At 65.9% G+C, this 43,791-nt stretch carries 39 protein-coding genes and 1 pseudogene (1 of these 40 running past the window's edge); 17 read left to right on the forward strand and 23 right to left on the reverse strand.

Annotation, left to right across the window (positions count from 1 at the left end):
* Both NFX52_RS31460 and NFX52_RS01105 read left to right on the forward strand, forming a co-directional pair.
* A protein-coding gene (locus NFX52_RS31460) for a diacylglycerol/lipid kinase family protein (protein ID WP_242701019.1) crosses the window boundary here: on the forward strand, positions 1 to 81 show its 3' portion. It extends 987 nt beyond the left edge of the window; only the last 81 of its 1,068 coding nucleotides appear in the window; its start codon lies off the left edge, out of view; the stop codon is at positions 79 to 81.
* A gap of 19 nt (positions 82 to 100) precedes the next feature.
* The gene (locus tag NFX52_RS01105) at positions 101 to 895 is read left to right on the forward strand and encodes a metallophosphoesterase family protein (protein ID WP_055398981.1); all 795 of its coding nucleotides are present in this window, start codon (positions 101 to 103) and stop codon (positions 893 to 895) included.
* A gap of 100 nt (positions 896 to 995) precedes the next feature.
* Here the strand turns inward: NFX52_RS01105 and NFX52_RS01110 are convergent, their stop codons facing one another.
* Entirely contained in the window at positions 996 to 2,180 is a 1,185-nt protein-coding gene (locus NFX52_RS01110) for a porin (RefSeq protein WP_055398979.1), read from the reverse strand.
* Positions 2,181 to 2,477: 297 nt separating this feature from the next.
* The gene (locus NFX52_RS01115) at positions 2,478 to 3,221 is read right to left on the reverse strand and encodes a TetR/AcrR family transcriptional regulator (RefSeq protein ID WP_082437486.1); all 744 of its coding nucleotides are present in this window, start codon (positions 3,219 to 3,221) and stop codon (positions 2,478 to 2,480) included.
* A gap of 169 nt (positions 3,222 to 3,390) precedes the next feature.
* Here NFX52_RS01115 and NFX52_RS01120 point away from each other — a divergent pair, with 169 nt between their 5' ends.
* From NFX52_RS01120 to NFX52_RS01135, 4 genes are all read left to right on the forward strand, one after another.
* Positions 3,391 to 4,383 carry a tripartite tricarboxylate transporter substrate-binding protein gene (locus NFX52_RS01120; RefSeq protein ID WP_252635350.1) on the forward strand — a complete coding sequence of 331 codons (993 nt, stop codon included), beginning with the start codon at positions 3,391 to 3,393 and terminating at the stop codon, positions 4,381 to 4,383.
* A 34-nt stretch (positions 4,384 to 4,417) separates the two neighbouring features.
* Positions 4,418 to 5,251: a cyclase family protein gene (locus NFX52_RS01125; RefSeq protein WP_055398975.1), complete on the forward strand. Its 834-nt coding sequence runs from the start codon at positions 4,418 to 4,420 to the stop codon at positions 5,249 to 5,251.
* A complete protein-coding gene (locus tag NFX52_RS01130) occupies positions 5,248 to 6,231 on the forward strand; it encodes a fumarylacetoacetate hydrolase family protein (protein ID WP_055398974.1) in 984 nt (327 codons plus the stop codon). The genes NFX52_RS01125 and NFX52_RS01130 overlap by 4 nt, the downstream gene beginning before the upstream one ends.
* 267 nt (positions 6,232 to 6,498) lie before the next feature.
* On the forward strand, positions 6,499 to 7,581 hold the full coding sequence (locus NFX52_RS01135; protein WP_252635352.1) for an adenylate/guanylate cyclase domain-containing protein: 1,083 nt from the start codon (positions 6,499 to 6,501) through the stop codon (positions 7,579 to 7,581).
* 28 nt (positions 7,582 to 7,609) lie between these two features.
* Here NFX52_RS01135 and NFX52_RS01140 read toward each other — a convergent pair whose 3' ends face one another.
* Positions 7,610 to 8,338 (reverse strand): haloacid dehalogenase type II, encoded by a 729-nt coding sequence (locus NFX52_RS01140; protein ID WP_055398970.1) that lies wholly within the window; start codon positions 8,336 to 8,338, stop codon positions 7,610 to 7,612.
* A gap of 241 nt (positions 8,339 to 8,579) precedes the next feature.
* On the opposite strand from NFX52_RS01140, the gene NFX52_RS01145 reads away from it, so the two are divergent.
* The 3 genes from NFX52_RS01145 (at position 8,580) to NFX52_RS01155 (ending at position 11,788) form a co-directional block, all read left to right on the forward strand.
* Positions 8,580 to 9,794: an MFS transporter gene (locus tag NFX52_RS01145; RefSeq protein WP_055398968.1), complete on the forward strand. Its 1,215-nt coding sequence runs from the start codon at positions 8,580 to 8,582 to the stop codon at positions 9,792 to 9,794.
* Positions 9,795 to 9,954: 160 nt separating this feature from the next.
* A complete protein-coding gene (alaC, locus tag NFX52_RS01150; RefSeq protein WP_055398966.1) occupies positions 9,955 to 11,181 on the forward strand; it encodes an alanine transaminase in 1,227 nt (408 codons plus the stop codon).
* Between the two features lie 124 nt (positions 11,182 to 11,305).
* Positions 11,306 to 11,788 carry a GNAT family N-acetyltransferase gene (locus NFX52_RS01155; protein ID WP_055398964.1) on the forward strand — a complete coding sequence of 161 codons (483 nt, stop codon included), beginning with the start codon at positions 11,306 to 11,308 and terminating at the stop codon, positions 11,786 to 11,788.
* Positions 11,789 to 11,812: 24 nt separating this feature from the next.
* Here NFX52_RS01155 and NFX52_RS01160 read toward each other — a convergent pair whose 3' ends face one another.
* The 3 genes from NFX52_RS01160 to panB form a co-directional block, all read right to left on the reverse strand.
* A complete protein-coding gene (locus NFX52_RS01160; RefSeq protein WP_055398962.1) occupies positions 11,813 to 12,652 on the reverse strand; it encodes an urease accessory protein UreD in 840 nt (279 codons plus the stop codon).
* A 355-nt stretch (positions 12,653 to 13,007) separates the two neighbouring features.
* Positions 13,008 to 13,853, reverse strand: coding sequence for a pantoate--beta-alanine ligase (gene panC / locus NFX52_RS01165; protein ID WP_055399345.1), 846 nt, complete (start codon positions 13,851 to 13,853; stop codon positions 13,008 to 13,010).
* Between the two features lie 44 nt (positions 13,854 to 13,897).
* Positions 13,898 to 14,779: a 3-methyl-2-oxobutanoate hydroxymethyltransferase gene (gene panB, locus NFX52_RS01170; RefSeq protein ID WP_207401849.1), complete on the reverse strand. Its 882-nt coding sequence runs from the start codon at positions 14,777 to 14,779 to the stop codon at positions 13,898 to 13,900.
* Between the two features lie 164 nt (positions 14,780 to 14,943).
* On the opposite strand from panB, the gene nadC reads away from it, so the two are divergent.
* A complete protein-coding gene (gene nadC, locus NFX52_RS01175) occupies positions 14,944 to 15,792 on the forward strand; it encodes a carboxylating nicotinate-nucleotide diphosphorylase (protein WP_202907237.1) in 849 nt (282 codons plus the stop codon).
* Positions 15,789 to 16,922 (forward strand): quinolinate synthase NadA, encoded by a 1,134-nt coding sequence (gene nadA / locus NFX52_RS01180; protein WP_055402894.1) that lies wholly within the window; start codon positions 15,789 to 15,791, stop codon positions 16,920 to 16,922. Before nadC ends, nadA begins: the two co-directional genes overlap by 4 nt.
* Positions 16,923 to 16,967: 45 nt before the next feature.
* Here the strand turns inward: nadA and NFX52_RS01185 are convergent, their stop codons facing one another.
* Genes NFX52_RS01185 through NFX52_RS01205 form a run of 5 tightly spaced genes read right to left on the reverse strand, consistent with a single transcriptional unit; the run spans position 16,968 to position 23,624 of the window.
* Positions 16,968 to 17,723 carry an ABC transporter ATP-binding protein gene (locus NFX52_RS01185; protein ID WP_055402891.1) on the reverse strand — a complete coding sequence of 252 codons (756 nt, stop codon included), beginning with the start codon at positions 17,721 to 17,723 and terminating at the stop codon, positions 16,968 to 16,970.
* The gene (locus tag NFX52_RS01190; RefSeq protein ID WP_156358900.1) at positions 17,717 to 18,781 is read right to left on the reverse strand and encodes a FecCD family ABC transporter permease; all 1,065 of its coding nucleotides are present in this window, start codon (positions 18,779 to 18,781) and stop codon (positions 17,717 to 17,719) included. The genes NFX52_RS01185 and NFX52_RS01190 overlap by 7 nt, the downstream gene beginning before the upstream one ends.
* On the reverse strand, positions 18,778 to 20,013 hold the full coding sequence (locus tag NFX52_RS01195) for an ABC transporter substrate-binding protein (protein ID WP_156358899.1): 1,236 nt from the start codon (positions 20,011 to 20,013) through the stop codon (positions 18,778 to 18,780). Before NFX52_RS01195 ends, NFX52_RS01190 begins: the two co-directional genes overlap by 4 nt.
* Before the next feature lie 60 nt (positions 20,014 to 20,073).
* Complete coding sequence (locus NFX52_RS01200) at positions 20,074 to 21,339, reverse strand: MFS transporter (RefSeq protein WP_252635354.1); 1,266 nt, start codon at positions 21,337 to 21,339, stop codon at positions 20,074 to 20,076.
* Between the two features lie 59 nt (positions 21,340 to 21,398).
* Entirely contained in the window at positions 21,399 to 23,624 is a 2,226-nt protein-coding gene (locus NFX52_RS01205) for a TonB-dependent receptor (RefSeq protein ID WP_055402887.1), read from the reverse strand.
* A gap of 254 nt (positions 23,625 to 23,878) precedes the next feature.
* On the opposite strand from NFX52_RS01205, the gene NFX52_RS01210 reads away from it, so the two are divergent.
* Entirely contained in the window at positions 23,879 to 25,699 is a 1,821-nt protein-coding gene (locus NFX52_RS01210; RefSeq protein ID WP_055402885.1) for a chorismate-binding protein, read from the forward strand.
* 117 nt (positions 25,700 to 25,816) lie between these two features.
* On the opposite strand, the gene NFX52_RS01215 is transcribed toward NFX52_RS01210, so the two are convergent.
* Positions 25,817 to 26,176, reverse strand: coding sequence for a 5-carboxymethyl-2-hydroxymuconate Delta-isomerase (locus NFX52_RS01215; RefSeq protein ID WP_055402883.1), 360 nt, complete (start codon positions 26,174 to 26,176; stop codon positions 25,817 to 25,819).
* Positions 26,177 to 26,649: 473 nt separating this feature from the next.
* Here NFX52_RS01215 and NFX52_RS01220 point away from each other — a divergent pair, with 473 nt between their 5' ends.
* On the forward strand, positions 26,650 to 27,393 hold the full coding sequence (locus tag NFX52_RS01220) for a carbonic anhydrase (RefSeq protein WP_055402881.1): 744 nt from the start codon (positions 26,650 to 26,652) through the stop codon (positions 27,391 to 27,393).
* A gap of 65 nt (positions 27,394 to 27,458) precedes the next feature.
* Here the strand turns inward: NFX52_RS01220 and bioF are convergent, their stop codons facing one another.
* From bioF to NFX52_RS01265, 9 genes are all read right to left on the reverse strand, one after another.
* The gene (gene bioF, locus NFX52_RS01225) at positions 27,459 to 28,727 is read right to left on the reverse strand and encodes an 8-amino-7-oxononanoate synthase (RefSeq protein ID WP_055402879.1); all 1,269 of its coding nucleotides are present in this window, start codon (positions 28,725 to 28,727) and stop codon (positions 27,459 to 27,461) included.
* Positions 28,724 to 29,395, reverse strand: a complete 672-nt coding sequence (gene bioD / locus NFX52_RS01230) for a dethiobiotin synthase (RefSeq protein ID WP_055402877.1) — start codon at positions 29,393 to 29,395, stop codon at positions 28,724 to 28,726. Before bioD ends, bioF begins: the two co-directional genes overlap by 4 nt.
* Positions 29,395 to 30,720, reverse strand: coding sequence for an adenosylmethionine--8-amino-7-oxononanoate transaminase (gene bioA / locus NFX52_RS01235; protein WP_055402875.1), 1,326 nt, complete (start codon positions 30,718 to 30,720; stop codon positions 29,395 to 29,397). The genes bioD and bioA overlap by 1 nt, the downstream gene beginning before the upstream one ends.
* 2 nt (positions 30,721 to 30,722) lie before the next feature.
* Positions 30,723 to 31,103 (reverse strand): aspartate 1-decarboxylase, encoded by a 381-nt coding sequence (panD, locus tag NFX52_RS01240; RefSeq protein ID WP_055402873.1) that lies wholly within the window; start codon positions 31,101 to 31,103, stop codon positions 30,723 to 30,725.
* Positions 31,104 to 31,161: 58 nt separating this feature from the next.
* A complete protein-coding gene (locus NFX52_RS01245; protein ID WP_055402872.1) occupies positions 31,162 to 31,536 on the reverse strand; it encodes a 6-carboxytetrahydropterin synthase in 375 nt (124 codons plus the stop codon).
* A 24-nt stretch (positions 31,537 to 31,560) separates the two neighbouring features.
* Positions 31,561 to 32,196: a 7-carboxy-7-deazaguanine synthase gene (queE, locus tag NFX52_RS01250; RefSeq protein ID WP_055402871.1), complete on the reverse strand. Its 636-nt coding sequence runs from the start codon at positions 32,194 to 32,196 to the stop codon at positions 31,561 to 31,563.
* Complete coding sequence (gene nadB / locus NFX52_RS01255) at positions 32,193 to 33,782, reverse strand: L-aspartate oxidase (protein ID WP_055402869.1); 1,590 nt, start codon at positions 33,780 to 33,782, stop codon at positions 32,193 to 32,195. The genes queE and nadB overlap by 4 nt, the downstream gene beginning before the upstream one ends.
* Positions 33,783 to 33,848: 66 nt before the next feature.
* Positions 33,849 to 34,712 carry a segregation and condensation protein A gene (locus NFX52_RS01260; protein WP_082437692.1) on the reverse strand — a complete coding sequence of 288 codons (864 nt, stop codon included), beginning with the start codon at positions 34,710 to 34,712 and terminating at the stop codon, positions 33,849 to 33,851.
* A gap of 64 nt (positions 34,713 to 34,776) precedes the next feature.
* Positions 34,777 to 34,983 (reverse strand): DUF3460 family protein, encoded by a 207-nt coding sequence (locus tag NFX52_RS01265; RefSeq protein WP_055402867.1) that lies wholly within the window; start codon positions 34,981 to 34,983, stop codon positions 34,777 to 34,779.
* 77 nt (positions 34,984 to 35,060) lie between these two features.
* Here NFX52_RS01265 and NFX52_RS01270 point away from each other — a divergent pair, with 77 nt between their 5' ends.
* Entirely contained in the window at positions 35,061 to 35,573 is a 513-nt protein-coding gene (locus tag NFX52_RS01270) for a hypothetical protein (protein WP_055402865.1), read from the forward strand.
* Positions 35,574 to 35,599: 26 nt separating this feature from the next.
* Here NFX52_RS01270 and NFX52_RS01275 read toward each other — a convergent pair whose 3' ends face one another.
* On the reverse strand, positions 35,600 to 37,267 hold the full coding sequence (locus tag NFX52_RS01275) for a SulP family inorganic anion transporter (protein ID WP_055402864.1): 1,668 nt from the start codon (positions 37,265 to 37,267) through the stop codon (positions 35,600 to 35,602).
* Between the two features lie 311 nt (positions 37,268 to 37,578).
* On the opposite strand from NFX52_RS01275, the gene NFX52_RS01280 reads away from it, so the two are divergent.
* Positions 37,579 to 38,229: a YitT family protein gene (locus NFX52_RS01280; RefSeq protein ID WP_055402863.1), complete on the forward strand. Its 651-nt coding sequence runs from the start codon at positions 37,579 to 37,581 to the stop codon at positions 38,227 to 38,229.
* Positions 38,230 to 38,898: 669 nt separating this feature from the next.
* On the forward strand, positions 38,899 to 41,079 hold the full coding sequence (locus tag NFX52_RS31040; RefSeq protein ID WP_162239801.1) for an integrin: 2,181 nt from the start codon (positions 38,899 to 38,901) through the stop codon (positions 41,077 to 41,079).
* A 116-nt stretch (positions 41,080 to 41,195) separates the two neighbouring features.
* On the opposite strand, the gene metG is transcribed toward NFX52_RS31040, so the two are convergent.
* A complete protein-coding gene (gene metG / locus NFX52_RS01290; RefSeq protein WP_055402858.1) occupies positions 41,196 to 43,295 on the reverse strand; it encodes a methionine--tRNA ligase in 2,100 nt (699 codons plus the stop codon).
* 174 nt (positions 43,296 to 43,469) lie between these two features.
* Here metG and NFX52_RS01295 point away from each other — a divergent pair.
* Positions 43,470 to 43,791, forward strand: a pseudogene (locus tag NFX52_RS01295) (SMP-30/gluconolactonase/LRE family protein); the annotation flags it as partial.

The following is a 43,791-nucleotide window of genomic DNA, read 5'->3' on the forward strand; positions in this document are numbered from 1 at the left end:
GATGAGCAGGAGGGCGAGACCCAGGGTGCGCCAGTTGCAGCGCCAGAGCCCGCGTCGGTGCCCGGTCTCGTGCCTGCATGACATTGGCCTGAAAGCACCGATGACCGTTTTGATGCACCTCTCGGATCTGCACTTTGGTGCACACGATCCTGCGGTGTGTGCGGCGGCCCAACGGCTGGCGCAGCGGCTGGGCGTGGCGATGGTGGTGGTGTCCGGCGACCTGACGCAGCGCGCCACCGCCGTGCAGTTTGAGCAGGCCGCGCGATTTGTCAAAGGCCTGCATGCCCGCTCTACCCTGGTGCTGGCGGGCAACCACGACCTGCCGCTGTTTGCCTGGTGGATGCGCTGGGGCCGCGCCTACGAGCGTTATGCCCACCAGTTCGGCATCGATCAGGAGCCTGTGCGGCAGACGGGCGCCTTTTATGTGGTGGGCGTGAACACCACCCGCGCCTGGCGGCACGAGCGGGGCAGCCTGTCGTGGGCGCAGATCGATCATGTGGCCATGCTGCTGGCGCGCGCCCCGCCAGATGCCTGGCGCATCGTGGCCAGCCACCACCCCCTGGTGTCCCGCGACGCCGCCGACCGCGCGCACCGGCCCCACCGGGCGGACGAAGCATTGCAACGCTGGCGCGCGGCGGGTGCCCATATGCTGCTGTCAGGCCACGTGCATGAACCCAGCGTGTTGCAGCCCCTGCCGGGCCTGTGGGCCTGCCGCGCTGGCACGGCGGTATCGCACCGCCTGCGCCACGGCAGCCCCAACAGCCTGGTGGTGCTGACGGTAGAAGCCTCAGGCGCCGCCGTGGGGGGCTGGGCCCGCTATGCCGCGCGCTGGGATTACGACGAAGCGGCAGGGGAGTTTGTGTGTGTGCAGCGGCAGGCGGTGGGGGCGGAGTGAATCGTGGACCCGCGGAGGCCGGGAGCGGCGCTTGATAAAAAAGGGGCGCCCAAAGGCGCCCCAACCTTGGGACTCTCCGTAAACCTTTCTGAAAAACGGATCAAAACCGGTGGCGCACCCCCACCGCAAAGCCGGTGCCCTGTGCGCTGACTACAGACGGCGGCGCAGGCAGTGTGCGGGTCTGGGTGCTGTCGCGCATCACCATGGCATACAGGTCCGTGCGCTTGGACAGGAAATAGTCATACCCCAGGGTGAACACCTTGCGCTCCACATTGCCGCCCGCCACCGTGGCAGGCACGGGGCCCACGGTGTCGCTGGTGCGGCGCACCGCGTAGCCCGCCAGCACACGGCCTGCACCCACGGGCACAGCGGCGCTCACATCCCACACCCGATACGACAGGTTGAGCGGCGCAGCGGCCGTGCCCCGGTTTTCAATGCGGCCCAGGTGGGCAAACAGCCTGACCACCTCGAAGTCGTACGACGCGGCCAGCTGCCAGGCGCGTGTGTCGTTGGGCGAGGTGCCGTCGGCAAAGGTGCCGGGGTTCTTCTTCACGCTCTGCCACGCCAGCGATGCGGCCCACGGGCCTTGGGCATAGGCCAGCCGTGCCGCGCTGTTGCCGCCGCCCTGGGCTTCCGAGATGGCATGTGCCACCGAGGCATTGAAGCCCGCGACGCTGGGGCTGTCATACACCACCGAGTTGGCCCATGCCGTGCCACCCGTGAGCGGGCTGCCGATGAAGGTGACCAGGTTCAGCGGCCCCAGCACGGTGGAGTCGCCAAACGCGTTGGAGGTGATGGAGTTCAGGAACAGCAGCGATGTGACATTGCCCAGCCGCACGCGGCCCCAGTCGCGGTGCGACACGCCCACCCAGGCGGCGCGCGAGAACACGGGGTCGGCAGCCACGTTCACGGGTGCGGGCAGCGCATCACTGCGGCCGGTGGCGCCCGAGTCGTTGCGCACAAAGGACGACAGCTCGAACTGTGCCGACAGCCCGCCGCCCAGGTCTTCGGTGCCGCGCACGCCCCAGTGGCTGGTTGACATGCCGCCACCGTCCAGTTTGGTCACGGCGCGGTCCTGCGCGTTGATGCCGGCGGCGGGGCCCGCAAAGCGGCCCACGGCGGCATCGACCAGGCCATACAGCTGCAGTCCGGGGCCAGATGCTGGCTGTGCCTGCGCGGCGAGGGTGGTGGCAGACAGGGCTGCAGCGGTGCCCAGGGCGCGTGTCCAGCGCCGACGGGCCCGAGGGTGGAAGAGGTGGGGCGTGGGGGAGGTGTGAGGTTTCATGGTGTCTTTCGATGGGTGAGGGGCAAGCGGAGGGCGAACCGGTCCACGGCGCAGCCAGGGCTGTTCCGAAAACGCAGTTCAACGGGGGAGGGCGTCAGCGCGTTGTGTGCGCCGGTTCGCGGCGGCTAAAGCGCGCCGGTCTGCCGCGCCGATGCCTGGGGTGGGGCGGCAGCGCAGGGCCCCAGCCACCTGGGGTGGCGGTGGGCAGGGGCCAGAAAAATGGGCGTGGCTGTGCCTGGCATGCGGCGCTCGCGCGGCAGTGCTGGTGATCGGGGCGGGGGTGTCAGCGGCTTGGCGTCAGTGCACCTGGCCTTCACAGGCGCCACGCATGCCTTGCGCGATGAAACGCACCAGCAGTGGCCCCGCTGCAGCCTCGTCGCCCGGCTGGTTCTGGCCGTACGACAGGCGCTCGATGCGCTGGTCGTTCACATGGTGCAGCAGCGCGCCCAGCGCGAACTGGTAGCACCACGCGGCTTGGCTGCGCGTGGCCTGGGGCAGGGCGGCGGCAATCGCATCAATGAACGCATGGGCCAGGGGGTCGAACAGCTCGCGGATGATGGGCTCGTCTTCTTCCAGGTGGTCGTTCATGCCACGTGACAGCAGGCGCAGAAAGTGGTGGCCCGCAGGCTGGCGGGCCACCTCCAGCACGGGCAGCACGAAGGCCTTGACGATTTCGTCCAGAAGCTGACCGGGTGGGGCCGCCTGCTGGGCTTGGGCCAGTGACTGCAGCCGCACATCGATGTAGCCCGCATGCGCGCGAAAGATGGCGTGGTACAGCGAGAGCTTGGGGCCGTAGTAGTAGCCCACCAGCGCCAGCGGCACACCGGCTTCGTCGGCAATGTCGCGGATCGACACGCCATGAAAGCCACGCGTGGCAAACAGCCGCTCGGCCGCCTGCAGGATGTTGGCCTGGCGGTTGGGGGCCAGCACTTCTTCGCTGGTGGCGCTGCGGGCGGCGGCACGCTTGCGCGCCGAGGCTTTCGCGGCAGGGGCGACGGGCACGGTGGCCGCAGTCTGGGGGGTGGATCGGGATTTGGGCATAGGCTGGTTTATACGGTTGTATAAATTTATTGAACACTCGTACAAACCCCAGTCGATTTCAATTTGTACGTTCGTATAATTTTTTCATGCCACCCGCTGCAGGCCCTGTCAGATTTGGCTTGCGGGGTGTCGCTGCAACGTCCATCCATTCCAACAGGAGACAGACACCATGATCACCCGCCGCCGTTTCACCCAACTTTCTGCCGCCCTGCTGCCCACTCTGGGCGGTGCTCCTGCCGCCTGGGCGCAGGCCAGCAAAGACGCCATGCCCGACATGGCGCGCATCATCTCGGGCTTTCCGGCCGGGGGCACGGCCGATGCGCTGGCGCGCCGTGTGGGCGACCGCATGCGGGGCCACTACGCGGCATCCTTGGTGGTGGACAACAAGCCCGGCGCAGGTGGGCAGATCGGCATCCTCAACCTGCGCGACAGCCCGGCCGATGGCACCAGCCTGCTCATCACGCCGTCGTCCATGCTGTCCATCTACCCCTACACCTACCCCAAGCTGCGCTACACGCTGGACGATGTGGCGCCCGTGTCACTGGGCGCCATGTTCGACCACGGCCTGGCCGTGGGCCCCGGTGTGCCCGACAGCGTGCGCACGCTGGCCGACCTGCTGGACTGGATGCGCGCCAACCCCGGCAGCGCCAACTACGGCAGCCCCGGCGCAGGCTCCATGCCGCACATGGTGGGCGTGCTGCTGGGGCAATTCAGCAAGATCGACATGCGCCACATCGCCTACCGGGGCACGGTGCCCGGCATGCAAGACCTGCTGGGCGGGCAGATTCCCGCGTTCTGGGGGCCAATTGGCGACTACCTGCAGCATGGCAAGGGCGGCAAGCTGCGCGTGCTGGCCATTGCGGGCAGCAAGCGCTCACCGTTCCTGCAGCAGGTGCCCACGCTGACGGAGTTGGGCTACCTCCTCAAGGTCAGCGAGTGGTACGGCTTCTTTCTGCCCGGCAAGGCCACGCCCGAGACCATCAAGCGCGCATCCGATGCCCTGCAGGCCGCGTTGAACCAGCCCGAGGTGGTGGAGTACGGCAAGCAGTACGGCCTGGAGGTCAAGCCCTCCACCGCCGCGCAGCTGGCGCAGATGCTCAAGGCCGATGCCGACCAGTGGCGCGGCCTCATCAAGCAAACCGGCTTCACGGCCGAATCCTGATCGCCTTGTTTCGACCTTTCCACCCGACCCCGCCATGACCACCACGCTCGCCACATCTGCGCGCCGCATCATCGATATGTCGATGCACCTTGAAAACGATGTTGTCTCTGACCCGCCCGGTCTGGGCCCGCGCATCAACTACATCGACCACCAGATGAGCTTTGCGGACCTGGCGCAGTTCTTCCCCGGCCTGCAGAAGGAAGACCTGCCCGATGGCGAATCCTGGGCTGTGGAGGAGGTACAGCTCAACACCCACAACGGCACGCACCTGGACGCGCCGTACCACTTCGCCTCCACCATGGACGGCGGCCAGCGCGCGCTGTCCATCGACGAGGTGGATCTGAACTGGTGCTTCCAGCCCGCCGTGAAGCTGGACTTTCGCCACCTGCCTGACGGCTACGTGGTGCAGGCCGCCGATGTAGAGGCCGAACTTGCCCGCATCGGCCACACGCTGCAGCCGCTTCAGATCGTGGTGGTCAACACCCGCGCCGGCAGCGCCTACGGCACGCCGGGCTACACGCGTGCGGGCTGCGGCATGGGCTACGAGGCCACCATGTACCTGCTGGAGCGCGGCGTGCGCCTGACGGGCACCGACGCCTGGAGTTGGGACGCCCCCTTTGCCTACACCGCGCAGCGCTATGCCGAAAGCGGCGATGCATCGCTGATCTGGGAGGGCCACAAGGCCGGGCGCGACATTGGCTACTGCCACCTCGAAAAACTGCACAATCTGGAGGCGCTGCCCGCCAGCGGCTTTTACATCTCGTGCTTTCCGGTCAAGGTGCGCGGCGCCTCGGCAGGCTGGACGCGTGCCGTGGCGATCTTCGACCCGGTGCTGCCGCTGCAACCCGCTACCGGGGCGAAGCCATGAAACTTGCGACACTGCGAAACGGCCAGCGCGACGGCCGCCTGGTGGTCGTGTCGGCCGATGCGCGCCGCTGCATCGACGCCAGCCCCGTGGCCCCCACGCTGCTCGATGCCCTGGAGCGCTGGAGTGTGGTGGAGCCAGCACTGCAAGACTTGTCCCGTACAGTGAACGCGCCCGCAGCCCTGGGCTCCATGCCCTTCGACGCCCGCGAATGCTCAGCCCCGCTGCCACGCACCTGGCAGTGGCTGGACGGCTCAGCGTTCTTGAACCACGGCCACCTCATGGAGCGCGCCTTCAAGGTGCCGCCCGTGGCCGACTTCGACACCATCCCGCTCATGTACCAGGGCGCAGCCGACGACTTTCTGGGCCCACACGACGATGTGGCCCTGCCGTCCGAATCCGACCAGATCGACTTTGAGGGCGAGTTTGGCGTGGTGCTCAGCGAAACACCCATGGGCGTCACCGCCGAAGAGGCGCTGCAGCATGTGCGCTTCATCGTGCTCATCAACGACTGGAGCCTGCGTGCCTTCGGCCCGCGCGAAGCCAAAAGCGGCTTCGGCTTTGTGCAGGCCAAGCCCTCCACCGCATTCGCGCCCATCGCCGTCACGCCCGACGAACTGGGCGCGGCGTGGAACGGCGGCCGCGTGCACCTGCGGCTGCAGACGCAGCGCAATGGCGAATGGTTTGGCCACCCGCATGGCGGCGCCATGCACTTTCACTTTGGCCAGTTGATCGCCCATGCAGCGCGCACGCGCAGGCTGTCGGCTGGCACCAGCATTGGCTCGGGCACTGTATCGAATGCGGATGTGAATGTGGGCTCGTCCTGCATTGCCGAGCGCCGCATGGTGGAAGCCTTGGCTGGCGGTGCGCCGCGCACGTCGTTTCTGCGCTTTGGCGAGCGGGTGCGCATGGTGGCGCTCAATGACCGCGGTGAGCCCGGGCCGTTCGGTGTGCTGGAGCAGACCGTGGTGCAGGCTGAGTAAACGGGTCGGTTGCAGGACAAGTGCTATATATTTTATAGCTACTTGCGCTTGATGAATAAGCGCTGCAGGCCAAAAGGGCTCATGTCGACGTTCCATGGGCCTGGGCGGTGCCCGTCCCCGAACACGGTGCCATAGCCCCGCCAGGTTTCCACCCAACCGCCCGCACCGGAGTGTTTTCACGGCTTGACCGCTTGTGCACAGCGCGCCTATCCTGCCTGCATCCCCGTTGGCAGCAGCCTTCGGCTCCACCCGCCGGACTCACGCACGATGCACAAAGAATTCCACCAAGATGCGGTGCGCCGCCTGCAGACGCTGATCGAGCGCGAGACCGGCACGCCGCTGCGCGAAGAAGCCCTCGCCGAGATGGCTGCCATCCTGCGCCAGGGCGACGGCCCGGAAGGTGCCGCCACCGATGACCGGTCTGTGGCCCCGCGCGAGGTCACCATCCTGCTGGCCGACCTGCGCGGGTTCACCGCACTGTCGGGCTCGCAACCGGCGTCGGTGGTGATTGCGGCGCTCAACCGCTGCCTGTCGCGGTTGTCCGAAGTGGTGTTCAAGTACCAGGGCAGCATCGACAAGTTCATGGGCGACTCGATCATGGTGCTGTTTGGCGCGCCCGTGGCGCGCGAGGACGATGTGGATCGCGCGCTGCTGTGCGCCGTGGAGATGCAGATGGCCATGCGGGAGCTGAACCTCGCCCACCTGCGCGAGCGGCTGCCCGAGGTTTTTCTGGGCATTGGCGTGAACACGGGCACGGTGATGGCAGGGCGTTTTGGCTCGGATGTGTATTCCGAATACACCGTGATCGGCGAGGCCGTCAACCTGGCCTCGCGCATCGAGGCGCTGAGCCTGCGCGGCCAGGTGCTCATCAGCGACACCACGTGCCAGCGCTGCTGGGGCCTGGTGTCGGCGTCCGAGCCCATGCAGGTGTACGTCAAGGGCCGCACGCAGCCTGTTTGCTTGCGCGAGCTGATCGCCATTCCGTCGCAAAAGCTCAAGGTGCCGCGCCAGGAGTTTCGCCGCAGCCACCGCGTGGACGCGCGCCTGCCGTGCCTGTGCCAGCGCATGCATGACAAGATCGTGGTGCCCCACATCGTGCATGGCGCCATTCGCGATATCGGCTACCACGGCCTGATGGTGGAGCTGGTGGAGCCGCTGGAGCCGCACGGCGAAATCAAGCTGGAGTTCGAGCTGCCCCTGGTGGACTACCGGGCGGCCGATGTGTATGCGCGCGTTGTCACGCTCAAGCAGGAGCGCGACGAGTGGGTGGCTGGCCTGGAGTTCACCTCCATCAGCGCCGAATGCCACGCCAAGGTGCAGATGTTTGTGCAGCTATTGGTGGCGCACTGACCTGCGCGGGTGCGATCCAGGGGCACCTTCAGCAGCCCAGCATCTGCGCCAGATCGTTCAGGTCTGTGGCGTGCAGGTCATTGCCCGGCTGTGGCGTGCCGTCCTTGGGCCGGGCGGCGCCCAGCTCCAGGGGGCGCTCAATGTAGGCCGTGCGCAGGCCGCAGGCGCGCGCGGCGGCCAGGTCGTCGTGGTGGGTGGCTACCAGCGCCACCTGTTTGGGCTGCAGGTCAAACACGCGCGCTACGCCCAGGTAGGCCTCGGGGCTGGGTTTGTAGGCCTTGAACACCTCAGCGCTGAGCACACAGTCCCACGGTAGCCTGGCGCGCTTGGCCATGTTGGTGAGCAGGCCGATGTTGCCGTTGGACAGCGAAGTGATGGTGAAGCGTGTCTTGAGCCGCGAGAGGCCTTCCACGCTGTCGGGCCAGGCATCGAGCCGGTGCCACACGCGGTTGAGGTGGCGGGGCTCGGCCTCGGGCAGGTGCGCCAGGCCAAAGCGCGGCAGGATTTCGTCGAGGATGCTTCGGTGCAGGTCGTCGACCAGTGTCCAGCCCTGCTCACCCCGCATCACGCGGGCCATTGCCGGCTGGTAGCCGGCGCGCCACGCCAGCGCAAACGCGTCTCCATCTACCGCAGGGTACAGCGACTGCATCTCGCGCACGATGCTGCCGTGCCAGTCCACCACGGTGCCAAAGATGTCGAATGCCAGCACCTTCACGGTGCTGGCGATGTGGTCTGCTGTGCTTGGGGTGTTCGTCATTCGCAGTCCTTGAAAAAGGAGGAAGGGCGTGGTCAGGGCGTCAGCGTAGCAGCCATTGCTGGAATGGCTTTGAACCTGGGTTACATATTTCCCCGCTTCAGCAAGGCGGTGCTTTGCATGCTATGGTTACAAAAATCGGGTTTACCCCCGTAACTGCGTTTCTTTCTCTCCTTCTCCCTGTCTCGTCTACCTCCTGCGCCCTGCCGTCGCTTGCCGGTGCAGCGTCTCCCCTGTTGTTGCCATGACCGCGCCCCTTTCCCCCACGTCCATCTCCGCCACTCCCACCGACGACCGCACTCTGGTGCGTGCCGTGCTGGCCCTCGGGGTCGGTGGCTTTTCCATCGGCACGGGTGAGTTCGTCATCATGGGTTTGCTGCCCGAGGTGGCGCGCGACATTGGGGTGAGCATTCCGCAGGCTGGCCACGTCATCAGCGCCTATGCCCTGGGCGTGGTGGTGGGCGCACCGGTGCTGGCAGTGCTGTGCGCCCACTGGGGGCGGCGCGCGTTGCTGATGGCGCTGATGGTGGTCTATGCGCTGGGCAACTTCGCATCGGCGCTGGCGCCAGGCTACGGCTCGCTCAGCGCCATGCGGCTGTTCACCGGCTTGCCGCACGGCACCTACTTTGGTGTGGCTGCGCTGGTGGCCGCTGCGTTGGCGCCGCCCGGGCGGCGCGCGCGGGCTGTGGGTTGGGTCATGCTGGGGCTCACCACCGCCACGCTGGTGGGCGTGCCCATTGCGGCCGCACTGGGCGAGGCGTTTGGCTGGCGAGCTGCGTTTGTGTTTGTGGGGTTGATCGCGGTGGCCGCAGTGGTCATGGTGCGCCTTTGGGTGCCCGCCATGCCCGCATCGCACGGCGCCAGCCCGCTGCGCGAGCTGGGCGCGCTGGCGCGCAAGCAGGTGTGGTTCACGCTGGGCATTGGCGCCATCGGTTTTGGTGGCATGTTTGCAGTGTTCAGCTACATCAAGCCCACCTTGATCGAGGTGGCCGGCATGCCGCCCGCGCTCATGCCCTTTGTGCTGTCGCTGTTTGGCCTGGGTATGGTGGTGGGCAACATCGTGGGCTCGCGCATGGCCGACAAGGCGCTGATGCCTGCTGTGGGCAAGGTACTGGTGTGGTCCATCCTCGTGCTGGCGCTGTTTGTGCCCGCCGCACACCACCCTGCCAGCGCCGCGCTGGCCACGTTCTTTTTGGGAACCTTGGTGGCCATCGGCCCCGCGCTGCAGATCCGCCTGATGGACGTGGCGGGCGACGCGCAGACCCTGGCCGCCGCGCTCAACCACTCGGCCTTCAACGCCGCCAATGCGCTCGGCGCGTGGCTGGGCGGCGTGGGCATTGCGGCAGGCTTGGGTTGGACGTCTACCGGGTGGGTGGGCGTGTTGCTGGGGCTTGGCGGCGTGGGCATGTTTGCGTGGGCGCTGGTTAGCGAGCGGAACACCAGGCGCGTCGCCGCCTGACGACCACGGGCCACTGACCTGTGTTGTGTCGCGGCGGTGCGACACTGCCGCAATCCACGGAGAAATGACCGCGTTGTGCCTTAAAGTGGCAGCGGGCCGGCCTTTCTGCCAGCCACGTCGCTCGGACGGTTCCGGGCGCTTACGTGAAAGTCACCACAGCATGTCTGCTTCTCAAGGCAAGCGCCGCTTTGCGCGCATCGATCGCCTCCCTCCCTACGTCTTCAACATCACGGCCGAGCTGAAACTCGCCGCCCGCCGCCGTGGCGAAGACATCATCGACATGAGCATGGGCAACCCCGACGGTGCCACGCCGCCGCACATCGTCGCCAAGCTCACCGAAGTGGCCCAGCGGCCCGACACCCACGGCTACAGCGCCAGCAAGGGCATCCCGCGCCTGCGCCGCGCCATCAGCCATTGGTACAAAGACCGGTATGCGGTGGACATCAATCCCGACACCGAGGCCATCGTCACCATCGGCTCCAAGGAAGGCCTGGCCCACCTCATGCTGGCCACGCTGGATAGGGGCGACACCGTGCTGGTGCCCGATCCGAGCTACCCCATCCACATTTATGGCGCGGTGATTGCCGGGGCCGACATCCGCAGCGTGCCCGTGGCGCCCGATGTGGACTTTTTTGCCGAGCTGGAGAAGGCCATCCGAGGCAGCTACCCCAAGCCCAAGATGATGATCTTTGGCTTTCCCAGCAACCCCACGGCGCAGTGCGTGGAGCTGAGTTTCTTCGAGCGCGTGATCGCCCTGGCCAAGAAGCACGACATTCTGGTGGTGCACGACCTGGCCTACGCCGACATCGTGTACGACGGCTACCGCGCCCCCAGCATCATGGAAGTGCCCGGCGCCAAGGATGTGGCTGTGGAGTTTTTCACCCTGAGCAAAAGCTACAACATGGCAGGGTGGCGCATCGGCTTCATGGTGGGCAACCCCGACCTGGTGGCTGCCCTGGCCCGCATCAAGAGCTACCACGACTACGGCACCTTCACGCCCCTGCAGGTGGCCGCCATCGCCGCGCTGGAGGGTGACCAGCAGTGCGTGAAAGACATCGCCGCCCAGTACCAGCGCCGCCGCGACGTGCTCTACAAAGGCCTTACCGAAGCGGGCTGGGCCGTGGACTGCCCCAAGGCCAGCATGTACATCTGGGCCCGCATCCCCGAGCCGTATCGCGCGCTGGGCTCGCTGGAATTTGCGAGGCAACTGCTGGACAAGGCCAAGGTGTGTGTGTCGCCGGGCATCGGCTTTGGCGACCAGGGGGATGAGTACGTGCGCTTTGCGTTGATCGAGAACGAGGCGCGGATCCGGCAGGCGGTTCGGGGGATTCGGGGGATGTTCAAGGCGGATGGGTTGCTCATGGCGCCTACGACAGCGGCGGCCTGACATTGGAAGAGGCCGTTTGGGGACTGAACTCCAATTGATTCTGAATGGGGATTGAGGCTTGCCCCCTCCTTGGGGCCATAGCGGTCTTGAAGTTCTCACTACTATTCGGTTGTGCGAGGAACCCATGCTTCAGAACTACGTGCTGCTCCGAGAATTCCTCCCGCGCGATCAGGAGGTGTTCTGTTCGCTGCAGGAAGATCAAGACGTAGGTCAGTTTGTAGATTGGTTGCCACGAACGCGCTATCAAGCGGAAGTTGCTTTCTGGGATGCGCTGGAGCAGCAGGTTATGCCGATCAGAAGCCGATTTTTCTACGCTGTCGAAGTGGACTCCATCGTGGCGGGGAGCGTGGGGTTCACGTTGCTCAGCGGTGGTAGCGCTGACTGTGGGTGGTTCTTGCGTAAGAACTTTTGGGGTAAAGGCATTGGCACGAAGGCTGTTGCCTTATTAGTAGAAGATGCCTTCGTAAAAGGCATTTCTAAGCTGAGAGCATCTGCTAGAAGCCAAAACATCGGCTCTATAAGGGTTGCAGAGAAGTGCGGCTTTCAGCGCCTTGGTGAGAAAAATGGGCGTGTATTTTTCGAGGTTATTGATAACCGAAAGATTTGACCTGCCGTCTCATAGACCGCCACCTCACATCGCCCAAATCCTAGGCGCTTCCCCGTCCAACCCCCACAACACCTCCCTCCAGGCCACCCGCACCGCCTTGAGCAGCTTCATCGCGGGCTCCACCTGCGGCGCCAGCACGCGCACCACCACCATGCGGTCGTTGGGGCTGGTGGCGCCTGCGGTGGCTTTGACCTGGGGGTGTTGATCCATCGCTGCGCGGGCCGCTTCCAGGGCCGAGTCGCGGCGTGTGCGGTCGAGGGGCGTGCCTGCGGCAAAGAACATGCTTGCCATGCAGCGGTGGCCTGCCAGGCCCAAGGGGCTGCTCAGCAGGCGCTCATCGGCGGCGTCGATCACGCCGCGCTCCAGCCACAGGCCGGGCACTTCCAGGTGCTGGGTGAAGCGGCCTTGTTCAAACGGCTGGCCCGCGTGCGGCAGGCCCAGGGCGGTCACGTCCCAGGCGATGCATTCGGCGCCGGGGGCGAGGTTCAGCGTGAGGTGATTTTCGGCGTGGCAGGCGCTGTAGCACAGGGCTTCCAGCGGCAGCCATTCCAGGCGCGCGCCTTCGGCCAGGGTGAGGTGGCTGCGCTGCAGCGCCAGCGGGCCGGTGGAGCGGTAGAAGCGCGTGGCACCGGGGGTGGTGACCAGGCCGTGGGCGCCGGGGCCCACGGTGGCCGTGATGTCCAGCGTGTCGCCGCCCACCAGGCCGCCGGGTGGGTGCACCAGCACGTTGTGGCAGATGGCGTCGCCCTCGGGGTACAGGCTTTGCAGGATGCGCAGCGGCCCGTTGTGCTCGTAGCGGGCTACGGTGCGGGCGTTGTTGGTTTCTGCCGTGTAGTCGAGCTGCAAGCGGGCGTGCCAGGACATGGAGGAGTCTTTGCTATCAAATAAATAGCTTATTGCGCAATGCAGATAAGCGCTAGGGACATTTTTTGCCGAATAATCGCGGACGGTGGGCGGGTGCTTGGCTTGTTCTCCCATTGCCAGAGAGGGTGGAGCAGAGGGGGCAACACCGCATTGGCTGTTTCTCCCTCTCGCCCACCCATCCCAGCGAGGGGGCGTTTCAGCGCAGTTTCCCGGAGTCGGATGTTATCTGTTCGATAGCGCATTCACTGCGACAGAGCACGGCCCTGGCTCCGCGCTCTGTCGTGGGCAGTACAACAAGCAGTCCAAGCAGCGCGATAAGGCCGGACAACGACCTGCAGGGTTTTTGTGAGCCGCTCTAAAACTCCAGGTTGTCAATCAACCGCGTGCTGCCCAGCCGCGCAGCCCCCAGTGCCACCAGCGAGCCCGCTGCATCGGCCGCTGTGGCGGGCAACAGATCGGCGCGGCGGCGCACGGTGAGGTAGTCCGGTGCCCAGCCCCGCGCGCGCAGGGCGTCCAAGGCCCGGGGCTCCACCGCGCTGCGGTCGTTAGGCGCAGCGTTCAGCCATTGCTGTGCCAGTTGCTTCAATGCCTGCGACAGGGCTACGGCTTCTTGCCGCTCTTCCAGGCTGAGGTAGCCGTTGCGTGAACTCAGTGCCAGGCCATCGGCCGCGCGGCAGGTCTCGCCCGCTACCACCTCAATCGGCAGCGCAAACTGCTGCACCATGTGGCGGATCACCATGAGCTGCTGGTAGTCCTTTTTGCCGAACACGGCGGTGCCGCCCGTCTGGCCGAGCACGCAGGCAAAGAGCTTCATCACCACCGTGCTCACGCCTGTGAAGAAGCCGGGGCGGAAATGGCCTTCCAGCATGTCGGCCAGTGCTGCGTCGGGGTGCACCTTGAAGGTCTGGGGCTGTGGGTACAGGTCGGCCTCGCGCGGGGCAAACAGCACATCGCAGCCCGCAGCTTGCAGCTGTGCGCAATCGGCCTCCCAGGTGCGGGGGTAGCTGTCAAAGTCCTCGTGCGGCAAAAACTGCAGGCGGTTCACAAAGATGCTGGCCACCGTCACGTCGCCCAGGGGCTTGGCCTGGCGCACCAGGGCGATGTGCCCGTCGTGCAGGTTGCCCATGGTGGGCACAAAGGTGGGGTGGCGATAGGAGGCCAGGGCCTGGCGCAGGTCTGCAATGGAACGGGCAATCAGCATGGGGTGGGAGAGGTCGAAAAGAAATGAAGAAATGCGGTGAAGGCTCACCAGGCGTGCAAGGTGTTATCCGGGAACTGCCCCTGCTTCACGGCCTGCACATAGGCCTCCATGGCGCCGCGTACGCTGCCTGCGTCCTGCATGAAGTTGTGGACGAACTTCGGCATCTTTCCGAGGTTCATGCCCAGCATGTCGTGCAACACCAGCACCTGGCCAGCCGTGCCGTTGCCCGCGCCGATGCCGATGGTGTGGCAGTGCAGCAGCTCGGCCGTCAGCTCGGCGGCCAGCGCGGCGGGCACCATCTCCAGCACCAGCATGGCGGCGCCTGCGTCTTGCAGCTCATGCGCCTCCTTGCGCAGGGTGCGGGCGTCATCGTCGCTCTTGCCCTGAACGCGGTAGCCGCCCAGGGCATGCACCGTCTGCGGTGTGAGGCCCAGGTGGGCGCATACCGGCACGCCGCGCCGCACCAAGAATTCCACCGTGGGCGCCGTCCAGCCGCCGCCTTCGAGCTTGACCATGTGCGCTCCCGCCTGCATCAACACGCAGGCGCTGCGCAGCGCCTGCTCGCGGCTCTCGGCATAGGTGCCATAGGGCAGGTCGGCCACGAGCCAGGCCGTGCCCTGCACGCGGTGCAGGCCACGCGCTACGCTGGCCGTGTGGTAGGCCATGGTGTCCAGCGCCACGCCCACGGTGCTGGGCAGGCCCTGGCACACCATGCCTAGCGAATCACCCACCAGGATGCATTCCACCCCCGCCGCATCGGCCACGGCCGCAAACGTGGCGTCGTAGGCGGTGAGCATGGTGATCTTCTCGCCCGCTGCGCGCATCTGCGCCAGGCGCGGCAGGCTGACCGGGCGGCGTTGGGGCAAGGGGGATGCGGGCGGCAGAGTGCCGTAGGGTGTTGCGGAAGCGTTGCTTGTGGCAGTCATGGGGCATCCATGGGCAAAAATTGCCGCAAGTCTATGCGACCAATAATGGGTGTACTTATTGGTTGTCTGCCCAGTGGGATGCGGCCTAGGTCGGTACCGTGGCCTTTGCGTTCCCGGTATGCTCGCGGCCCATGACAGCAGCGTTACACCCCGCGAACACCCCCATGAGCGATACCGATGTGATGGCCCTGGCCCAGGCCGACGTGGCCCGTGCCCTGGCCGAAGATGTAGGCGCCGGCGACCTCACGGCCGGCCTGATCGACCCTACCCGCCGCGCCCGTGCCCGCATCCTGGCGCGCGAATCCGCCGTGATCTGCGGCGCCCCCTGGGCCGAAGCCGCCTTGCGCGCACTCGACCCCACGGTCCAAATCACCTGGCATGTGGCCGAGGGCCAGCGATGCGCGCCCGATCAGGTGGTGCTGGAGCTGGAAGGCAATGCCCGCGCACTACTGTCGGCCGAGCGCACTGCGCTCAACTTTCTGCAACTGCTGTCGGCCGTGGCCACCAAGACCCGCACCTATGTGGATGTGGTGGCGGGCACCCGCGCCCACATCGTGGACACGCGCAAGACCATCCCCGGTCTGCGCCTGGCGCAAAAGTACGCCGTGCGCGTGGGCGGCGGCACCAATCACCGCATCGGTCTGCACGACGCAGTGCTCATCAAGGAAAACCACATCGCCGCCGCCGGTGGCGTGACGGCTGTGCTCAAAGCCGCCCAGACTGTGGCAGCTCAAGCAAAGTTCGTCGAGATTGAAGTGGAAACCCTGGAGCAACTGACCGAGGCGCTGGATGCAGGTGCCAAGATGGTGCTGCTCGACAACATGCCGCTGCCCACGCTGCGCGAGGCGGTGCGCATCAACGCGGGCCGTGCAATTTTGGAAATATCGGGTGGCGTCACGCTCGAAGGCTTGCGCGAACTGGCCGAGACGGGGGTGGATCGCATCTCCATCGGCACGCTGACCAAAGACGTCAAGGCGACGGACTTTTCCATGCGCCTGCAGGAGCTGTCATGACCACCACTGCCGTGTTGAACCGCATCGACGTGGAGTACGAGCAGCCGCTCGATACCGAGGAAGGCTCCGTCTGCTCCACCAAACATGCCTGGGCACGCGTGCCACCCGAACCCACGCAGGCCGAGCGCCTCGCGCTCAAGGACAAGATTCGCCGCCTGCTGAAAGAGAAAAATGCGGTGATGGTGTCGCACTACTACGTGCACCCCGATCTGCAGGATCTGGCCGAGGAAACTGGCGGCCTGGTGAGCGACTCGCTGGAGATGGCCCGCTTTGGCCGCGACCATGCCGCGCAGACCCTGGTGGTGAGCGGCGTACGCTTCATGGGTGAGACGGCCAAGATTTTGAGCCCCGAAAAGACCGTGCTCATGCCCGACCTGGATGCGACCTGCTCGCTCGACCTGGGCTGTCCTGTGGAGGAATTCAGCGCGTTCTGCGACGCCCACCCCGACCGCGCCGTGGTGGTCTACGCCAACACCAGCGCGGCCGTGAAGGCGCGGGCCGATTGGCTGGTCACATCCAGCTGCGCGCTCGACATCGTCGGCGCCTTGAAGGCAGCAGGGCAAAAGATCCTCTGGGCGCCCGACCGCCACCTGGGCGCCTACATCCAGCGCGAAACTGGGGCCGACATGGTGTTCTGGAACGGCGCCTGCATCGTGCACGACGAGTTCAAAGCCTTCGAGCTGGAGGCGCTCAAAAAAGAACACCCCCACGCCAAGGTGCTGGTCCACCCCGAAAGCCCTGCGGACGTGATCGCCCTGGCCGACGCCGTGGGTTCCACCAGTGCCATCCTGAAAGCCGCGCGCGAGATGGAAGCCACCGAGTTCATCGTGGCCACCGACAACGGCATGATGCACAAGCTGCGCACGCTGAACCCCGGCAAGGTGTTCATTGAGGCCCCCACCGCCGGCAACAGCGCCACCTGCAAGAGTTGCGCACACTGCCCCTGGATGGCGATGAACGGCCTGGCCGATGTGGCGCGGGTGCTGGAGACCGGCGCCAACGCGATCCATGTGGACCCGGCGCTGATCCCGCGCGCGCGCCAGCCGATTGACCGCATGCTGGCCTTCACGGCCGCGCTGAGGAACGGGCAGCCCACGGCGGGCTTGGTCCCTGGCATCGGGGCCGCCTGAGGCATCACGCAGGTATTGAATCGTGGCGCACCCGACGGGCGCGGACTAAGCCACGCCGTCCACAATGACGTGCCGCGTGCCCGCCGAGCAGCTTTCAATGCGGGCCCGGATGCGATAGACATCGCGCAGCATGGCTGCCGTGATCACCTGCTCGCAAGGCCCGCTGTGCTGCGCCTGGCCGTTGGCGATCACCAGGGCGTGGTCGCAGTAGCGCAGGGCCTGGTTGATGTCGTGCAGCGCGATGAACACGATCAGCCCCCGCTCCTGCGCCAGCGAGCGCATGAAGTCCAGCACCTGGATCTGACGGTGCAGGTCGAGCGCGCTGGTGGGCTCGTCCATAAGCAGGATCTCGGGGTCGCGCGCCAGCGTCTGGGCGATGGACACCAGTTGCCGCTGGCCGCCACTGAGTTCCCCCAGGTTGCGAAAGGCCAGGTCTGCGATGCCCAGTGACACGGTGATGGCGTCCACCTGTGCCAGTTCGGCGTCGCTCACCGCCCAGCCCTGGTGCTGCTGTTTGGCGGCCAGCAGTATGGATTCAACCACCGTGAGCCGCGCGGTGGCGCTGATGTCCTGCGGCATGTAGCAGATGCCCTCGAGCCCCTTGCGGGAGCCCTGCAGCACTATCTGGCCCGGCCCCTTGAGCATGCCGGCCACGCGCTTGAACAGGGTGGATTTGCCCGCCGCATTGGGCCCGATCACTGCCACCACCTGCCCCGCGTGGAAGACGGGGGTGTTGACGTTCGCAAGTACCGTGCGGCTGCCATAGTGCGCGCCCACCCCTTGCAACTGGAGCGTCACCATGAGCGCTCCCTGCGGCCCAGGATGAGCGAGATGAAGAAGGGCACTCCTATGAGCGAGGTCACGACGCCGATGGGAAAGATGGCCCCAGGGATCAGCGTTTTGCTGACCACCGAGCTGATCGACAGCAGCAATGCGCCGGTCATGACCGACGCAGGCAGGAAGAACCGCTGGTCTTCGCCGATCAGCATGCGTGCAATGTGCGGGCCCACCAGGCCGACAAAGCCGATAGTGCCGACAAATGCCACCGGGAAGGCTGCCAGAAGGCTGATCAGCACCAGCGTTTGCAGCCGCAGGCGCGCCACGTTGATGCCGAAGCTGGCGGCCTTGTCATCGCCCAGGCGCAGGGCCGTCAGTGCCCAGCTGTTGCGCGCAAAAAGGGGCAGCGTGACCACAAGAACCAGGCAGGTCACACCCAGCTTCGGCCAGGTGGCCTTGGTCAGGCTGCCCATGGTCCAGAACACCACGGCCGCGACGGCTTGCTCGGTGGCGAAATACTGCACCAGCGCCAGCAGCGCATTGAAAGTGAACACCAGCGCAATACCCAGCAGCACGATGGTCTCGGTGGTCACGCCGCGTTTCATGCTCAGCAGGTGGATCAACCCGGCCGACAGCATCGCCATCACAAAGGCATTCAGCGGCACCACATACCCGGCCACCGTGGGGAACAGGGCAACGCCGAAGGCCAGCCCGAGCGCGGCGCCAAAGCTGGCCGCCGCCGAAATACCCAGCGTAAACGGACTGGCCAGCGGGTTGTTGAGCGTGGTCTGCATCTGTGCGCCCGCCACCGACAGCGCAGCACCCACAGCCAGCGCCATGAGCGCGGTGGGCAGGCGGATGTCCCACACCACCACGCGCAGTTGCACGGGCACGCTGTCGGGCCACAGCACAGCCTGCACCACGTCCTTCACGCTGTAGCCCACCGGCCCAAGCGCAAGGTCCAGCAGCAGGCTCAAGGTCGTCAGCACGAAAAACCCCAGCAGCAGCCAGCGCTTGCGGCGCACCAGGGCACGGTAGCCAGCGCCCTGGCTTGCAGGGGGTGCCATCGCCGTGGTCGTCATGGGGCAGCCTTGGCGGTGGAGGGCGCTGCGGAGGCTGTGGGTGTTGCGCCATCCAGGCTCACGAAGTAGCCGGGTTCATAAGGCACGGGCAGAAAGCGTTCGTGCATCTCACGGTAGGTGGCGTCCGGGTCGAGGTCTGTGAACAAGTCCGGGTGGAACCACTTGGCCAACTGCTGGATGGCCACAAACTCGTACGGGCTGTTGTAGAACTGGTGCCAGATGGCGTGGAACGCGCGTTCTTGCGCAGCCCGGGTGCCGGTGTAGGCGGGGCGGCGGGTATAGGTCTCCAGCTTGCGCCGGGCCTCTGCCAGGTCGGCACCAGGGCCCACGCCAATCCAGTGGCCCGAGGGTACGTAGGCCTCCCAGTTGGCGCTGGTGACCACGACCTGGTCGGGGTTGGAGGCGATTACCTGCTCGGGGTTGAGCTGGCCGAAGGTGCCGGGAATCACGCCCTTGGCAACGTTCGTGCCCCCCGCCACTTCCACGTATTTGCCGAAGTTCTCGTTGCCAAAGCTCAGGCAGCAGTCTTCGGTGTAGCCGCCGATGCGTTCGATGAACACCTTGGGGCGCGGGGGCTGCTCGGCGGCGATGGTGTCTGCCACGCGCCGGATCTGCGCCGTGCGGTAGGCGATGAACTCTTCGGCACGCGCTTCCTTGCCAAACAGCCGGCCCATCAGGCGCATGGTGGGCTCGGTGTTCTCCATGGGGCGATGGCGAAAGTCTACATACACCACCGGAATTCCGAGCGCCGCCAGTTTCTCGATGTAGCGCGCGTCATCGGTGGCCCGTTGGGCCTCGATGTTCAGCAGGATCACATCGGGCTTTTGCGCAATGGCCTGCTCGATGTCGAAGGTGCCGTCTTCAAAGCCCCCAAAGGTGGGAATGTCGGCGATGCGCGGAAATTTCTTGGCGTACGCCGAATAGGTGTCAGGGTCGGCCTGGATCAGGTCCTTGCGCCAGCCCACAATGCGCTGGATCGGGTTGTCTGTATCGAGTGCGGCCACCAGGTACAGCTGCCGCCCTTCGCCCAGGATCACGCGCTGCACAGGCACCCGCACCTGCACGTTGCGCCCCAGCAGGTCGGTCACCGTGACGTGGTGGCTGCCGGAGGGCGGGGGTGATGCAGCGCCTTCGGGGGCTGCGGCCGGAGAAACCAGAAGAATGCCGGCGGCGGCGATGCCTGCCAGCACAAGGATAAGAAGCGCGATGCGCCAGCGGTGACCCATTGCCATGTCAAAGACTCTTTGTGAATGAAGGGGTGGGGAGGAAAAAGATGCGATGCGCTGCGGGGCTCATGGCCCGGCAAGGCCGGCTGCGCCTGGCCGGGTGCCGCGCATGCGCAGCACGGCGACGATGACCGCGAGGGCGCAGGCATAGGCCCCCGCAACGAGGAAGTAGGTGGAGTGCAGGCCCAGCAGTTGGGTCAGGCCTCCGCCCAGTGCGATGCCGGCCATGGACGAGAACTGGGCGGTGCTCTGCGCCACGCCCAGAATGCGCCCCTGGTGCTGCCCGCTCGTGGCATGCGAAATCTGGGCCATCAGCACCGGTGTGGTGGCACCCAGCAGCACACCCCAGGCAAAGTGCAGTGCGATAAAAAATGCCACGCTGTGAGTAGCCCCCGCCAGCACCATCAGCAAGGCGCAGGCGGCAGCCACCCAGGCCATGCGGACCAGGGCGTCGGGGCCCTGCAAGCGCTCGAAGTAGCGCGCCCAGAGCGTGGCCGACACGATGAACCCCATGGAAAGAAGCCCGTAACACAGGCCCACCACCCAGTTGTCCATGGCAAACACCGAGCGGACATACATCGCAAATGGGGTTTGCGTGAGCATGCGGGCCACCAGCAGGATGCCCAGCACGGCCAGCAGCCCTGCCACGGGGGACGCAAACCAGGACGATGGTTGCAGCGGCGCTGCGTTGCCTGACGTGGGCGGCAGTGATGGCACTGCCTTCACGCCCTGGGCGCTGCCTGCGGCAGGACGGGGCGGCAGCAGCACGGCCACGGCTGCAGCGCACACTGCGCACAGCAGCGCTGCGATGAGGTTGATCCAGAAGAACGTGGCGTGGTCCAGGATGAGCCCGCCCGCCAGCGCCCCCGCCAGCGAGCCCACGTTGGTGGACACCTGCAGGTAGGCAAACAGGCGCCCCCGGACCGCTGGCACCACGGCGCTCACACCGTAGGCCTGCGCCGGTGCCAGATAGCCTGCGCACGCCCCTTGCAGAAAGCGCAGTGCCAGGATTGTCCAGACATCCTGCGTAAAGGTCAGGGCCAGCTGTGTGATGGCCAGCCCCAGAAGCGCCCGGACCATCATGGGCTTGTGCCCGAAGCGGTCCCCCACCTTGCCCCAGAACGTGCTGGTGAGCGCCACGCCCAACATGGGACCCACATACACGGCAATGCCCGCAAACGCCAGCACGCCGGGCGATGCGCCCAGGGACTGCAGGTGCACCGGCCAGAAGGGCCAGCTCATTTCCATGGCGCCCATGGAAATGAGCTGGATCACGAACAGTGCGTGAACCAGGCGGGGCAGGGCGCCGGATGCGGCTGGCGTGGGGTGCATCAGGCTGGTTCAGTGGCCTGAGCCTCGCCATCGTACTGTTGTGATCGCATGGCCGTGCCTCAGAAATCAACGGTGGCCGACACCACCAGGGAACGTGGCGCACCCTGCACCAGGCTGCCGTACTGCGATACGCTGGCCCAGTAAGCGCGGTCTGCCACGTTGCGCAGGTTGGCACGGAACGTCGTGGGCTTGCCGGCGATCTGTGTGCGGTAGCGGGCGCCCAGGTCTGCGGTGGTCCACGATGGAATGCCCAGCGTGTTCGCGCGGTCCACATACTGCTTTCCGGTGTGGGTGATACCCCCGCTCAGTGCCAGGCCCGGCACCCAGGGCAGATCCCACTCCAGCCCCAGGTTGGCCTGCACCGAGGGGACGCCGATGGCTTTCTTGCCCTGCGTGGCCGCGCTGTTGGTCTGGCTCAGCACACCTTGCAGCAGCGTCACGCCGCCAGTGACGGAGACGCCAGGCACCACACGGCCGGAGGCGTTCAGTTCCACCCCCCGATTGCGCTGCTTGGCATCCACTGCAAACAGACCGTTGGTTTGTTGGCCGCTGGGCTTGGTGATCTCGAACAGGCTCAGCGAGCTGATCATCCGACCCCATTCGAACTTGGCGCCGATTTCCTTTTGTTTGGCTTTGTAGGGCGCAAACACCTCGCCCGCGTTGGAGGCAGTGGCCGGAGCGATGTCGCCCTTGCTCAGGCCTTCGATGTAGTTGGCGTAAAGCGCCACGTTCTGCCAGGGTTTGACCACCAGGCCCGCCAGCGGCGTCACTGCGCTCTGGTCGTACGACGAGGCGACGGCGCCCGTGGTGGTGTTGAAGTTGTCGGACTCCACACGCTGGCGGCGCACGCCCAGCAGCAGCTGCACCCGGTCGTCCAGCATCGACAGGGTGTCGGCCAGCGCGATGCTGGACAGCTCTGTGTCGGCCACCCGCGCGACCTGGGCCGGGGCGGCCACATTCTGCGCCGGGCTGTTCACCGGCGCGTAGATGTTGGACAACACGGTGGTGCCGTTGACGGAACCACGACCCAGGCGGTCGTGGTAGGTGCTGGCCTGCAGCGTGACCGTGTGGCGGATGCTGCCGGTGGCGAACTTGGTGCGCAGCCCGGCGTCCGCCGTGCTCCGGTCCACCTCGAACTGAAAGCGTTGCGGCAACGTGCTGGTGTCGCCCTGCACGTTGAGCAGGGTGGGGTTGCCAAAGAGCCGGTCTACCCGTGTGCGTCCGCCGCCTGCGCTGGCGAACGCGGTGGTCTGGTCGTTCAGGTCGTATTCCAGGCGCAGCAGCAGGGAGCGGTCGGTGGTTTCAAACCATTCCCAGGGCTGGCTCACGTTGCGCCGGCCATCGGGTGCGGCCGGTACGGCCGTGGCCCCTGCGGCCAGAAACGGCCGACGCTGTGGCGCATCGACACTTTCCTTCTGCGCGATGGCGTCCATGGTGGCGCGCAGCCGTTCTCCCTGGTAGTCGAGCGCGATCGCTCCCACGTCCGCCTTGCGCGACTGGTTGTCCAGCAGCGTGTCGCCCTGGTGGTGGCTGCCGTTGATGCGCACGCCCCACTGGCGTTCGGGGCCAAACCGGCGGCTCAGGTCGATCTGGCCACCGCCCTGTGCGGAGGGTCCAACGTCGGCGGAGATGCGTGTGAGCGGGGCGCTGGTGGCACGCTTGGGCACGATGTTGATGGTGCCGCCCACGCTGCTGGCCGGGGACATGCCAAACAGCAGCGCTGCGGGCCCTTTGACCAGCTCGATGCGCTCCGCGTAGTCGGCCAGCACGCGGTAGTTGGGGGCGATGCCATAGACGCCGTCAAAGGCGATTTCGCCCGAGTTCTGGTCGCCCACCGGGAAGCCTCGGATGAAGAACGAGTCCAGCTGGTCGCCGGAGTGGCCTGAGAGCCGGACCGACGAATCGTTCTTCACGATGTCGGCAATGGTGACGGCCTGTTGGTCCTGCACCATCTGCGACGTGTAGCTGGTGGCGCTGAGCGGTGCGTTCAGGGTGTCGGTGTTGCCCAGCAGCCCCAGTCGGCCACCGCGCGCTGTGTGCCCGTTGCCGATGGTGGCGGGCAGCCCTGCATCGCCGTCTGCCGTGACCTGGACCTCGGGCAGGGCACGGGGGCGGTCGGCGGCGTCCGGAGATGCGGTCTGAGCGCCTGCCGGGGCCATGATGCCGGCCGTGACCAGACTGGCGAGCGCCAGGCGTGTGGCGGCCGCGAGGGGGTGAAGGGGGGCCGCGCGAGCGGCGTCCAACGAAGAAGAAGGCAGAGAGCCTGGCACGGTCGGTGGCAGCACAGTGGTTCCTTGAGGGGGCAGGAGGCTGGCTGGCGACGGCTGGCTGCTTGGGGCGCATGGCAATGCACCGTATGGCAAAAATTATAAACAAGAATTATTCGCATTTGATGGATTTTTTGCTTGCACTTGCAACAGGACCGCGCTGCCCACCCTCCGCAGAGTCCAGCCCTGCGGCGTTTACGATAGGCGGCTGCCCTTGTTTGCCTCAAGGCGCCCGTTTCCTTCAAGGTGCTGCCGCCGCGCCCGCCATTTCCATGAATTCCTGCATCGACTTCAGTGCCGCGCTGGCCCCGTCAGCGCCCCGCCTTCGCCATGCCTTCCGCGCGCCCCGCGCCGTGCTGTCGGCCCGTGGTCTGGCCGAGGTGCGCCCCGTTCTCGATGCCGTGTTTGCTGCCGCGCAGGCAGGCGCATGGTGCGTGGGCTACGTGCGCTACGAGGCGGCTCCAGCCTTCGATGCAGCCTTGCAGGTGCATGCCGCCCAGGGGCCGCTGGCCTGGTTTGCCGTCCATGACGAAGCGCTGCCGTGGCCCGGGGAAGCCGCTGCAGATGCGGCCGATGTAGCCCATGTGGAGTGGACCTCGGGCCCCTCGCGCGCGGAGTTCGATGCAGCCTTGGCCCGCATCCACCAGGCCATCGGCGATGGCGAGCTGTACCAGGTCAACTACACCGCGCCGCTGTCGGGCCAGTTGCTGCAGGGCAGTGCACAGGCCTTGTTCCAGGCTTTGCAGCGCTCGCAGCCCGGCGGCTATGCCGCGTTCATCGACACCGGCAACGAACAGGTGCTTTCGGTGTCGCCCGAATTGTTCTTTGACTGGGAAAGCGGAGCCCATGGTGACCCGGCGGGTGGGGCCATCCTGGCGCGCCCCATGAAAGGCACCGCGCCACGTGGCGCCACGCCTGCGCAGGATGTGGCCAACGCTGAGCACCTGCGCTCGTCGCCCAAGGAGCGGGCTGAGAACGTGATGATCGTGGACCTGCTGCGCAATGACATATCCCGCATCGCGCTGCCGCACAGCGTGCGTGTGCCCGCGCTGTTTGCCACCGAAGCCCTGCCCACCGTGTGGCAGATGACGTCGGACGTGACGGCCCGCACGCGGCCCGGTACCACGCTGACCGACGTGTTTGCTGCGCTGTTTCCCTGCGGCTCCATCACCGGTGCGCCCAAGGTGGGCGCCATGCAGATGATCCATGCGGTGGAGCCCGCACCGCGCGGCGTGTACTGCGGCGCCGTGGGCGTGGTGCGGCCTGTGGGTGCCGGCGGGGCAGATGGGCGGCACCGCGTGGCGGCCACCTTCAACGTGCCCATTCGCACCGTGGTGCTGCGCACCGACGGCGGCCACACCCAGGCCACCTGCGGCATTGGCAGTGGCATCACCTCGGGCGCGCAAGCGGACGCCGAATGGAACGAGTGGCGCCACAAGCGCGCCTTCGTGGAGCGTGCGAGCCAGCCTTTTGACCTGCTGGAAACTTTGGCGCTGGTGGACGGCCAGTGGCGCCATCTGCCCGAACACCTGGCGCGACTGCAGGCGGCGGCGGTGCATTTTGGCTACCCCTTTGATGACAAGCTGGTCGAGCAGTGCGTGCGGATGCTGGCAGCGGGACATGGCGCAGGCCTCTGGCGTGTGCGCCTGCTGCTCAATGCCGCAGGTGAGCCCCGGGCCGAGGCCTTTGCACTGGCCCCCACGCCCGAGCCCGTGCGCCTGCAGCTGGCGCGCAGCCCGCTACCAGAGGCCCATGGTGAATTCGTGCGCCACAAGACCACGCGCCGCGCGCACTACGCGGCCTTTGCGCCCACGGCCGCCGGGGTGTTCGACACGGTGTTGTGGAACGAGGCGGGTGAGATCACCGAAAGTACCTTCGGCAACATCGCCCTGCTGCTCGATGGCCGCTGGGTCACGCCGCCGCTGGCCTGTGGCCTGCTGCCCGGCGTGGGCCGCGCGGTGGCGCTGCGCGAGGGGCGTGTGGCAGAAGCCGTGGTGCGGCTGCAGGACCTGCCCCGCGTGCAGGGCTGGGCGTTCATCAACAGCCTGCGCGGCTGGTTGGCTGCGGAGTTGGTGGCAGAAGACCCAGGCTGATGCATCAAGGCACCCGCCAGGCTTTGGTGGCAAAGAGTGTTGCTATTAAAATAATAGCTACAAATGACTATGGATAAGCGGTAGGGCCGAATTTATTCAGAAATTGCCGCCGCTGGTTCAGAGCCGCTCTTTGGCGTACGAGCCCCGGTCCATATCGACGATCTCCACGCTCAGCTGCACCATCACGCCCTGGGGCTTGGGCGTGCGCTCGCGCAGCACGGCGGCGATGCGGTCGGACAGTTCCTTCTTGGCCTCGGGCGTGCGGCCCGCGAGCAGGCGCAGTTGGGCATGTACAAAGGCGCGGTTGGCGGGCGTGATGCCGATCTCGAAGCTGTCGGCCACGATGAAGCGGGTCTTCAGATCCGCCTCGTCCTGCACCTGGGGGTGGGCGCACAGGGTGGCATTCAGGGCCGTCAGCGTTTCGGCCTCTGGGTAGTGGGGCAGGTTGGCCGAGTATTCAATGGTCAGGTGGGGCATGGGGTGGGTCCGGTTCGGTCGAGTGAATTCACTTCAAAGCCATGGTAGACAGGTTCTAAGAACCTGTTCAAGATCTTTTCAGGGTCGCACAAGTGCCTTGCCGGGATGGGATGCAAGGCGCGGTGCGCAGTTGATAGCTTGGCTATCAACAAGCGCCGCAACGCCGCAGGCCGCCCGGCAAGGCACTTGCCCGAAGGGTTGGAGTGAAATCGGGCGATTGGAAGCCTCTGCTGCTTGCATGGGCATGAGCCCATGCGGCGCCTCCGAAGCATCCACGTCCATCACGATGGCACTCCAATGCGATCCCCGAAAAGATTCTGAACAGGTTCTTAAGCCAGCAACCCTTGGGCCGTCAGTGGCACCCACCAGTTTAAGCCGCCGTTAAGCAAGGCTGCTGACTATCACGCGGCTGCTTGCAGCGACTTGTTTTTCATCAAATTGTTGTTCCTTAAGAGCCATGACACCCCCCCTTCTTGATCCAAAAAACCACATTGTTTGCCCTCGTGCTGTGCGCCGCCACCTGGGCCAGCGCCGAGGGCGCCCACCCGCACTGGGAATACAAGGGAAAACACGGCGCCGCCCACTGGGGCGCGCTGGAGTCTGGTTTTGAGGCCTGTGCACGCGGTGCGGCGCAAAGCCCCATCGACATCCGCAATACCGTGAAAGAGGCGCTGCCTGCGCTGGATTTCCAGTACACCGCAGGCGCCCCCACGCTGGTCAACAACGGGCACACGGTGCAGGTGAACATGCCTGCGGGCAGCAAGCTGGTGGTGGACGGCAAGGCGATGGAGCTGCTGCAGTTCCACTTCCACACCCCCAGCGAAGAGGCCATTGGCGGCAAGCACGCGGCCATGGTGGCCCATTTTGTGCACAAGGCTGCGGACGGCGGACTGGGCGTGGTGGCGGTGCTGATCCAGCCGGGCAAGACGAATGCGGCCTGGGCCCCCATCTTTGCGCACCTGCCGCGTGTGGGTGAGCAGGTGACGGTGGACGGGCTCACGCTGGACGCCAGCACCCTGTTGCCCGCCAAGAAGGGTTACTACAGCTTTGCAGGGTCGTTGACCACGCCGCCCTGTTCCGAGGGCGTGCAGTGGATGGTGCTCAAGGAGCCCGTGAAACTGGGTGCCCAGCAGATCAAGGCGTTCCGCCAGCTCTATAACGCCAACGCGCGCCCAGTGCAGCCTCTCAATGGCCGCATCGTGAAAGAAAGTACCTGACCGTGACCAGCCGGTCCGCTGGTTCCAGGGGGCGGCTGAGTCACAGGTCGATGTTCAGGCCATAGTCAGGCAGTAGCGGCCGCAGACGCCACGCTGGTGCCTGCGGCTTTTTGTTGAAGAGCCACCACGCAGTCGGCGGCATGTGCCGCCAGCGCTGCCAGCAACGCCTCCACATCCGCCGCCGTGTGCGCGGCCGATAGCGCAATGCGCAACCGGGCCGTACCCACGGGCACCGTGGGCGGGCGGATGGCGGGCACCCACAGGCCCCGCTGGCGCAGGCTTTCCATCGCGGCCAGGGCCGCTTCGTTGCTGCCGATGACGAGCGCCTGCACCGCCGTGTGGGATGGCAGCAGGTGCCAGCCCAGTTCCGGGGGCAGCGCGGCCAGGCCTTCGCGCAGTTGCGCAATGCGCTTGCAAAGTCCCTCTCGCAGGTCGTCCGCAGTCGCGATCAACTCCAGGCTTTTGCGCAATGCGCTTGCCAGCAGGGGTGGTGCGGCCGTGGCAAAGATGTAGGTGCGGGTCTTCTGCAGCAGCCATTCAATGAGTGCAGCGTCACCCGCCACAAAGGCGCCCGCCACGCCCGCCGCCTTGCCCAGCGTGGCCATGTAGAGCACGCGGCGCGAGGCGGTGGTGCCCGTCAGGCCCGCTTGCGCCAGGCTACCGCGCCCTTGGGGGCCGAGCACGCCAAAACCATGGGCGTCGTCGAGCAGCAGCAGTGCATCGTAGCGTTCGCACAGCGCGAGCAGGGCAGGGATGTCGATCAGATCGCCGTCCATGCTGAACACGGCGTCGCTGATCACCAGCTTGCGCCGTGCGGGGCTGCCGGCGAGCTGTGCCTCCAGCGCGGCCAGGTCGGCATGGGGGTAGCGGTGGATGGTGGCGCGCGACAGGCGCGCGCCATCGATCAGGCAGGCGTGGTTGAGCGCATCGGAGAACAGCGCATCGCCATCGCCCACCAGCGCGGGGATGATGCCGGTGTTGGTGGCGTAGCCCGCGTAGAAGTACAGCGCACGGGGCAGTTGTACGAAGGCGGCCAGGTCGCGCTCCAGCGCATCGTTGGCAGCGCTGTGGCCGCTGACCAGGGGCGACCCGCCCGAGCCCACGCCAAAGGTGTGCGTGGCGTCCCGAGCGGCCTCGGCCAGCGCGGGATGGCCGGCCAGGCCCAGGTAGTCGTTGCTGCAAAAGGCCAGCATGGGCTGGCCGTCCACCAGCAGGTGGGCACCGCCCGCGGGTTGCACCACGCGGCGGCGGCGCAGCAGGTGGGCGCGCTCGATGTCGGCCAGGCGCCCCGGGATCTCGTCCAGCCAGGAGGTGGGGTGGGATTCCTGCGTCATAGCCATTCCCCGGGCAGTTCAAACACCAGGCTGCGCGCATCGGGAAGGTCCTGGTACGGCACCTCGGCCAGCAGCGGCACGCCCAGGCGCGCACGCAGGTAGGCGATGTTCTCGTCAGCCGCCTCCATTTCGGGGTCCACACGGTTGGCTACCCAACCCACCAGCACGAGGCCACGCGCACGGATGGCCTCGGCAGTCAGCAACGCATGGCTGAGGCAGCCCAGCCGTAAACCCACCACCAGCACCACGGGCAGGGCCAGGGCCTGGGCCAGGTCGGCACCGGTCTGGGTGTCGGTCAGTGGCACATGAAAACCGCCCGCGCCCTCCACCACCACGGCATCCGCCTGGGCGGCCAGCGCCTGGTAGCTGCGCACGATGGCCGCGATATCAATCTGCACCCCGGCGCGTTCGGCCGCAATGTGGGGCGACAACGGGTCGAGCAGCAGCACGGGGTTGTCCAGCTCGGGTGCGACGGCCAGGGTGGAGGCCGAGCGCAGCGCGATCGCGTCCTCGCTGGCCCAGGCCTCGCCCCAGGGCACCACACCGGCCGCCACGGGCTTCATGCCGACCACACGGCGGTGGTGCGGAGCCAGGGCGTGCAACAGGCCGGTGGACACCAGCGTCTTGCCGACGCCGGTGTCGGTGCCGGTGACAAAACATCCAATCATCAATTCTCCTCTTGCAGCGTGGCGTTCAGCGCAGCGAGCGCGCCGCTGGCCAGGCATTGCACGGCTTCGTCGTCGAGCACGTAGGGCGGCATGGCATACAGCGTCTTGCCGATGGGCCGCAGCACCAGCCCCCGCGCCATGGCGTGCTGGTGGTAGCGGCGGGAAAAGTCGGGCAGCGTGGTGTCCACATCCCAGGCCCAGATCATTCCGAGGCGGCGCGCATGGCGCACACGTGGGTGCTGTGCCAAGGGTGCGCACGCCGCATCGATGCGTTGCGCCAGCGCCTTGTTGGCATTCAGCGCATCCAGCTGATCGAACAGTTCCAGCGTGGCCACTGCCGCGCGGCAGGCCAGCGGGTTGCCGGTGTACGAGTGCGAATGCAGAAAGCCGCGTGCCACATCGTCGTCGTAGAACGCCGCGTACACCGCGTTGGTGGTCAGCACGGCCGAGAGCGGCAGCGTGCCACCCGTGAGGCCCTTGGACAGACAAATGAAATCCGGCCGGATGCCCGCCTGCTGGTGCGCGAACATCGTGCCCGTGCGGCCAAAGCCCACGGCGATCTCGTCCACCACCAGGTGCACGTCATAGCGGCTGCACAGCGCGCGCGCCAGGCGCAGGTAGTCGGGGTCGTGCATGGCCATGCCCGCAGCACATTGCACCAGCGGTTCAACAATGAATGCGGCGGTGGTGGTGTGGTGCTCCTGCAGCCAGGTCTCCAGCGCGGCGGCGGCGCGCCGGGCCACGTCCAGTGCGGTTTCGCCAGGGGCTGCATTGCGCGCATCGGGGCTGGGCACGGTGTCGGCCAAACGCACCAGCGGGGCGTAGGCCTCGCGGAAGATCGCAATGTCGGTCACAGCGAGTGCGCCCACGGTCTCGCCGTGGTAGCCGCCGGCCAGGCCTACAAAGCGGCTTTTGGCGGGGCGGCCTGTGTTGCGCCAGTAGTGCGCGCTCATCTTGAGCGCGATCTCGGTGGCGGCTGCGCCGTCGCTGCCATAGAACGCGTGGCCCAGGCCGGTGAGCGCAGCAAGGCGCTCCGACAGTTCCACCACCGGCGCGTGCGTGAAGCCCGCCAGCATCACGTGGTCGAGCTTGCCCAGCTGGTCCACCAGCGCGGCCTGGATGTGCGGGTGGCTGTGCCCAAACAGGTTGACCCACCAGGAGCTGATGCCGTCCAGATAACGCTGGCCGTCGGTGCCGTAGAGCCACGGGCCTTGGGCGCGTGCAACGGCCACGGGTGGCTGAGCCTCGTGCCGCTTCATCTGCGTGCACGGGTGCCAGACGGCGGCCAGGCTGCGGGCCACCAGCCCGTCGTGTTGTGGCTGCATGGTTAGAGGGCCTGGGTGGGCACCGCGTGGCGCAGCTCGGTCTGGTGGTTGTGGTCGTCCACAAACACCAGCTGGGGCTGGTGGGTGGGCACCTGGTCCTCATGCACCTGGGCGAAGGCCGCAATGATGATGAGGTCGCCTGCGGATGCGCGGCGTGCGGCCGAGCCGTTCACCGAGATCATGCCGCTGCCGCGCTGGCCCTTGATGGCATAGGTGACGAAGCGCTCGCCGTTGTTGATGTTCCAGATGTGGATCTGCTCGTTCTCTGCGATGTTGGCGGCGTCCAGCAGGTCTTCGTCGATGGCGCACGAGCCTTCGTAGTGCAGCTCGCACTGGGTCACGGCCACGCGGTGGATCTTGGATTTGAGCAGGGTGCGGAACATCGGCTTCCTTCAGTGAAGTCTGTGAATGGGGGGCTGCCGACGGCAGGGTCGTGATCAATCAGGGCTGTGGAAAGTCCAGCATGCAGCTGTCGCCCAGCGCTTCGCGCCACACGCGCACGCGGCTCACGCTGGCGCGCAGATCGGCGGGCAGCGCCTGGGCGATGAAAACGCACAGGTTCTCCAGCGTCGGCGTGCCCAGGCCGGGCACGTCGTCCAGCATGTGGTGGTCCAGCTGCTCGCGCACCACCTCCAGGCCCCGGCGCAGCAGGCCCAGGTCCAGCACCATGCCGGTGGCGGGATCGCGTGGGCCGCTCAAAAAGACTTCGGCGTGGTAGGTGTGGCCGTGCACGCGGCGGCTGCCTTCGGCCTCGACTTCGCGGCGCAGGGTGTGGGCGGCGTCGAAGAAGAACCGCTGGGAGATGGTGAACAACATACGTGAACCAAAAATGAAAACCGCTCACCGGATACCGGTGAGCTTGTGGGTTTGCAGGCTCAGGCGCCATGCAGGGTGGGCCAGGCAGGCGTTAATGCAAGCGGCAGTGTTCTGTCGCTGCAGCAGGCCGTCCATGGGCTGCAGAAAGCGGTGGTTGAACTGCGTGTCCTGCTCCAGCGCCTGCAGATCAAACCCGGGCTGGGGCCACACCAGCTTCAGCTCCTGCCCGCTGCGTTGCACCCAGGGGGCTCCCGCCTTGGGGCTGATGCACAGCCAGTCGATGCCCTCGGGCGCGGCCACGGTGCCGTTGCTTTCGACAGCGATGCGGAACTGCCGCGCGTGCAGCGCGTCGATGAGCGCGGTGTCCACCTGCAGCAGCGGCTCGCCACCCGTCAGCACCACCAGGCGGTGGCCGGCGTCCGCAGGCCATTGGGCGGCGATCAGCTCGGCCAAGGCTGTGGCGGTGTCGAACTTGCCGCCCAGCGTGCCGTCGGTGCCCACAAAGTCGGTGTCGCAGAACTGGCAGATGGCCTGGGCGCGGTCCTGCTCACGGCCCGTCCAGAGGTTGCAGCCCGCAAAGCGGCAGAACACGGCGGGCGTGCCCGCCTGGCCGCCTTCGCCTTGCAGGGTGTAGAAAATTTCTTTGACGCTGTAGGTCATCGGGCCACCGGTGGTACGAGCAGGGTGGGGGCCGCAGGCGCGGCCACCTCGGGGTAGTCGCGGCTGAAATGCAGGCCCCGGCTTTCGCGGCGCAGTTGCGCGCTTTTCACGATCAGGTCGGCCACCTGCACCAGGTTGCGCAGCTCCAGCAGGTCGCGCGTGACGTGGAAGTGCGCGTAGAACTCCTGGATCTCGCCCTGCAGCATGGCGATGCGGTGCGCGGCGCGCTCCAGGCGCTTGTTGGTGCGCACGATGCCCACGTAGTCCCACATGAAGCGGCGCAGCTCGTCCCAGTTGTGGGAGATGACGACGGACTCGTCGGCATCGGTCACGCGGCTGTCGTCCCATGCGGGCACGGTGGGCAGTTCTGCGGCCGGGGCTGCAGCGATAGCCTGCGCGGCCGCGCGGGCAAACACCATGCATTCGAGCAGCGAGTTGCTGGCCAAGCGGTTGGCGCCATGCAGGCCGGTGCAGGCGACTTCGCCCACGGCAAACAGGCCCGGCAGGTCGGTGCGGCCGGCCAGGTCGGTCAGCACGCCCCCACAGGTGAAGTGGGCGGTGGGCACCACGGGGATGGGTTCCTTCGTGATGTCGATGCCCAGCGACGCGCAGTGCGCCAGGATGTTGGGGAAGTGCTCTTGAAGGAACGCGGGGCTTTGGTGCGAGATATCGAGGTGCACGCAATCGAGGCCGTGTTTCTTCATCTCAAAGTCGATGGCGCGGGCCACCACGTCGCGTGGGGCCAGCTCGGCGCGCGGGTCGTGGTCTAGCATGAAGCGCGTGCCGCCAGCCGACGGCGGCAGCTTGAGTTGCCCGCCCTCGCCACGCACGGCTTCGCTGATGAGGAAGGACTTTTCGTGCGGGTGGTACAGGCCCGTGGGGTGAAACTGGATGAACTCCATGTTCGCCACGCGGCAGCCTGCGCGCCAAGCGGCGGCAATGCCGTCGCCCGTGGCGGTGTCGGGGTTGGTGGTGTAGAGGTACACCTTGCCTGCGCCGCCCGTGGCCAAAATGGTTTGCGGTGCACGAAAGGTGACGACCTCGTCGGTGTCGCTGTCCAGCGCGTACAGGCCCAGGCAGCGATTGCCAGGCAGGCCCAGCTTGCGCGTGGTGATCAGGTCCACCAGCGTGTGCTGCTCAAACAAGGTGATGCCGGGTGTAGCGCGCACCACGTCGATCAGCGTGCGCTGCACCGCCGCACCGGTGGCATCGGTCACATGGGCGATGCGGCGCGCGCTGTGGCCGCCTTCGCGCGTGAGGTGCAGCTGGTCGCCTTCGAGTGTGAAGGGCACACCCAGCTCGCGCAGCCAGGCGATGGATGCGGGCGCGTTCTCCACCACAAAGCGTGTGGTGGCCAGGTCGCACAGGCCCGCACCGGCCACCAGCGTGTCTTCGATGTGGGCGGCAAAGCTGTCGTCGTCAGCCAGCACGGCGGCAATGCCGCCCTGGGCCCAGCCGCTCGATCCATCTTGCAGCGTGCGCTTGGTGATGACGGCCACGCGGTGGGTGGGCGCCAGGTGCAAGGCAGCCGAGAGGCCAGCGAGGCCGCTGCCTACGATGAGAACGTCGAAGTCGTGGGATGCCATGGCTTGCGGGTGAAGAAAGGGGTAACGCCACGGCCACCGGCCAGGGCGGTGAACAGGGGAGCCAGCCTAGACCGGCGTGTAAGCGAGGCGCACGTAAATGGGGGCAAAAGCCTCGGCCTGCGTGATCTCGATCAGCGTCTCTTTGGCCAGCTCCAGCAGCGCGATGAAGGTCACCACCAGCACGGTGCTGCCTTTTTCGGGTTCGAAGAGTTCTTCAAACTCCACAAAGCGGCGGCCCTGCAGCGTTTTGAGCACCATGCTCATGTATTCGCGCACCGAAAGTTCCTCGCGCGTGATCTTGTGGTGCTGCACAAGCTTGGCGCGTTTGAGGATGTCGCGCCAGGCGTCCTGCAGCTCCACCACGTGCACGTCCGGAAAGCGCGGCTGCAGGCTTTGTTCGATGTAGACCTGGGCCTTCAGGAAGTCGCGGCCGTACTGCGGCATGTGCGACAGGCGCATGGCCGCCATCTTCATTTGCTCGTATTCGAGCAGGCGGCGCACCAGCTCGGCGCGGGGGTCTTCGGGCTCCTCGCCGCCTTCCTGCTTCTTGGGCGGCAGCAGCATGCGCGACTTGATCTCGATGAGCATCGCCGCCATCAGCAGGTACTCGGCTGCCAGCTCCAGGTTGCGGCTGCGGATCTCGTCCACATACGCCAGGTACTGCTTGGTAACCCCCACCATGGGGATGTCGAGGATGTTGAAGTTCTGCTTGCGGATCAGGTACAGCAGCAAATCGAGCGGGCCTTCGAAGGCTTCCAGGAAGACTTCGAGCGCATCGGGCGGGATGTACAGGTCTTGCGGCAGCGCAAACAGCGGCTCGCCGTACAGGCGTGCCAGCGCCACCTGGTCGACCACCACGGGCATGCCCGCGGCGTCCAGCGCGGACAGATCCGGCGAATCGGCCACGTCGGCTTCGTTCGCTGTGGTCATGATTTGCTATAAAAAAATGAGCTTATAGCGCTTGTTGGATAAGCGCTAGAGGCCATTTTTATGCTTAATCTGCGTTGGTCTGGTAGACGTACGGCTTTTGCTCCACCTGGCCTTCGCGGTACTCGGTCCAGATGCTGCGGTCCACCTTCTTGTCCCACAGCAGGGCACGGCCTGCCAGCTGCTGGCTTTCCAGTTCGGGGCGGCTGGCCTTGAGCTGGTTGATGAACTGGGTGGCGTCTGATTGGTAATCGGGGCGGCGGAAAATAGACATGGACTGTGAATCTCTTTCTTGGAACGCATCAGGCACAGTGACGCACCAAAGGTCCAAGATTTTACCGGGACGAATTTATGCGCTTGATATATCGCGCCGCTGCCCTGGCAGCTGCCGCTTTTTCCCTGATCGCTCTTACCGCCTGCGACCCCCAGCGCATCAGCGAGCTGAAAGAGGGCGTATCGACCGAAGCCGACGTGCGCGACCGCTTTGGCGCCCCCGAGAACGTGTGGGAAGAACCGGGCGGTGCCCGCACCTTCGAATACAACCGCCAGCCCGCAGGCCAGGTCAACTACATGATCACCATCGGCCCCGATGGCCGCATGATCGCGCTGCGCCAGGTGCTCACGCCCGAGACCTTTGCGCGCGTCGTGCCTGGCATGCGCATGGATGAGGTGCGCCGCCTGCTGGGCAAACCCGCAAAGGCCACGCCCTACGAGCTGAAGAAAGAGACCTGGGTGGACTGGCGCTATCTGGAGGCGCCCAACCAGGCCAAGGTGTTCACGGTGGTCCATGGGGCTGACCTCGTGGTGCTGCGCACGCAGACGGGGGCCGACCTGGACGCGCCGGAGTTCAAGGGCGGCAAGTAAACGGTTGCTCCGCGCCCTGCCGACAACTACACATCCACGCTGGCGCCGCCCTGGGCGGCCAGCCGGTCGGCAAAGCCCGATCGCTCGATCAGCGAGCGTGGCTGCTCGTGCAGGTTCACCACCGACATGCGCCCACCGCGCGCTGCCACGGCTTTGAGGATCTGCTCCAGCGCATCCAGCCCGGTCGTGTCCAGCGCCACCAGCTCGCAGGCGTCCAGCACCACATCCATGCCGGGCGGGCCGGTTTCCACCGCCTGCACGATGGGGTCGATCTTGGCGGCTGCGCCAAAAAACAGCGCGCCGTGCAGGCGCCAGCGGGCCACAGTGCGCTGGCCCGGCGGTGTTGGAGTGGGTTCGGGCTCGCGCACCGCGCGAAACAACCCGCTCATGCGCCGCACAAACAGCGCGCAGGCCATGAACAGGCCCACCTCCACCGCCACCGTGAGGTCGAACACCACCGTGAGGAAAAACGTGCCCAGCATCAGCAGCCGATAGTGGTTGCTGAAATGCTTGAGCCGCACAAACTCGTGCCACTCGCCCATGTTCCAGGCCACAAACAGCAAGATGCCCGCCAGCACCGCCAGCGGAATGTGCAGCGCCAGCGGCGCAGCCACCAGCACGATCGCCAGCAGCGTGAGTGCATGCACCATGCCCGCTACCGGCGACGTGGCGCCCGCGCGGATATTGGTCACCGTGCGCGCAATGGTGCCGGTGGCCGGCATGCCGCCAAAAAACGGCACGATCATGTTGGCCGCGCCCTGGGCCATCAGCTCTTGGTTGGGGTCGTGTTTTTTGTGGTGCGGGTCGGTGGCCAGCTGGTCGGCCACGCGGGCGCACAGCAGCGACTCGATGGCACCCAGCAACGCGATGGTGAGTGTGGGGGTGACCAGCAGCCGCACCGTCTCCCACGAAAAATCGGGCAGCGCAAACACCGGCAGCGCCTGCGGAATGCCTCCAAAGCGCGAGCCGATGGTCTCCACCGGAAACCTGAGCCCCCAGGCCAGCAGGCTCAGCGCCACCAGCGCCACCACGGGTGCGGGCACCCGGGCAAACCGGCGCACCGTGTGCCCCTCCATGAGCCGGATCACCGGCGAGCCCTTGAGGAACAGCCGTGGCCAGAGGAACAGTAGCGCCACACACGCCAGCCCCAGCCCGAACGCATAGGGGTTGAAGGTGCCGATGTGCTGCGCCAGCGTGCTCACCTGCGAGAAGAAGTTGCCCGGCATGCGGTCAATCGACAAGCCCAGCCAGTCTTTCACCTGTGACAGCGCAATCAGCACCGCAATGCCGTTGGTAAAGCCGATCACGATGCTGACCGGCACAAACCGCACCAGCGTGCCCAGGCGAAACAACCCCAGCAGCACCAGAATCACGCCCGCGCAGGCGGTAGAGATCAGCAGATTGGCCACGCCATAGCGCTCCACAATGCCGTAGACGATCACGATGAACGCGCCCGCCGGCCCACCAATCTGCGTGTTGGCGCCCCCAAGGGCAGAGATGAGGAAGCCCGCAATGATGGCCGTCCACAGCCCCGCCTCGGGCTTGAGGCCACTGGCAATCGCAAACGCCATGGCCAGCGGCAGCGCCACAATGCCCACCGTGACCCCCGCACCCACGTCGGCCAGCCAGCGGCTCTTGGTGTAGCCGCGCAGGGCGTCGATCAGGCGGGGGCGAAAGGCGGGCGAAAACGGCATGGAGGCAACCAGTGTAGTGAGCGCTTCTTGAAGTGCAACCGATGGCGGTCCCAACCACCCGATGGCGTCACACCGGCGCTGCAATAGCGCCACAACAGGGCCACAAACAGAGTCTCCGCAACTTCGATAGCTTCAGCTCCATGTCGGTGTTGTATCGAATTTGCTCCTAATTTGATAGCTATTGACGCTTGCTGTATAAGCGATGGATGACAAAAATGCCTGAAATCTGCCAAGACTGGCAAGGGAAAGCAGCCCCTGCGCACTGGCGCGTTGCTTGCTAGTTGTGGTGCACTGCATCCCCACCTGCTCCCATGCCCGACACCGTTCACCCTCCTGCCATGCCGACGCCCGAAATGTCCCCCCCGCCATCGCTGCGCCACGGCCTGTTCGAAGACGCGCAGGCCCTGTTCGCGGGCACCTTGTTTGTGGCCATGGCGCTCATGCTTTTCAACCAGGCGGGCCTGCTGGTGGGCGGCACCGCGGGCGTGGCGTTTTTGCTGCACTACGTCACGGGCATTTCGTTCGGCAAGCTGTTTTTTGTGGTCAACCTGCCGTTCTACTGGTTTGCCTGGACGCGCATGGGCCACGAGTTCACCATCAAGACCTTTGTCTGCGTGGGCCTGCTGTCGCTGCTGACCGAGCTGTTTCCGCACGTGATGCATGTGGACTACCTGAACCCGCTGTTCGCCTCGCTGCTGGGCGGGCTGCTGCTGGGCACGGGCTGTTTGTTTCTGGCGCGCCACCGCTCCAGCCTGGGCGGTGCCACGGTGGTGTCGCTGTATCTGCAAAGCCGCTATGGCATGCGGGCGGGCAAGGTGCAGATGATGATCGACGGCTCCGTGGTACTGCTGGCGCTGTTCGTGGTGCCGGTCGAGCGTGTGGCGTATTCGGTGCTGGCCGTGCTGGTGATGAGCGGGTTCTTGTGGATCAGCCACCGGCCAGGGCGCTACGTGGGGCATTGAGGGACGGGGCCGCCAGCGCGACGGCCGCCTGTCTCCGATCGTGACCAAGTCCTTAGAGCCTGTTCAAAGTCTTTTTGGAGATCGCATTGGAGTGCAATCGGGAGGAGTGGATGCTTCGGGTGCGCCGCATGGGCTCGTGCCCATGCAAGCAGCCGAGGCTTCCAATCGCCCGATTGAACTCCAACCCTTCGGGCAAGTGCCTTGCCGGGCGGTCTGCGGCGTTGCGGCGCTTGTGGATAGCCAAGCTATCCACTGCGCACCGCGCCTTGCATCCCATCCCGGCAAGGCACTTGTGCGACTCCAAAAAGACTTTGAACAGGCTCTTAGGGGCCTGAGCTCCCGCCGAACGCCCCTGCGCGACTCCATTCCACCCGTCAACCCTGCTTCAGTGGGGGTGTGTTTGCATGCCCACCCACCATAGAGTTTGTGGCACCCCGCCTGCGCCCGCACGAGGGGCGCCGGGCTCGCCCGCGCCTCCTGAATAGGTGAAGTGCCCACCCCGTTCACTTGCCCGGAGAACCCTTGATGTACCGAACTTTTTCCGCCAGCGCTGAAGCACTGTGGGCGAGGCTTGGTGGGGCGGCAAGGCTGCTTCTTTTGATTGCGAGCGGAGTCTTGATGGCCTGCGGCGGTGGCGAAGACCCTGCTGCGCCCCCGCCGCCCCCGCCCGTGGCGCAACATGCTGTGGGCGGCACTGTGACGGGGCTGGTGGGCACGCTCGTCCTGGCCAATGGCACGGAGGCGGAGCTGACCATCACGGCGAACGGCAGCTATGCCACCAACGTTTTGCAGGGCCAGGCCTACAACATTGTTGTGCGTACCCAGCCCGCCGGGCAGACCTGTGTTGTGGAAAACGGTTCGGGTGTGGTGGCAGGCCCGGTTACCAACATCTTGGTGACATGCACCACCAATACCTACACCGTCGGTGGATCGATCACGGGCCTGCTGGGCGTGGTGACGTTGCGGCTCAACGGCGCTGCGGATCTGTTGGTGGCCACCAATGGCGTTTTCGGGTTTGCCTCACCGCTGACCCATGGCAGCTCTTACGCCGTGACGGTGCATGTACAGCCTGCGAATCAGGTTTGCACGGTGGAGGCTGGCACCGGGGTTGTCGTGGCGCCCGTGACCCAAGTGAGAGTGCGTTGCAGCACCGTCTCATCGCCTCCGCCTCCTGCTCCCCCCCCTCCACCGGCTCCACCCACGCCGGGTGGCCTGGGCATTGCCTATGGGACGAAGGCACTGGTCTTTTCGTGGACCTCGACGCCCGGCGCAACCCGCTACACGGTGTACGAAGACCCGGACGGCGCGGGCCCGCTGGTACCCGCGCAAATCGGGTCGACCGCGGCCACCGGGCTGACCTACGCAGTTCCGGTGCTGCTGCACCTTCGGGTGAATGCGACGTACACCGTGCAAGCCTGCAACGCGGGCGGGTGCAGTGCCCCATCGGCCTCCATGGCGGCAGACATGGTGCGTGCCATTGGCTACTTCAAGGGATCGACTACCACCGCCGAAGGCCGGTTTGGCAACCGCGTGGCCTTGTCCAGCAACGGCTCCACCCTGGCCGTGGGGGCGTATGGAGAGGGTGGCAACACCGGGGCGGTATACGTATTCACGAAGAGCGGCGCCACGTGGTCGCAGCAGGCGCGCATTGCGGCCCCCAACGGCGAGGCCAACGATTATTTTGGCAATGCCGTGGCGCTGTCGGCCGACGGCAACACGCTGGCCATTGGCGCGGATGGCGAGAGCGGCGACCAGAAGGGCACGTTTGCGACCATGCCCGCCACCAACAACCTGGCCAGCAACTCAGGCGCCGTCTATGTCTATTCCCGCACGGGCGCCGTCTGGTCGCAGCAGGCATTCATCAAGGCGAACAACGCGGATGCCGACGATCTTTTCGGTTCATTCGTAGCCCTCTCGAACGACGGCAACACCCTGGCGGTGGGGGCCTATAACGAGGATGGTGACCTGACTGGAACACACGGCAATGGAGCTTATGCTGCGTCCGGGGCTGCCTATGTCTTTGCCCGCACGGGCACCAGCTGGGCGCAGCAAAGTTACCTCAAGGCCTCCAACGCAGGCGCGGGAGATTTCTTCGGCATCTACCTCAGCCTGTCTGGCGCAGGCGACACCCTGGCGGTGGGCGCGTTCTTTGAGCGCAGCGCCCTGGCGAGTGATCCTGCGGACGACACCTTGACCAATGCCGGTGCGGCTTACGTGTTCCAGCGCAATGCGGGGGCATGGTCGCAGCAGGCCTATCTGAAGGCCCCCAGTCCCCAAGCGCAGGACCGCTTCGGTGTGTCGGTCATCCTGTCAGGCGACGGCAACACGCTGGCGGTTGGCATGGATGGAGACAGCAGCAACTACACAGGCAGCTTCGTCGTGCCTCCACCCAGCAACACCCTGGCACTCAACTCTGGCGCGGTGTTTGTGTTCATTCGCGCAGGTGGCGTCTGGCAGTCACAGGCGTACTTGAAAGCCTCCAACACCCGCACCCCCCACCGGTTTGGCAACAACTTGGCCATGTCCAGCGACGGCAACACGCTGGTGGTGCCGTCGTACCGCGACGACAGCAATGCGCGCGGATTCAATGGCGACCAGGCCAACACCGCCGCTGCGGATGCGGGCGCTGTGCTGGTGTTCCGCCGCAGCGCAGGCACCTGGGCGCAACAGGCCTACCTGAAGGCACCCAATTCGGGCGCTGGGGACCGGTTTGGTGGACGTGTGGCGATATCGGGTGACGGCACTACGCTGGCCGTGGGTGCATCCACCGAAGACAGTGGATCGACTGGCGTTGGCGGCAATCAGTCGGACGAAAGCAGCACCAACGCGGGCGCGGTGTACCTGTACTGATAACTGGATGAAGGGGGGCAGTCAACATGCCGCCCCTTCCTCTATCAGCGGATGGCGAGGGGCTCGGCACCCCTCGGCATCCTTGACGGTTGCTTTGTCTATGAGCGTTGCAGGCCTTACCGCACCCGCATGCCGGGCGTGGCGCCCGGCCAGGGGTTGAGCACGTAGATGCCGGGGTTGGCTTTCTCGTCGCCATGGCTGGCGGCCAGCACCATGCCTTCGCTCACGCCAAATTTCATCTTGCGTGGGGCCAGGTTGGCCACCATCACGGTGTGCTTGCCCACCAGGTCTTCGGGCTTGTAGGCGCTGGCGATGCCGCTGAACACGTTGCGCGTGCGGCCTTCGCCCACGTCCAGCGTCAGGCGCAGCAGCTTGGTCGATCCCTCCACCGGCTCACAGTTCACGATCAGCGCAATGCGCAGGTCGATCTTGGTGAAGTCGTCGATGGTGATGGTGGGGGCGAGTTCTTCGCCACCAGGATGGGAGTTGGCTGCTAAGGTTTCAGTAGCTGCTGGCGCTTTTTCTACTTGCGCTGGGGCCTCAAACAGTGCTTCAAGCTGTTCTGGGGTCACGCGCTGCATCAGGTGCTGGTAGGGCTGGATGGCTTGCACGTCCCCCGCCACGTTCCACTGCTGCATGTTCACGCCCACAAAGCCTTGCACCGCCTGGGCCAGGCCCGGCAGCACGGGGGCCAGGTAGCGGGTGAGTGTGGCGAAGGCGTTGACGAGCACCGAGCACACCTGGTGCAGGGCCTCGTTGTTGGCAGCGTCCTTGGCCAGATCCCAGGGCTTGTTCTGGTCCACATAGGCGTTGACCTTGTCGGCCAGCAGCATGATCTCGCGCGTGGCCTTGCTGTATTCCCGCGTTTCGTACATCTGCGCGATGGCGTCGCCCGCGCCGCGCACCTCGGCCAGCAGGGCCGCGCCCGTGGTGCCAAATTGGTCGGTCAGCTTGCCATCAAAGCGCTTGGTCAAGAAGCCCGCCGCGCGGCTGGCAATGTTCACGTACTTGCCGATCAGATCGCTGTTCACGCGCAGCATGAAGTCTTCGGCATTGAAGTCGATGTCTTCATTGCGCGCCGACAGTTTGGCGGCCAGGTAGTAGCGCAGCCATTCGGCGTTCATGTTCAGGCTCAGGTACTTGAGCGGGTCCAGGCCCGTGCCCCGGCTCTTGCTCATCTTCTCGCCGTTGTTCACGGTCAAGAAGCCGTGCACAAACACGTTGTTGGGCGTGTTGCGGCCGCTGAAGTGCAGCATGGCGGGCCAGAACAGCGTGTGGAAGGTGACGATGTCCTTGCCGATGAAGTGGTACTGCTCCATCGCCGGGTCGGCCATGTAGGCGTCGTAGCTTTCGCCACGCTTTTCCAGCAGGTTCTTGAGTGAGGCGAGGTAGCCTACGGGCGCGTCCAGCCACACGTAGAAGTATTTGCCGGGCGCGTCCGGGATCTCGATGCCGAAGTAGGGCGCGTCGCGGCTGATGTCCCAATCGCCCAGGCCTTCGCTGGTGGTGCCGTCGGGGTTGGTGCGGACGGTGAACCACTCCTTGATCTTGTTGGCCACCTCGGGCTGCAGTTTGCCGTCCTGCGTCCAGTTTTCCAGGAACTCCACGCAGCGTGGGTCCGAGAGCTTGAAGAAGAAGTGCTCCGAATTCTTCAGCTCGGGCTTGGCACCCGACAGGGCCGAGAAGGGGTTGATGAGGTCGGTGGGGGCGTACACCGTGCCGCATACCTCGCAGTTGTCGCCATACTGGTCCTTGGCGTGGCACTTGGGGCATTCGCCCTTGATGTAGCGGTCGGGCAGGAACATGTTCTTCTCGGGGTCGAAGAACTGCTCGATGGTGCGTACTTCGATCAGGCTGCCGTCGGCACGGTCGCGCAGGTCGCGGTAGATCTGGCGGGCCAGCTCGTGGTTTTCGGGCGCGTCGGTGCTGTGCCAGTTGTCAAAGCTGATGTGAAAGCCGTCCAGGTACTGCTTGCGACCCGCAGCGATGTCGGCCACGAACTGCTGGGGCGTTTTGCCCGCTTTTTCGGCGGCAATCATGATGGGCGCACCGTGGGTGTCGTCCGCACCCACAAAGTTGACAGCGTTGCCCTGCATCCTTTGGTACCGCACCCAGATGTCGGCCTGGATGTATTCCATGATGTGGCCGATGTGGAAGTTGCCGTTGGCATAAGGCAGGGCGGTGGTAACGAAGAGTTTGCGGGCGGAGGTCGTCATGAAAAGCGGCTTTCTCAGGCGGAACCCGCGATTTTAGGCGGTCGGCAGTATCCCTGGCTGTGGCGTGCGCTGTGCTGGCCTCTCCCGGTCGCGCAGGTGCCAATCAGGGCGTGCGTGCAGGCCGCCTATGGCACCACAATGCCCCGCATTCCAACAATCAACAGGAGACAACACATGGCGAGCACATGGGCAAAACGGGTGGGGTGGGGCGTGGGTGGCGCCGTTGTGGCGGTGGCCGCATACCTGGCGATGTGGCCCGTGCCCATTCAGCCAGTGGCATGGACTGCGCCTGCCGCGCCCGGCTACCAGGGCGTGCACGCCCCCAACCAGCGCCTGGCCAAGTTGAACATCATCGACCTCAAAGGCGAGGTGGGCCCCGAGCACATCGCGTTCGGCAAGGACGGCAAGCTCTACACCACCGTGCTCAGCGGCAGCATTTTGCGCATGAGCGCCGATGGCTCGGGCCAGGAGGGGTTTGCCAACACGGGCGGGCGGG

The sequence above is a fragment of the Acidovorax facilis genome, from assembly GCF_023913775.1.
Classification (GTDB): Bacteria; Pseudomonadota; Gammaproteobacteria; order Burkholderiales; family Burkholderiaceae_C; genus Acidovorax; species Acidovorax facilis.

Excerpts from the sequence above, each read along its gene's own strand:
- NFX52_RS01105 (WP_055398981.1), top strand. The coding sequence starts at position 101 with ATGACCGTTTTGATGCACCTCTCGGATCTGCACTTTGGTGCACACGAT.
- NFX52_RS01110 (WP_055398979.1), bottom strand. The coding sequence starts at position 2,180 with ATGAAACCTCACACCTCCCCCACGCCCCACCTCTTCCACCCTCGGGCC.
- NFX52_RS01115 (WP_082437486.1), bottom strand. The coding sequence starts at position 3,221 with ATGCCCAAATCCCGATCCACCCCCCAGACTGCGGCCACCGTGCCCGTC.
- NFX52_RS01120 (WP_252635350.1), top strand. The coding sequence starts at position 3,391 with ATGATCACCCGCCGCCGTTTCACCCAACTTTCTGCCGCCCTGCTGCCC.
- NFX52_RS01125 (WP_055398975.1), top strand. The coding sequence starts at position 4,418 with ATGACCACCACGCTCGCCACATCTGCGCGCCGCATCATCGATATGTCG.
- NFX52_RS01130 (WP_055398974.1), top strand. The coding sequence starts at position 5,248 with ATGAAACTTGCGACACTGCGAAACGGCCAGCGCGACGGCCGCCTGGTG.
- NFX52_RS01135 (WP_252635352.1), top strand. The coding sequence starts at position 6,499 with ATGCACAAAGAATTCCACCAAGATGCGGTGCGCCGCCTGCAGACGCTG.
- NFX52_RS01140 (WP_055398970.1), bottom strand. The coding sequence starts at position 8,338 with ATGACGAACACCCCAAGCACAGCAGACCACATCGCCAGCACCGTGAAG.
- NFX52_RS01145 (WP_055398968.1), top strand. The coding sequence starts at position 8,580 with ATGACCGCGCCCCTTTCCCCCACGTCCATCTCCGCCACTCCCACCGAC.
- alaC (WP_055398966.1), top strand. The coding sequence starts at position 9,955 with ATGTCTGCTTCTCAAGGCAAGCGCCGCTTTGCGCGCATCGATCGCCTC.
- NFX52_RS01155 (WP_055398964.1), top strand. The coding sequence starts at position 11,306 with ATGCTTCAGAACTACGTGCTGCTCCGAGAATTCCTCCCGCGCGATCAG.
- NFX52_RS01160 (WP_055398962.1), bottom strand. The coding sequence starts at position 12,652 with ATGTCCTGGCACGCCCGCTTGCAGCTCGACTACACGGCAGAAACCAAC.
- panC (WP_055399345.1), bottom strand. The coding sequence starts at position 13,853 with ATGCTGATTGCCCGTTCCATTGCAGACCTGCGCCAGGCCCTGGCCTCC.
- panB (WP_207401849.1), bottom strand. The coding sequence starts at position 14,779 with ATGACTGCCACAAGCAACGCTTCCGCAACACCCTACGGCACTCTGCCG.
- nadC (WP_202907237.1), top strand. The coding sequence starts at position 14,944 with ATGAGCGATACCGATGTGATGGCCCTGGCCCAGGCCGACGTGGCCCGT.
- nadA (WP_055402894.1), top strand. The coding sequence starts at position 15,789 with ATGACCACCACTGCCGTGTTGAACCGCATCGACGTGGAGTACGAGCAG.
- NFX52_RS01185 (WP_055402891.1), bottom strand. The coding sequence starts at position 17,723 with ATGGTGACGCTCCAGTTGCAAGGGGTGGGCGCGCACTATGGCAGCCGC.
- NFX52_RS01190 (WP_156358900.1), bottom strand. The coding sequence starts at position 18,781 with ATGACGACCACGGCGATGGCACCCCCTGCAAGCCAGGGCGCTGGCTAC.
- NFX52_RS01195 (WP_156358899.1), bottom strand. The coding sequence starts at position 20,013 with ATGGCAATGGGTCACCGCTGGCGCATCGCGCTTCTTATCCTTGTGCTG.
- NFX52_RS01200 (WP_252635354.1), bottom strand. The coding sequence starts at position 21,339 with ATGCACCCCACGCCAGCCGCATCCGGCGCCCTGCCCCGCCTGGTTCAC.
- NFX52_RS01210 (WP_055402885.1), top strand. The coding sequence starts at position 23,879 with ATGAATTCCTGCATCGACTTCAGTGCCGCGCTGGCCCCGTCAGCGCCC.
- NFX52_RS01215 (WP_055402883.1), bottom strand. The coding sequence starts at position 26,176 with ATGCCCCACCTGACCATTGAATACTCGGCCAACCTGCCCCACTACCCA.
- bioF (WP_055402879.1), bottom strand. The coding sequence starts at position 28,727 with ATGACGCAGGAATCCCACCCCACCTCCTGGCTGGACGAGATCCCGGGG.
- bioD (WP_055402877.1), bottom strand. The coding sequence starts at position 29,395 with ATGATTGGATGTTTTGTCACCGGCACCGACACCGGCGTCGGCAAGACG.
- bioA (WP_055402875.1), bottom strand. The coding sequence starts at position 30,720 with ATGCAGCCACAACACGACGGGCTGGTGGCCCGCAGCCTGGCCGCCGTC.
- panD (WP_055402873.1), bottom strand. The coding sequence starts at position 31,103 with ATGTTCCGCACCCTGCTCAAATCCAAGATCCACCGCGTGGCCGTGACC.
- NFX52_RS01245 (WP_055402872.1), bottom strand. The coding sequence starts at position 31,536 with ATGTTGTTCACCATCTCCCAGCGGTTCTTCTTCGACGCCGCCCACACC.
- queE (WP_055402871.1), bottom strand. The coding sequence starts at position 32,196 with ATGACCTACAGCGTCAAAGAAATTTTCTACACCCTGCAAGGCGAAGGC.
- nadB (WP_055402869.1), bottom strand. The coding sequence starts at position 33,782 with ATGGCATCCCACGACTTCGACGTTCTCATCGTAGGCAGCGGCCTCGCT.
- NFX52_RS01260 (WP_082437692.1), bottom strand. The coding sequence starts at position 34,712 with ATGACCACAGCGAACGAAGCCGACGTGGCCGATTCGCCGGATCTGTCC.
- NFX52_RS01265 (WP_055402867.1), bottom strand. The coding sequence starts at position 34,983 with ATGTCTATTTTCCGCCGCCCCGATTACCAATCAGACGCCACCCAGTTC.
- NFX52_RS01270 (WP_055402865.1), top strand. The coding sequence starts at position 35,061 with ATGCGCTTGATATATCGCGCCGCTGCCCTGGCAGCTGCCGCTTTTTCC.
- NFX52_RS01275 (WP_055402864.1), bottom strand. The coding sequence starts at position 37,267 with ATGCCGTTTTCGCCCGCCTTTCGCCCCCGCCTGATCGACGCCCTGCGC.
- NFX52_RS01280 (WP_055402863.1), top strand. The coding sequence starts at position 37,579 with ATGCCCGACACCGTTCACCCTCCTGCCATGCCGACGCCCGAAATGTCC.
- metG (WP_055402858.1), bottom strand. The coding sequence starts at position 43,295 with ATGACGACCTCCGCCCGCAAACTCTTCGTTACCACCGCCCTGCCTTAT.